Below are 56,004 nucleotides of genomic sequence, written 5' to 3'. Positions count from 1 at the left end.
CTCACAGTTTTGAAAAACGCCGCAACTTGTGGCGTTTTTTATTTTTGATACACTGGCATTCTTAATTGATCGTTGTTCAATTGCGGCTTTGCTGGTAATTGACCCCGATAGATCGATATACTGTGTTTGTTATCAACATGTGATTTTGGATTGGGATGATCCTGATAACCGACATATCTTTTTTCACCAAGGAGGTGACATGCGACTAGGAAAGTGCATGCAGATAGGTTTACTGGCTGCAGGGATGATGGCCGCCCAGGCCACCGCTCAGGTAGCCATTCAGCCAACTGAAATTTCTCAACAGGATGTTGAGCAAGTCCAGTCTTCCCTACAGGTTAAAAACCGGGTGTCGGCCCTACACCAATACTATGACAGCAGTGAGTTTGCCCTGTTGGAAACCCATTTGTCCTCATTGCCCCCCTTGCAGCAAGAAGCGGTGCGTAGCCAGCTGATTGACCATGCTATCGATTATGCGGATAACCCTGATGGCCTAGATCAAGCCAAAGCCGATTGGCTCGAGGCCCAAACTGGCCGTATGCCGGTGTTCAATGTGGTCGAGCAAGGTGATGGCTACCTGGTGACCAAGTCGGCTTTTCATTATGGTGCCAAGGCCCGCAGTTTGGTGATCCGCTGGCAGCAGCAGTTGTTGGCCCAGCAGATGGTCGACCAAGCGGAGGAGGGGGGACTGCAACTCTCACAGTGGTTGACCGGGGATATTCAAACCCAGACGACCCGCCGTGATATCTTCCTTGCCCAGTTACCACAACTGTCACAGACAGCCGTAGATGCTTTGGCTGAACAATTTACCTCGGATAGTAAATTACTTTGGTTGCCGGACAATGCGGTGATTGCTGCGGTTGCCGCGGCGTCGGATGATGAAGGTGTCTATCATTTGCTGTGGCGCCGCCGCAGCGACCAATATAGCTTGGCTGAACTCAACCGTTTGGCCGCCCTGGCACCGCAGCCGAATGCGACGAAGCAACTGATGGCGGCGACTATAAACCCGACGTTGAAACTCCAGGCCTACCGCGCGCTCATTACCCTCAAACCGTTACCTGTGGCTGCCAGGGATTTTCTCAGCGACAAGCTGAGTGAAGTCGATGATGGCGAACTGGTGGCTACCGAACTCGCCCGCAGCGGCTATCTTGACTGGCTCGAGCAACTGGCTTCGGTCAGCCGTAGCCAGGTATTGCAGAAGAACTTCCGTTCGGCGGTTGCCAAGCTGCCTTAAGCTAGCCCTGGTATTCAGGCAAGGGCTGGATCGCAGTGGCCGGATTTTCCGCTGTCCTACCGTTAACAAGTCGTTATAATGTTTTGATAATGATTATTTGTACCCGGAGGCTGAAGCCAGCGCCGGGTGCTGGTGTATTTAGGATAGGTAACCGCGAAACCGATGAAGTTCAAGGATCTGCGAGAATTCATAGACTATCTGGAACAACAGGGTGAGCTTAAGCGCATTACCCAGCCTGTCGACCCGGATCAGGAGATCACCGAGATTTGTGATCGTACCCTGCGTGCCGGCGGACCGGCGCTGTTGTTCGAAAACCCGGTTGGCTACGATGTGCCGGTACTGGCCAACTTGTTTGGTACCCCTGGCCGTGTTGCGATGGGAATGGGGCGTACCGAAGTGCGCGAATTGCGGGAAGTCGGCAAGTTGCTGGCCTACCTCAAAGAGCCCGAGCCGCCCAAAGGATTCCGTGAAGCGCTGGATAAGCTGCCGGTGTTCAAGCAGGTGCTGAATATGCCCGTCAAGCGGCTGCGCAGCGCCCCGTGCCAAGACATAGTCTGGCAGGGCGATGACGTCGACTTGGATAAAATTCCGGTAATGAGCTGCTGGCCTGATGATGTGGCACCGCTGCTGACTTGGGGCCTGACAATCACCAAGGGGCCAAACAAAAAGCGCCAGAACCTTGGGATATACCGCCAGCAGAAAATTGCTAAGAACAAGATCATCATGCGTTGGTTGGCCCACCGCGGCGGCGCCCTTGATCTGCGTGACTGGATGGAAACCCATCCCGGTAAGCCTTTCCCGGTCAGTGTGGCGTTTGGTGCCGATCCGGCGACAATTTTAGGTGCCGTCACACCGATCCCTGATACTTTGTCGGAGTATGCCTTCGCCGGCCTGTTGCGTGGCCGCAAGAGTGAAGTGGTCAAGAGCCTGACCAATGACCTTGAAGTGCCGGCCAGTGCCGAGATTGTGCTTGAAGGTTACATTGACCCGAACGAGTTTGCCGACGAAGGGCCATATGGTGACCATACTGGTTACTATAACGAGGTCGAGCGTCACCATGTGTTCACGATTACCCATGTAACCATGCGTAAGGACCCTATCTACCACAGTACTTATACCGGCCGTCCGCCTGATGAACCGGCTGTGCTTGGGGTCGCGCTGAATGAAGTCTTCGTGCCTATTTTGCAAAAGCAGTTCCCGGAGATTGTTGATTTCTACCTGCCGCCGGAGGGGTGTTCCTACCGCATGGCGGTGGTATCGATGAAGAAACAGTACCCGGGCCATGCCAAGCGGGTGATGATGGGCGTCTGGTCCTTCCTGCGCCAGTTCATGTACACCAAGTTCGTCATAGTGGTAGATGAAGATGTCGATACCCGTGATTGGGGTAGCGTGGTTGCTGCGATGAGCCGCAATATGGACCCGGTACGTGACACCCTGTTTATCGACCAGACCCCGATAGACTCGTTGGACTTTGCCTCTCCGGTGGTGGGCTTGGGGTCCAAGATGGGGCTCGATGCAACGGCCAAGTGGGAGGCGGAAACCGCCAATGCGGTGGCTTACCCACGCCCACAAGCTGAGCCGGAGCACCATGCCTTGGAGCAAGAAATCAAACAGCTCCCGGCAGTGATTGATTTTTACCTACCTGCAACAGCAGAGCATGCTGGCGTGGCGGTAGTGACCATCGAGAAAGACCAAGAGGGTCAGGCATTGCAGGTCATGGATAGCATCTGGGCGATGTTAGCCACAAAGACCGACACCAAGTTTATTATTGCTTGTGATGGTGATGTCGATGCCCGTGATTGGAATGATGTGATCTGGGCGGTAACCACCCGGATGGATCCAAGCCGCGATACCCTGATAGTCAACCAAGCTGCAGAGCATGGTGCCAGGATTGGCCTCGATGCGACCAACAAGTTGCCGGGTGAAGCAAGCCGCGAATGGGGGACGCCGATCGTCAAGTCAGCGGAGGTGGTTGCCAAAGTGGATGCTATCTGGGATGAACTAGGGATTCTGGGTTAACCTTGCTAGTAAGCTAAACCGAGACGTCGAATTTGCGAGCCAAATTCGAAAGTTAGAACCATAAACCAATGCCCGGTCTGAACACCGGGCGTGAGAACATAAGTATGTACCAAGTCCGCCTGCTGCCCCATGATGTGAAGTTTGCTACCGATGGTGAACAAACGCTGCTTGAGGCTGCGCTCAACGCAGGCATTGCCTTTCCCAACCGCTGTCAGGTCGGTGCCTGTGCCATGTGCATGTGCCGTAAGCAGCAGGGGGAGATCCGCTATCAGCTCGAGCCTATGCTCACCGAGAAGGAGCAGGCCGAAGGTTGGATCTTTGCGTGTCAGGCAATGGCAAACAGTGATTTGGTACTCCAGCTAGATTAGAGGAAGAGAATGTCCATCAAATGCGAAGTAACATCCGTCGAGCCGTTGGCCTGTAATACGTTTCGTATCCTGCTGCGCCCGGAGCAACACATTGAATTCAAAGCTGGCCAGTACTTACTGGCGGTGATGGGCGAGAAGGATAAGCGTCCGTTTTCTATTGCCAGCAGCCCGTGTCGCGAAGGGGAGCTGGAGCTGCATATCGGGGCGGCCGAGCATAACCCTTATGCTATCGAGGTGGTCGAGCACATGAAGGCGGCACTCGAAGGCGGTACTGCAGTTGAAATCGAAGCGCCGCACGGTGAAGCCTGGGTGCGTGAAGATAGCGACAAACCTCTATTGTTGATTGCTGGCGGCACCGGCTTCTCGTATGTCCGCAGTATTTTGGACAACTGCCTGGGCCGTGGTATCAGCCAGCCAATTTTTGTCTACTGGGGCGGCCGTGATGAATGCCAGCTCTATGCCAATGACGAACTCAAGGCGCTGGCAGATAAGCATAGCAACCTGACTTATGTCCCTGTGGTCGAGAGTGCACCAGAAGGTTGGCAGGGTAAAACGGGCAATGTGCTGGAAGCGGTAAGCGATGACTTTGTCTGCCTATCTGCCTATGACATCTACATCTGTGGCCGTTTTGAAATGGCCGGTGCGGCGCGTGAGCAGTTCTCGGCCGAGAAGGGTGCCGAGCGCGAGCGTATGTTCGCCGATGCGTTTTCGTTTATATAATGCATCGGCTCTGGGAAGAGCTGGCCCTAGGCGCTTGGAAAAGCTTGATGGCTAAGCGGGTTGAACCAAATGAAGTGACCCCCTAAAAGTAGACACCTCTTCTCAGAATAAGAGGTGTTTATCATGAAAGTTATAACCCGGCGAACCTACACACAAGAATTTAAAGTTGCTGCAGTTCAAGAATCTATCGATTCTCCAGATACGGTGAAAGCCGTTGCTGCTAGGCTAGGTATCTCACACAAAGTTTTGTCTTCATGGAGAAGCGAATTGGCGACTAAAAAGAGAGCTCCTAAGCCAGTAGAAAACAAAGGTCCAGAACAAAGCCTCAAACAGCTTGAAGCTGAAAACAGGAAGTTACGTAAGCAGCTTGAGCGTGCTGAGTTGGAGAACGAAATCCTAAAAAAGGCGAAGGAGTTCTTCGACAGTCAGCAAAAGTAAAATTTGCTTATATACACAGGGTTAGCACTGTCAGAAGAACGGTAAAACTGATGTGCGACGTGCTAGGTGTGTCGCGCTCGGGTTACTACAAGTGGCTTAACAATCAGCCCTCGGACCGGACAAGGTACAACCAAGGGCTGCTGGCTTTTTTGCGGCAGCAGATAAAGAAACATCGTCGTATCCAGGGCTACCGCAAGCTCTGGGAGGAAGCCGTTGCCTATGGATATGCCTGTAACAAGAAACGGGTTCAGTCTCTGCTTCAGCAAATAGGTTACCGTTCTAATGCTTGTAAGCGGCGCTTCGGTGTTGTCAGGCCAAGGGAGGTTGTGCCCACGGCCCCGAACTACTTGAACAGGAACTTCAGTGTAGAGGCCCCTGACCGTGTCTGGGTCTCTGATATAACCCAAATCCGCTGCCATGAAGGCTGGCAGTACCTATGTGTCATTATCGATTTATACTCCCGCCGTGTTGTTGGCTGGGCAACCAGCTACATGAACTCGGCAGAGATAGTCCTAAGGGCTTTGAAGAAGGCTTGGAATGCACGCAAGCCGGAGGGTGAAGCATTGATGTTCCACTCGGACCGAGGCTCGCAGTACCGTTGCTATGATGTGCTGAAATGGCTCACCAGAAGGAAAGTGACAGTCAGTATGTCGAGGAAGGGAAACTGCTGGGATAACGCATGTTCGGAAAGCTTCTTCGGCTTGATGAAAAAGGAATGGTTCTCCAACCTTGAGCAGATGTCACGAAAGGAAATGGTTGCTGAGTGTCGCAACTATATCAATGGCTATTACAATGTAATCAGAAGGCATGGGACCAATGGTGGATTGAGTCCCATGATGTACGAACTTGAAAATTAACCCCCGTGTCTACTTTACGGGGGTCATATCAAAAATGGCCATAGCCCATAGCCCATAGCAAAAAGTCAAAAGGCGAACCCACCGGGTTCGCCTTTGTTGTTTTTACCGGCCGCGTTATGCCGCGCTTGTCTGTGCGACCTTGCACTTGACCCAGGTTTCGTTGAACCACAACGAGGCGATGATGATCATCCCGCCGATGGATAACCGAACGAGATCGACATCGCGGTTCCAGATCAGGATATTGACGATAAGGCCCGCCGGTACCAGCGCATTGTTCATGATTGCCAGCGCGCCGGCATTGACCAGGGTTGCCCCCTTGTTCCAGAGGAAGTAGCCAAGGCCAGAGGCGATGGTACCTAGGTAGATCAGGATACCCCATTGGGTGCTGGTGGTCGGTAGCTGCTCGGTGTTACCGAACAGAAGGAACATGGGTAGCGCGACACACACCGCCCCGAGGTAGAACAGGCCGAATACCGTGTGCTGGGGGATATCCTGCAGCTCTTGCTCCATGATTCGCTTGTAGCCGACTTGGCCGATGGCAAAGCTCAGGTTGGCCCCCTGGACGATGAGGAAGCCGGTGACGAAGTCTTCGTTGATCCCCTCGAACTTGATCACCGCCGCGCCCAAAACCGCGATGGCTGCGGTTGCCAGGTACCAAGCCGAGAAGCGGCGGTGCAGCATGTCATAGATCAGGGTGACATAGATCGGGGTGAAGATGGTGAACAGCAGGACTTCCGGTACGCTCAAATAGAGGAAAGACTGGTAGTAAAAGCAGTACATAATGCCGAGCTGGAAAGCGCCGACAACCATTATCTTGAGCGCCAGCGAGCGGTGCAGGTACTGGCGGCGCAAAAATGGCAGGAAGACCAGGGCAGCCAGGCTGACGCGGGTCAGGACCGAGAACCAGGCATCGACCTGGCCGGCTAGGTAGACCCCGATCAGGCTAAAGGAAAAAGCCCAGAGCAAGGTAACAGCGGATAAATATCCCATAGTGGTTGTTCAGGGTAGTGATTTGAATGATGGGGCAAGTGTAGCGAAAAAAGAGCAGGGTAAATACAGCCAATTGGTGTGGATACCGACATCGGAGCTGTGGCCGGAATAGAATCAGGCACGGTGATCGGACCGTGCCTGCCAGGCGTAACTAGGAAGGTTTACGCTTGAATTACTTGAGTGGGATCATCAGCATATCGACCGGTGAGCGGTTGATGAGCTGTTTAGCTGAGCTGAGGATCTTGCTCCAGAAGTCTTGGTGATGGCCGCAAACCACCAGTTCGATGTCCATATCATCGATAGCATGGCAGATCTCTTCGCTGAGATCGCCGCTTCCCACCAGGGTGTGGGAGACTGGGTAGTTGGCCTTGTCGGCCAGTGACTGCAGTTGTTTCTGGGCCTCGTCGGCCATTCTGTTCTGGGCATCGGATAGGTTGATATCAATCAGGCCGGTATACAGTTCTGCATAATTGACGTCGATGTGGATGAGCGACAATTTGGCGTCCAATGCCTTGGCGAGCTCAGCAGCTTTGCCGACGATAACATGGCTGTCATCGGATAGGTCGATAGCAACCAGAATATGTTTGTAAGCCATAGTTTTCACTCCTTGACTTAGGGGCTTTGCTTCATGCTAGCACCTAACTTTAGGAAAAAATATTACCGCGATCGCAACTTGTTCCGCTGTTTTACGAAATAATTTTAGCAGTGGAATTCGTTGAATTATTGAAACTTTTTAATGTTATTCGCTGGACATAAGAAAACATGTCATAGATTGTTTGCCGCTGGGCACGATGAGTTGCATTCTCACTTTTGCATTGTGACAATGGTAACAACAGCGTTTTCATACCACCCGATGAGATTGGTATACACTAGAATAGAAAGGAGTAGTGCGATGTTAGCTCAAGCAATGGTTGATAAACTCAACGAGCAAATCAACTTAGAGTTCTTCTCTTCCAACCTGTACCTGCAGATGAGTGCTTGGTGCGAAGACAAGGGCTTTGAAGGTGCGGCAGAGTTCCTGCGCAAACATGCCGTTGAAGAGATGGAGCATATGCAGCGACTTTTCACTTACGTTAGTGAAACCGGTGCACTGCCAATCCTAGGCGCCATTGAAGCACCAAAGCACGAGTTCGCATCACTGGGTGACGTGTTCCGCGAAACTTACGAACACGAGCAGCTGATCACCGATAAGATCAACAAGCTGGCACATGTTGCATTTACTACCCAAGACTACTCAACGTTTAACTTCTTGCAGTGGTATGTGGCAGAGCAGCACGAAGAAGAAAAACTGTTCAAAGGCATTCTTGACAAGATCGAGCTGGTTGGCGAAGACGGTAAAGCCCTGTTCTTCATCGACAAAGACCTCTCTGCGATGGCAAAAGCTGGATCGACATCAATTATGGATACACCAGCTGGCTAACTAGCCTAGGGGCATCTCGCTATGCCCCTTTTTCACCAGAGCATGGCCAGCTGATAAGTCACGTTGTTCGGGGGCTATACTATGAGTGGTGACGCAATCTTACTCGCACTTTTTTTGGTCGCTGTGGTGAATGTTTCCCGCTATGTCAGTACCTTGCGTACTTTGCTAGCGGTCATGCGCGAATGCGATCCTCTTCTCTATCAACAGGTCGACGGCCGAGGGTTTTTCTCATCCCAGGGTAATGTCACCAAGCAAATCCGGCTTTTCCACTATATCCGAAGCCATCAGTACCACAATCACCATGATCCGATATTCATGGAAAAATGCTCCAAGGTCCGGCGGTTGTTTATCCTTGCCAGTACCTACCTGATGGTGTTTTTTGTCGCTATTTTTGTCATTGCGTATATGGGTATTTAAGCCAAGGTGCTCACACTGTGGTATTCGGCCTGCAGGGCAGGTAGAATTGCGGCACTGTGGCGATGGTAAGCCAACTGTATAAATTAGGGATGCAGGCCAACTGGCCCCTGCGTCCCTTTTTTGTTGGGTGAGCCCTTTTTGATTTTGACCGATAGCGGTGGCGTAATGGCTGAAAAATTTGATGTAGTGGTAATTGGTGCTGGGGCGGCAGGCTTGATGTGTGCGGCTGAGGCGGGCAAGCGCGGGCGCTCTGTGCTGGTGGTTGACCATGGCAAGAAACCGGGACGTAAAATCCTGATCTCCGGTGGTGGCCGTTGTAACTTTACCAACTACGACGTGGCTGCCAGTAACTATGTCTGCCGTAACCCACATTTCGTCAAATCAGCCTTGTCGCAATACACCAACTGGGATTTCATCTCGATGATCGCCAAGCACGGCATCGCCTTCGAAGAGCGTGACCATGGCCAGTTGTTCTGTGAAGACTCAGCCAAAGAGATCGTAGCTATGCTATTGGCCGAGTGCGATCTGCCGACGGTACAGCAGCGCTACCAGATCGATGTCCATGATATTACCAAGACTGAGAACGGTTTTAGCCTCAAGCTCAATACCGAACTGGTCGAGTGTGAGTCGCTGGTGGTGGCGACCGGTGGCTTGTCGATGCCTAAACTCGGCGCTACGCCGTTTGGATACCAAATTGCCGAGCAGTTTGGCCTGAAAATGGTACCAACGACAGCGGGTTTGGTGCCGTTCACCTTGCACAAGGAAGACAAAGAAGCCTTCGCCGAGCTGTCGGGCATCGCTATCCCTGCCGTAGTCGAAGCCGAAGATGGCACTGTTTTCCGCGAAAACCTGCTGTTTACCCACCGTGGCCTGTCTGGTCCGGTGATTTTGCAGATCTCTTCCTACTGGACGCCGGGGCAGAAGGTGACTGTTGATTTGCTGCCGGATTTGGACTTGGAAGAGACCCTCAATGCGATGCGCGACAAGCATCCGAACCAGAGTCTGAAAAACTCGCTTTCTCGCCTGTTGCCGAAGCGATTGATTGAAGTGCTTATCGAGCGGGGGGATTTGGTCGATAAGCCGCTCAAGCAGTTCAACCCGAAAGACATCACGGCGATGGCCAATTATTTCCATAAGTGGAACATTGCGCCCAACGGCACCGAAGGCTACCGCACCGCCGAGGTAACCCTTGGTGGGGTCGATACCGATGGCCTGTCGTCGAAAACCATGGAAGCGAAGGAGGTTCCTGGGCTGTATTTTGTCGGTGAGGTGATGGATGTCAGCGGCTGGTTGGGCGGATATAATTTCCAGTGGGCATGGAGCTCTGGCTTTGTTGCCGGGCAGTATGCCTGATCTAAAGATGCCTCTATAACGGCCAAAACACAGCGGTGCATTGCACCGCTGTGTTGTTTCTGGATTGATTGCCCTATTGGTTATTTCCTGTTTTTATAATTCCGCAGCCTGCTGATGGTTAACCATTTATTTACCCAACTCTTACCCTGATTTCACGTCTGTAAATTAGCGACAAGTTTTTGCTAGCAACTTGCATAAAAATGCCTATAATCCGCGCACTTTTTTATGATTATCATCATCTCTTAGCGGAGTAGAGCTTAAATGAAAAAAATCGCATCAAAAGCGATCGTAATGACCCTTCTTGCGACGTCACTTTCTGGTTGTATTGGTCAAATGGGCACCTCTCAGTTGGTAACAAAAGCCAACCTGAGCGCGGTAGACAACCGTTATGGCCGTGCTGGCCTGTTTGTCCTGCTGGGCCCTGTTTACGGTATTGCGGCGACGGCGGATCTGTTCATCTTTAACACCATTGAGTTCTGGACCGGTAAGAACCCGATCACCGGTAAATCTCCGGCAGTGGCAGACACCCCTGTCGATGCGATTTTCAAAGTAAATAGCCAGCTTGACCCATCTCTGACGACGGTACCCCTGGCAAGTGTACAGAACAGCGATATCTTTGCTGCTAGCTTCCGCCAGATTGATGAGCGTACGCTGGAGATGAACGTGGTTTACCAGAGTGGTAAGCAGGCAGTGCTGCGTGGTGAGCGTGCTGGCGATGAGGTGAACTTCTACCTTGACGGTGAGTTTGTTGCTGTCGTGGGTATTGATGAACTGAGTCAGTACGCTAATAACCAAGCCTAACAGCGTCTTCGGACGACACATAATAAAACGGGAGCCAGTTGGCTCCCGTTTTTTGTGCTGATTCGTACCTAGTTTGGCTTGGTTGGCTGCAGGCCCTGCCAGAGGATATGGAAGGCCCCTTGTTGGTAGTGTGGCTGTTGGGCGAGCTCCGGCTGCTCGATAAGCAACTGTGCGGTACTGAGAAAATGCTGGCGGAAAAAACTCAGTACCAGCGGCATCGGTAGCGGGGCCAGCAGGCCTTGTTGCTGGGCTTGCTCAACCCTGTCGCCAATGAACCCCATAGTGGTCAGCATCAGATCCTGATGGCGGCTAATGGTATAGGCCGGATCGTGGTTGAGCTGTAGCATCAACTTGAGCTGGTTAGGGTGGTCCATGGCCCATGCCAGTGCCTTATCCCAGAGTAACTTTAATTGCTCCTTCAAAGGGCCGGTGTCCGGCGGCGTGCCGAGGGCGTCGGCAAGATCCTGTTTGGCTTCGAGATAAAGTGTATCGACCAGATCCTGCTTGCTGGGAAAATGGTGGAACAGGGTGCCGGTCGCCACCCCGGCCTCACGGGCAATGCTGGCCGTTGATGTGCTCTGTACCCCGTTGGTTACGAACAGGGCCAGGGCGGTATCGAGCAATTGTTTTCTTTTCATGGTTTCCCTTCAACTGGCTCAGCGCATGAAGAAGCCGAGCATCAGTTTCTGCCACCAGCGGTTATATGGCGGCTTGATCAGCCCGGTGGTGGCGTATTTGTGCTGGGTCAGGATGGTTTTGGCCTTGGAGAAGGTTAGGAATCCTTCCTTGGCATGATAGTGGCCCATCCCCGATGGACCGATACCGCCAAACGGCGCATCATCGGCCGCCACATGGAGTAGGGTCTCATTGATGGCCATGCCGCCCGAAATAGTGCTATCCCGGACTTGTTGCTGGACAGCTGGATCTTGGCTCATCAGGTACAGTGCCAGCGGGCGCGGGCGTTGCTGGATGAAGTGGATGGCATCAGCCATCTGGTCATATTCGACAACCGGAAGCAGCGGGCCAAAAATTTCCTCATTCATTACCGTAGCCTGCTCAGGGACGTTGCTGAGTAGGTGGGGGATCAGGCGGTGGCGGTCATCACTACGGGCATTATCGTGGCATGGGAAGACTTCGGCACCAAGCTGCTTGGCTTCGTCCAAACACTGGCACAGGCGCTGGTACTGACGCGGGTTGATCACCGAGGCAAAGTCCGTATTGTCCACACCATTTGGGTAATGGTGGTTGAACTGCTCGATAAAGCTGTCGATAAAGGCTTTAGTCTGCCCCCGTGGCACCAGGATGTAGTCGGGTGCGACACAGATCTGGCCTGCATTCATGCATTTGCCAAACAGTGTCCGCTCAACGGCCAGGCTGATTGGCATATCGTCAGCAATAATGACCGGTGACTTGCCGCCAAGCTCAAGAGTGACTGGGGTCAGGTTATTGGCCGCTGCCCGCATAACATGGTGGCCGATAGCTGTTGAGCCGGTAAACAGAAGGTGATCGAATGGCAACTGGGTAAAATGGGCGGCGGCGTCGGCTTCACCTTCAAATACAGCGACCTGATCCGGCTTGAAGGTCCCTTCGACCAGGGTGCGGAGTACCTTGTTGGTGGCTGGGGTGAACTCGCTGAGTTTTATCATCGCCCGGTTACCTGCCGCAAGGGCAGAAACTAGCGGCCCAAGGCTGAGCATGACCGGGAAGTTCCACGGCACCACGATACCGACCACGCCGACGGGTTGGTAGTGGACAGTGACCTTCGCTGGGGTAAGCATCAAACCGGCATGGCGGCGCGAGGGCTTCATCCAGCGTTTGAGCCTTTTCAGCGTGTAGTTGATGTTATTGATACAGGGAACAATATCGGCCACGAGAGAGTCTTGGCGATGACGTTGGCCATAATCTTCGGCAAGGGCTTGGCAGAGGGCCTCACGATGCTGCTTGATGGCCTGTTTCAAGGAGATTAGCTGATGCTTACGCTCATCAAGTGAAGGCATCGGCGCCTCCCTGAAGGCCGCCTGCTGGGTGTGAAGCGTGCGGTCCATGTTGGTGCAATACTCCGGCTGGAGCTGGATATTTTCGGCCACGGTCATCGGTTGGTCTCCCTATCAGTAAAACCGACTAGTCAGTCGGTTTTTAGTATAGAGGACTTTAGCTGTCTGTGAGCTGGTATTTTGCGCTTTATTTCTTGTGGCCACTTTTCTCGGCGTGGAACACACCGGTAAAGTGGTCGAAATACTGTTGCAATTGGTGGGCATCTTGATGGAAACCGGCGGTTTCTAGCAAGGCGATCCCGGCTTCGCAGGTACACAGGTTACCCGGTTGCTGGTTGCGCCGCAGGGCGTAAGACGAGCCCGTGCCAGGGCTGAGCTCGAGACGTGGAAGGGAAGCGAGCCAAGGACTGCGCCTGATCATCTTGCGGGCTTCTTGCCAGGTGGCATCGAGCAGGATGAATAATGGGGTTTTGTCCTGTGGGCTGTGGAAAGGCTGGGCAGGCACCTTGTCATCGCCGGGAAACAGCAGCCATGGTTGGTAGTGCGGATCGTCCAGCATCTCCAGCAGCGCCTGGGGAGGATTGACCCGATCCCAAATCTGGCGCTGGCAGTGCGGCAGGCTACGCTCCATCAATTGCCCGGTATTGGTATCTTTGCCCATTTCCTTGGGATGGGTAAGCAGAACATAAATGTACGGGCAGCTCAGTGTCGGCTCGGCATGGCAGATACAATTGTGCTGGAAGCCGCAGCGCGGGCAGGGTGTCGTCATGGTGCTGGATATGGGCTTGTGGGTTATGCCACGCAGTGTGGCATAACCCAGATAGGAAAGGGAATGGTTTTGTACTGTGATCCCTAATCCTGGATAGGGCTCTGCTTATCCAGTGTCAGGCCACTGTCCCCTAGCTCATAGGTTTCGCCATTGATGACTTCCTGGCGGGTGGTGAGTTGGCCATCCTCACGGGTAAAGAGCCTCTCGCTGATCAGCCTCCGGCCTTGGTACTGGGCCATGGTCACTTTCACCTTGCCGTCACCGGCTTGCTGCCAGAAGCCTTTTTCTTTGAGGCCTGGTTGACCGTCGCTGTAGCTGTATTCTGTCACGGCCGAGTGATCCGGTAGCAGGTTCAGGGTAGTTGTCAGGACGGTTGCACCCAGCTCGCTATGGCCTTGGTAGCTGCCCACCCAATGCTGGGTAACATCCGTTGCCCCTAGGGTCGCACAGCCGGTGTACTCGATACCCTGCCAAGTGAGGGTCGACTGCCAGCCGAACAGGGCATCGCTCATGGTGTCGTTGCACTGGGCCTGGGTCATGGTCAGGGTGAAATCACGCCCTTTGTAGATCTGTTGGCCGGAGCGGATATCACGGCTGGTAATGGTCTGCGGCTCGGTAGGGTAGCTGATCCGGTTGAGGGAGGCGGTATCCCCAGCCACTTCGATACTCCAGCCGGGTTCATTGCCGAAAGCGCGGGTCTTGCGTGGGGGTTGTTGGCAACCTTGGCGCATTTCGGCAGACAGTAGGTTGATCTGTTTGACGTTGAAACGGGCATCATAATCAGCGGCAAAGCCTTCCTCCGGGGCCGGCTCGAGGTAGCCGATAAACTCGCCGTACATGGGTTCGTATCCCGGTGGCGTAACCGCATTGGCCGCTGGGAGATCGCCGGCCGGCAGATGTAGCCAGTACTGCTGATTGCTGCCACAGGGTTGGATGCTGCGGCTCTCGTGGCCGAGGATCACCTGGCCACGGAGCATAAAGGCTTGCACCTTGCCGCTGCTGGTGGTCACTTCGGGTGTCGTGAGAGCTTCCTCTTCGGGCGTTGGGGCTGAGGATGGGTCACTGGCGCAGCCAGCCAGCAACAGCAAGACGGCAATAGGAGCAAGGGGGAGTTGTCGGCGTATCATCGGGATCCCTCGTTGTGATAGGCTGGGGTATAAAGTCAGTTATACCAGATAAATAAAAAGAGTATCAGAATGGCGTATTGGTTATTCAAGACAGAGCCGGACACCTTTTCGATAGACACGCTCAAGCAGCAAAAAGTTTCCTGCTGGGAAGGCGTCAGAAATTATCAAGCACGAAATATGATGCGTGATGACATAAAGCTAGGGGATCAGGTGTTGATTTACCACTCTTCCTGCAAGGATGTCGGTGTGGTCGGTATCGCAGAGGTGGTGCGCGAAGCGTATCCGGATCATTTCCAGTTTGATCCTGAGGGGCCTTATTTCGACCCGAAATCCGACCCGGACAACCCGCGCTGGATCATGGTCGATATCGAGTACCGTCGCCACTTGCGCTTGGTGTCATTGAAGCGGATGAAAGCGAACCCGGCCTTGGCTGAAATGCCACTGGTCAAGCGCGGCAGCCGGCTCAGTATAATGCCGGTCACTGACGGGCAGTGGCAGGAAATCCTACAGATGACCGGGCAGTTTTAATAGCCGTTGGTAATAACAAAAAAAGGAAGCGTCAGCTTCCTTTTTTGTACCGATAAATTGCTTATTTCAGCAGTTGGTCGCTCAGGTAGTGCGCCACAGCCTCATCGCTGCAATTGCCAATCACTTCGTTCTCGGGTAGGGCAGCCTTGACCTTGGCATGAGACGTGCCCATCACCAGTCCCTTGCCTGCCATCGTTAGCATTTCAACATCATTCATCCCGTCACCAAAGGCAATGCAGTCAGACAGGGCATAGCCTTTTTCTTTGGCGACTGCTTCCAGGGCATGGCCTTTGGAGACATTGGCATCCATCACTTCCAGGCACCACGGGGTTGAGAAAGCCACATTGGCTTTATCGCCGAACTGGGCGTTAATTTTGTCTTCCCATTCAACCAATTTGTCGTGGTCGTGGTCATCGCGGGTGAAGAAGATCTTGGCAACGCCTTCGAGCGGCGGGTTGTCAACGTCAAACAGTTGGTAGCTGAAGGTATCATGGAATTCACGCAAGCTTGGGTCTTCCTGGTTCAACAGCCAGTCGTCGTTGCGGTAGATATGGATTTTCAGCTCAGGATCTTGTTTGGTCATCGCAATAATGCCAGAAATCACCTCGGGGGCGACATCTTGCTTGTAGATCACTTCGTTCTTGCAGTTGTGCACCCGTGCGCCATTGGAGGTGATCATGTAAGCCGGGATCCCCAGTTGCTCGCGCAGCCCTGCCACATCAATATGGTGGCGACCGGTGGCGAAGATAAAGTCTTTGCCCTGGTGGTGGAGCTGGTTGAGGGTATCTTTGGTAAAAGGGGCAATTTTATGGTCCGGGGTCAGCAGGGTGCCGTCCAGATCCGATGCAATAATTTTGTACATGAAACCTCTCGCGGTAGGAACAGAGGCCCAATACTTTTGGTATTGGGGAAACAGTGCAATTTTAAACCAGTTCCCCCAATAGAAAAGAGGCTATTTTATGCGTTGGGTATTTCCGCTTTCCGGAAATGCTCGAGTGCAGATGCCAAAGCAGGGGTACGGAAGGTATCTGATTCGAAGAATAGCTCGTGGCGGGCCCCTTCAATGACTTTGAATTGGCAGTCGCGGTTGGCTTGCTGCATCGCCTGGTGAAACTGCTGCTGGGCAGCGTTATCTATGATGGTATCTTCGCTGGCCTGCAGCAGCAGGACTGGGGTGGTGATATTACCCGCTTCGCTGATACAGCTCTTGGCAGCCGCAAGCCCCTGCCATACCCAGCGGGCACTGGGGCCACCGATCTTAAGCTCCGGCTTATGCTCGTAGAGATCCCTGAACCACTGGTAGCGCACTTTGCTCTGGGTCAGCGGGTTGTTGCTAAAAGGCTTGGGGTAGTAAGGGACCTGTCCCGGCGCATAGCTAGGCTGGCGTTGCAGTTGCTCCATGACCCGGGCAAGGGGAGAAGCAATTGGCCGCATCCACTTGCTGATATTGATACCGTGCATTGGCGCACTGAGTACAGCCCGCTCAATGGTGCCCGGATGGCGGGCCAGGTATAGGCTAGAAATGGTGCCGCCCATGGAATGGCCGAGCATAAAGAGTTGCTGGTAGCCTTTGGGCTTGACCACCGATTCGATAAACGTATCTAAATCGCTGACATAGTCGTTGAAGTGGCCGACATGACCAAGCTCGGTATCTTCGGCGAGGCGATCAGAAATCCCCTGTCCACGGTGGTCGAGGGAGTAGACATCATAGCCTTGGCGTACCAGATCATAGAACAGCTCCTGGTATTTCCAATAGCTCTCGACCCGGCCGTTGACTACAATAATGGCCCTGTCCGGGTTGTTGCCGGTGAATGAGACCCAGCCTATATTGGTGTTGTTGACGCCCTGGAACATCCCTTCTTGGCGTTGGTGCCAAAGTGCGGCAGCGGGGCCGGCCATGGTTTCATCAAAGTGGTTTTCCTGGGACAGGTCAAAATAAGGTGGGGGCTGGACAGTCATTCATCATCTCGGTTAACAGTATCTGGGGCAAGTATAACCCAATGTAATCCTACCTGTTGCCAGAAGGTGTGAACAGCTGTTAACGTTTGGCATTTTTATGCTGCTAATACCAAGCCTTTGGTAGAATAGCGAAAAGGAAGTAAGTCTGTGGAGCTTGAAATTTGGTTGGCTTACCTGGCGACAGCGATTGTGTTTAGCATCGCGCCGGGTTCGGGAACGGTGAATTCCATTAGCAATGGCATGACCTATGGCTGGCGCAAATCCCTAGCATCGATTGCAGGGCTGCAAATCGGCCTGGGAGTTTATATTGTGCTGGTGGGGGTGGGTCTTGGCGCTCTGATCGCCCAGTCAGCAACGGCGTTTGCGGTGATCAAATGGGTCGGTGTCGGCTACCTAATTTGGCTCGGGGTACAGAAGTGGCGTGATCGGGGGCAGTTCCAGATCGCCGGTGATAGCCCGCAAGTGCCCGCCCGCCAATTGTGCCGCCAGGCTGTGCTGGTCAACCTGACTAACCCCAAAACAGTGGTTTTTCTGGTGGCGTTATTTCCTCAATTTATCGACCCTTCCCAACCGCAAATGGCCCAGCTATTGGTACTTGGGCTCACCACGATTGCGGTTGATACATTGGTAATGCTGGGGTATGTGGTACTGGCCTCCCAGTTGGCGGGTTATATCCGCTCGGCCAGAATAATGGCTGCCCTAAACCGCGTGTTCGGCTCGATGTTTATCGGGTGTGGGGCACTGCTGGCGGGCGCCAAAGCCTAAGATTACGGCTGCCTGTATGGGGCAGCCACTGAGGCAATGCGGTATTTGTCCTCTGTTGTGGAGAGTCTTTCAGTTTTATGTATTCCTACGTTGCGCGTCAGCCCATCTTCAATCGCCACCAGAAAACAGCCGGCTATGAGCTGCTGTTCCGTGACGGTGAGAGCAATGCCTTCCCTGCCGATATTGACGAGAACAAGGCGACTTGCCGCTTGATGGTCAACAGTTTTATGGCCGATCGCGATGGCATGGCCCAGCCAGGTAAGCGCTGCTTCATCAACTTCCCCCAAAAAAGCCTGATCCGGCTATTGCCGACCTTGTTACCCCAAAAACAGGTAGTGATTGAAGTGTTGGAGACGTGTGAGCCGAATGACGATTTGTTTTTGGCTATTCGGCACCTCAATCGGCTGGGATATATGATTGCCCTCGATGATTTCAATATGGATCCCCGCTGGGAGCGGTTCCTGCCGCTTGTCCATATCATCAAGCTTGACCTGCTCAAGATAGGTATCGAGGCGGCGTGCGAGTTTATCGCCCACAACCGTGACAAGAAGCTGATGTTTCTGGCTGAGAAAGTTGAGACCCACTCTGATTACACCCGGGCCTATGAGGCCGGATTCCATTTTTTCCAGGGGTATTATTTCAGCCGGCCCGAGTTGCTCAAAAACCGCAACCTCAAACCTGAACGGCTATCGACCTTGCGCCTGTTGCAGGAAGTGTGCCGCGAGCAAGTTGACTTCGAGCGGGTAGGGCAGATCATCGCTTCTGATTTATCCCTCTCTTTTCTGTTGCTGCGCTACGTCAACACGGCCGTTGATAGGCTCAAGGTGCCGATCAGTGAATTCAAGCAGGCATTGGTTTACCTCGGCGAAGAAAAGCTCAAGGTGTTTGTCAGTGCGGTCGCCACGGCACAGGCTTCGTTGGACAAACCCCATGAGTTGTATGCCTTGTCGCTCCAGCGTGGCAGGATGTGCGAAATCCTTGCCACAGCCAGTGGTAAGGGGATAGAAGCCAAGCCTGCGTTTATGGCTGGGCTACTGTCTTTGATTGATGCCTTGCTCGACCAACCCTTGGATGAACTTCTCAACCAATTGCCGTTGCAGGCAGAGATCCGCCAGGCCCTGCTGCACAGGCAAGGGCCTCTGGGGCAATTGTTAGACCTATCTGTGGCTTATGAGCAGGCGCAGTGGCGCCAGGTCAGCCTGTTGGGGCAGGCGTTGGCGATTGATGCACCGCGTATCGGTCAGAGCTATCAGCTTGCCATGCAGTGGTCATCCAAATACGACCTCCAAGCCCCGCCACGTCCTCTTACTGTCGCAAAAACTGGCTAAGAGCTTTCACCGTTTCGGTTAGGGCTGGATTGAGTGTTTTGTTGGCCGGGTAGCAAAGACCCAGCCGGCGGAACATTCTTGGCCCATCAAGCGGAACGGTCACCAATTCCCTGGCTGTTTCCAGCACACCGGTTGGCAGGAAAGAGATCCCAAGTCCAGCCTGGACCAGATGCATCACTTGGGTTTTATGCTCGGCCTTGGCCACCAGGTTAACCGCTAGTCCATCGCAGGCTAACAAACCAATCGTCTGCTGGTGGGCTTCGCAGGGTGGGCACTCGATAAAATCATGCTGGTGGAGCTGCTCCGGCTTGACCTTATCCAGCTTGGCCAGCGGGTGGGAAGGTAGCATACACAGCACATAGTCCTCCTCCCAGAGCGGCAGGAATATCTCATCATCTTGCTTGAACATATCCAGGGTCAGTCGTGCATCGGCTGGCCCATCATGATCGACTAACTCCAGTAACAAGTTGGGAATATGCTCGCGTAGGCAGCTAAATACCTTGGCCAGGGCAGCCTGGCTCAGGTCGGGGAAGTTACCTAACTTAAGCGGCAAGCACTCGGTACGTTGCTGGAACAGCGATGGCAGGCGGTTGACATCCCCAAGAAGGCGGACAGCCAGCGGGTAGAGGTAGTGCGCCTCGTCGGTCAGGTTGACCCCTTTCTTGTGGCGCTCGAACAAGGTGGTGTTGAGCTCATCTTCCAGCTGCTTGATGGCATTAGAGATTGAAGGCTGGGAGACAAAGCAGCGCTCAGCGGCGAGGGTGATGTTCTTTTCTTCGTAGACCGCAACAAAAAAACGCAGCAGGCGTAGATCCATGGATTTACTCTGGCAGGCAAGTGATGTGGCTATGATAGCAAAGAAGCCTTGCCAGCAAAGTGTTTGGGAAAAGGATACAGTCAGAAAACACAAAGCCGGGCAAGAGCCCGGCTTTGGTGACAGAGAGTAGGATTAGCCTACGCTGTAGTAAGTGGCTGCGCCAGGACCTACAGGGATACCGAATACGAATACCCATAGGTAGAACATTACGCTCCAGCCAACGATGAATACCAGCGAGTATGGCAGCATAGTCGAAATAAGCGTACCTAGGCCTAGGTTCTTCTTATAGCGAGTTGCAACCGCCAGGATCATACCGAAGTAGCTCATCATCGGGGTGATGATATTGGTCACTGAGTCACCGATACGGTAAGCCGCCTGGATAGTTTCCGGTGCGTAGCCAACCAGCATCAGCATCGGAACGAAGATAGGTGCTGTTACTGCCCACTGCGCCGACGCCGAACCTAGCATCAGGTTGATGAAGCCACACATCAGGATGAAGGCGAAGAACAGTGCAGGGCCTGTTAGACCGATAGACTGTAGGAAGTCCGCACCAGCAACCGCAAATACCTGACCGAAGTTGGTCCAGCTAAAGAAGGCAACGAACTGTGCAGCGAAGAATACCAGCACGATGTACATACCCATTGAAGACATGGATTTTGACATCGCATCGATAACATCGCGGTCGTTCTTCATGGTGCCAACCACTTTACCGTAGACAAAGCCTGGGATAGCGAAGAATACGAAGATGAAGGCAACAATACCTTTCAGGAACGGAGAGCCTGCAACCAAGCCCGTCTCAGGGTGGCGTAAGATGCCGTTTTCCGGAACGATGGTTAGTGCTAGTAGCGCAGCAACAACCAGTGCTGCCAGGCCAGCCATTTTCAGGCCTTTCTTCTCAAGGTCGGTGATCTTGCCAAGCTTGTCTCCGCCCAGGTCTTCACTGGCTTCTTCCGGGTTATATTTACCCAGTTTCGGCTCAACAATCTTCTCGGTAACGAATGCACCCATGATGGTGATGGCAAACGTCGAAGCGAACATGAAGTACCAGTTAACCTCAGGGCCAACAGCGTAGTTCGGGTCGATCATTTGTGCCGCTGTCTGGGTAATGCCCGACAATAGCGGGTCAACGGTACCTAGCAGAAGGTTGGCACTGTAACCACCGGATACACCGGCAAACGCTGCAGCCAGACCGGCTAGCGGGTGACGGCCCAGTGAGTGGAATAGCATTGCTGCTAGTGGAACAAGTACCACATAGCCAAGCTCAGATGCTGTGTTAGAAATGATACCTGCGAAGACGACAACCAGTGTCACCATGCGCTTAGAGGCACCCATAACTAGGCCACGCATTGCTGAAGATAGCATGCCTGAGTGTTCGGCAATTGCCACACCCAGCATGGCAACCAGTACGGTACCTAGAGGGGCAAAGCCGGTGAAGTTAGTCACCAAGTTGGCAACGATTTTCTGTAGGCCTTCTGCATTGAACAGGCTGACCACGTGGATCATACCGTCAGCAGCTCGGCCTGCGGCGCCTTCAGGGCGCGGGTCGACGACAGACACGCCGAAGTAGCCGGCAATACCAGAAGCGACCAGGATTGCCACACAGAAAAGGGCAAAAAGGGTGATTGGGTGTGGTAGCAGGTTACCCAGCCACTCGACGGTATCTAGAAAACGGGTAAATAACGTTTTCTTCGGTTGTTGTTGTGTTTGCGGTGAAGCAGATGAATGCATCACGACCTCCATTTATCGTTTTAATCCCATCAATGGGTACATCTCTTGTCGCGGGGAAGGTTACGTCATTGTTAACGTCACAAACAAGATATAATTGTGTCAAAATGTGTCAGTTGCTTATTTTTTGTCTGTTTGCTGTTAATTTTTAGTGGTTATATGCTGGTTTCGTGATGGTTGTTCCTCCTGTTATTGTTGATCTTTATGAAATCGGTTGTTCATTTTCGGTTTGTTAACCTTTGTTCAATAACCGGATATCAATTAATTAGAAAAAGCAGCCCGAAAAAAGCGTGCTTAAACTCACAAAAAGGGCAAATTATCGCCTACCCAATGCGGCCTGATAGCATTTTATTAACGGATTTTTATCAATTGATTGGTGGATATGTCAGGTGGATCTTTTATCCATAGCTAAAATTTATGATAAACAGAGGTAATCGATATTTTTCACTAAGGGATTAGGCCGATATAGTAGCGTCCATCTGCTGGTGGCCACTGGTACGGACCTGGCGGGCAAGAGCCCGGGGTGATGTTCTCTTTCTATATATAAGGTGAAACTATGTCTAAGTCTCTCGTTGTGATCACAGGTGCAAGCTCGGGTATTGGTGAAGCGACGGCCAAAACGTTATCAGCGCAAGGCCACCCATTGCTTTTGCTGGCTCGCCGTATCGACCGATTGACCGCTTTGGGCCTACCGAATACCCTATGTCGCCAAGTGGATGTGACCGATGGCCCGGCATTTGCTGCCGCCATTGAAGAAGCGGAAGCCCAGTACGGTCCGGTTGACTGCTTGGTCAATAATGCCGGTGTTATGCTGCTTGGGCTAGCCCATGAGCAAGATCCGGCTGAGTGGAAAACCATGTTCGATGTCAATGTGATGGGCCTGCTTAACGGTATCCATGCTGTGCTGGCCAAGATGAAAGCCCGTCAGGGTGGTACCGTGATCAATATCAGCTCGATCGCTGGCCGCAAGACCTTCCCAAACCACGCGGCTTACTGCGGCACAAAGTTTGCCGTGCATGCGATCACTGAAAATATCCGTGAGGAAGTGGCTGACGACAATGTCCGTTTCATTACCATTGCTCCGGGTGCGGTGGAAACTGAGCTGCTGAGCCATACCACCAGTGATGATATCAAAGCGGGCTACGAAGAATGGAAAGACGGCATGGGCGGGGTGATTGCACCGCAGGATATTGCTAATGCCATCAATTATGCTTACCAGCAGCCGCAGCACCTGTGTATTCGTGAGATTGTGCTTGCTGCGACACGCCAGCAGCCTTAAGCCGTACAGGGTTGCTCGCGGGCCTGAATGTCAGCGGTCAGTGAATTTATCGGTAAATCTGCGCTGATTCAGTTATTTAATAAATACAGCCTGCTATATTCAAAAGGGTATCCCACGAGGATACCCTTTTTTGTTTGTGCTTTTAGGGGGCTGAAGTGAGGGAGAAGGTTCGCTTTTTTGATGTGCTGCGCTGTGTGGCAGCCGTGGCCGTAGTGGTGATCCACGTGCTTGGCCCTTACCGCGACCAGTTTGGGATTATGCCCGACAGCGGCTGGATCACCGCGACGACCTTCAATAGCTTCAGCCGCTGGGCGGTGCCGGTTTTTATCATGATCACCGGTGCCCTGATGTTGACCGATACCCGCCCGTTCGAGCTGGGCTACTATGTCCGCCGCCGGCTCGGTAAGGTGTTGGTACCTTTCCTGGTATGGTCGGTTTTCTATGCCTGGCTATCCGGTGTTTCTCCTGCCGGCTTCGATGGTGGCCTTGCCCTCGATACGCTAAAAGCCTTACCGGTGCATGAAACCTACTATCACCTTGGCTTTTTCTACTACTTCATCCCGCTTTATTTTGTTGTCCCTTTCCTGCGCTATTTTGTCCAGCATTATGATAGGCAGGCGACGCTGGCCCTTGCGCTGGTATGGTTGGCCCTGACGACGTTGTTCTTGTTTAAAATTGACGGGCCATGGAGCCACGAGCTGGTTTTATATAGTGGGTACTTACTGTTTGGTTACTGTGTTTTCCAGATGCGCTGGCCGAGCCTAAAGTGGTTGCTGCCAATGGGCATTGTGGCCCTGCTGCTCACCGATGCCATGGTGCTCAGCAATAGTTTTGCCGCTGGGGAATATAAGGTCGGGCGGTGGATGTCTTACAAGACACTCAACACCGCTTTGATTGCCGCCATGATCTTTGCGCTTGGCAGGTATGTGGCAGATAAGCTGAGCGAGGGGACCCTTGATAAACTGGCCTTTATGAGCCGTTATAGCCTTGGCATCTACCTGCTGCACCCGATCTTCCTATGGCCGGTAAGGGCCTATGATTGGTACTTTCTGCCACCAGTATTGATGATCCCGTTCTGGACCGTGATCATTACAGGCCTAGCCCTGGCAGCCAGTTGGCTGCTAGCGAAGAGCCCGAAAACAGCCTGGCTGGTCCCCTAGTCGGCAGCGTTAATCCCGTTTGAGTGCAAAGTGGCGGAAAGTGGTGCCCTGATAGGTCATCACCCCTTTATCTCCAGGGTTCAGGGCGTGGTAGTAATGGATACCCACCATAAATTCCCGCTTTGGCCCGCCTTTGGTCGGTTGGACATAAATCCAATACTCTTCGTCACCTTCTCCGGGGCGCGCACCTATGACCGGGGTACTCTGTTTGTCGAGGATTTCGACTTCGATCTGCCGCTCAGGGGCGTTTTCGCCCAACGTGTGCTTGCGGTAAATGTGGACAAAGCAATAAAGGGCGACAGCCAGTAAGGCAATAATGGTGGCTGGGATAGCAATGGGCATGGGATCTCCTTGTTGCAGACAACTGGCAATCATTATTGTGCAACTCAATGGGGCTGGATATGTCTGGCGGTGAAAAGCGTGATCGCGGCTGGGTTGTTGGGGTGGAATATGTTTCCCACGAAACAGCGATTCCCTGCAGGTATCTGCGGGTAGGGGAAACGCGGTACTTTGCTTTAGGGCAAAGTCGAGGTAAGTTAGTAAAAAGAAACAGCAAGGAAGAGAGTAGATGGCAAACATTGAGTTAGTGGTAACGCGTTCAAGGCGGATAGAAAGCCTATTGCGTGAACATTACCATGCTGAGGGCAAAGGCTTGCACCAGCTGATCACTAGCTGTGAAGAACGCCTGCCTCATGAAATTATCCCCAAGTTACGTTTTATCGCCTCGGTCCGGAATAAAACCGTTCATGAAGAAGGCTACAAGCTCGATGATAAAAAAGGGTTTATTGCGGCTTGTAATGCCTGTGAGAAAGAGCTGACCCCGCGCAGTGGGCGCTTTGTCTGGACAGCTGCTGCCTTGTTGGTGGTGGGTGTTACGGCATTGGCGATCTGGTTTTACTCCATTCACTGGCACCGTATTGATTTGACCCCTTAAGCCGTGCTGGCGATAAAAACCCGGAAAACAAAAAAAGGTGCCTGATAGGCACCTTTTTTTTGAATTTTTTTTGCTTAATAAATCACAGGCAGCGTCATTAGTCCGACAACCACTGCGATCATCATAAGGCCTTGTTTTTGAGAAGAAGTGAACATGGTAAGGCTCCTTTTTTGCTGCTGGATTGATGTTGTAAATAAGAATAGCATTAATTTTATGCATTTCTCAAGTTAAATTGTCATATTGTTGTCATAAAAATAGTTTATGGACTTTGTCTTGGCCTGTTTCAGGTAAGTGAATTGTGTTTTTTGACTTGGGTAAAAAGCGTCTCAATTGCTGTATTATCTTTCTTTTGGGTCTTAAGTTGTTGTTTTTATGTGTTTATTTTTGGTTGTGTTGTGAGCTGTTTTGGGTTCTTTAATCTTTGTATATAAAAATAAGCCTAGGGTGGTCTGGGGATCTAAAATGGTTTCAAATGACATTTTTGCTCATCTTGGTTGGCTTGAGCTTAAGGTTACCTATGGAGGTTATGCATATTTGGCAATCATTTATGTATCTGATACCAAGGTGGTGCTGTTGTTGAGAGTTTGATGGTAAGCAGCTGGTTTAACTGATATTAAAAGATTGATTTGTTTTTAAGTTGTTGTTTTATAGCTGGTAGTTGATAAGTTAAAGCAGGTTTAAATGGGTGCTTTAGCGATAATACAATGCCTCATGATTTGTTCTATGATGGGGGGGGATACTGGCAACTATGCCAAACGTTTGCTTTGTTGTTTTTCTTTTGGGTGATAATGGTTGGCTCACAGAACAGCCGCCGATAGGCTCATTAATATGATTCTCCGCTAGTTATTGACTTTCCTTGCTAGACAATCGCCTACCAGATCCTAAACTGTGCTTGCCGCTGATAAGCCGAGTTGTTGTCAGTGACATATTCAAAATAATAACGGTGAAACTATGTGGGTTTGGTTAGCCATTGCTCTTTCTGCTCTTCTACATATAACGGCGGCCTACCACGGCCCCCGTTGGCAATTCTATATTTTCAAGCCTTTTACCATGCTGCTGCTTATCAGTGTGGCTTGGCAGGCTGGTGATGGCGGTTTTTATCACACGGCTATCTTGCTTGGCCTTTTGCTGTCAGTGGCAGGCGATGTTTTCTTAATGTGGCCTAAAGATCGGTTCATCACGGGGTTAAGTGCGTTTGCCCTCGCGCATGTTGCCTACTCTGTGGCTTTTTGGTCACAGCTCGGTAGCCAGATAGTGTGGTGGTTACCCGCGATGCTGGCGGCGGTAGGTGTAATAGTGTTCCTGTTGCTGTTGCCTTCATTGGGCAAGATGGTGATCCCTGTCGCTATATATATTGCCGTGATAGCCCAGATGGCTTGGGCGGCCGGTGAATTTTGGCTGACGACTTCGACCACCATGGCGCTGCTGGCTTTTGCTGGCGCGGCGGTATTTATGTTTTCCGATCTCTGTTTGGCCATTGACCGTTTCCGTGGGCCCTTCAAGTCGGCGACCACCATGGTGATGACCAGCTATTTCCTTGCCCAGTCATTGATTGTCGCCACTTTAGTGGCTGTTTAGTTACTGATTAATGAAACTTTTTCATCTAAAAGCCGGTCTTTGGATCATACTGAAGAGAGGTCATATCAATGGGGAAGGTGATGTCGGATAACTGGTGCAAAATATATGATGCCGCTAATTCGCTTGAAGCGCATAGCCTCAAAGGGATGCTAGAAGCCCAGCATATTGCCGTGCAGCTGAGCGGGGAAGGCCTTGGATCCGCAGTCGGGGAGTTGCCGACCAATGCGGTAGAAGTGGGTCTTTGGGTGAGGGACTTCCAGCAATCGAGTGCCCAAAGGTTGCTTGCCGAATATGAGCAGGCCGATCAAACCGCTTGGGTGTGCGCAGGTTGTGGCGAGCAAAATGGTAGCCAGTTTGAATTGTGCTGGCAGTGCGGACGGGACAGGGCGGTAGGATCCTAAACATACATACAAAATACACTAATTTGTTTCTGGTCAAACTTTCCCCAACGGCATAGCGCTACAATGCGGTTATTAATTCGTGAAGAGAATGCCTACCATGAGTGATAATCAAGTCCACGCCCATAACCTGTTGAATATGTTGTTGGCAGCGGAAACACCCTATACCTTTGCCAGCCTGAAGCAGGCTATTGTGGCGGAGTACGGTGAAGATGTACGTTTCTATACCTGTAGCCAGCAAGATCTGACTTTTGATGCCCTGATGACGTTCTTGCTAGATCGCCGAAAAGTGGTACAAGACGGTGAATATGTGGCGGCCAACCGTGAACGTATGTGCAATCACTAATGCTGCTGTGAAGCGGTTGGCGCCAGCTGGCCGCTGAGAAATGCGGGTGGTAAAAATATCGCCACCCCGCTGATGGTTTGTTATACTCTCCCGCCTCCGGTTAGCATTCTGGCTGATCGTTCTTATTTCTTGATATTTCTTTTATTTATTCACTATCTGAGGTCTGCTCTGTGGAAATTATTTCTGCGGCGGTCATGCTATTTCTGATCATGGATCCGCTCGGCAACTTGCCGGTTATGTTGTCTATCCTGCGGCATATTGAGCCAAAGCGCCGCCGTTTTATCATGATCCGTGAATTGTTGATTGCCTTGGTGATCTTGCTGTTGTTCTTGTTCGGCGGCCAGAAGATGCTGAACTTCCTGCATGTTTCGACCGAGACCGTGAGTATTTCCGGCGGTATTATCCTATTCCTTATCGCAATCAGGATGATCTTCCCCCAACCGGGTGGCGTGACCGGCCTTGCTGCCGGTGAAGAGCCGTTTATCGTGCCGATGGCAATCCCGATGATTGCCGGGCCCTCGGTGCTGGCCTCATTACTGTTGTTGTCCAATCAGGAGCCGGGCCGTACTGGGGACTGGGTGATAGCTGTCTTGCTGGCGTGGGGCGCGTCGTTTGTGATCCTGATGTTCTACGAGGTGTTTAACCGCCTGCTGGGTGAGAAAGGGCTCAAGGCCGTCGAGCGTTTGATGGGCTTGTTGTTGATCATGATATCGACCCAGATGTTCCTGGACGGGATCCGCAATTTCTTCATGATTGGCTAGCTTCCGGTGTGATAAAAAACGAGGCCAACGGGCCTCGTTTTTTACATCATATGTTTGCGCCTGATATCAAGCAGGGCAAAGATACCGAAGATAAGGATTGACCACTTTTCCCACCGGGTCATGGTGATTTTGTCGCCGAAGGCGCCGATGAAAATCAGCATTTGCAGGCCATGCATCATAAACAGGAAAGCGGTCATGATGTAGAGCGCCATGGCCGCGACGCCCGGGAACGGGTGAAAAATGTTGATGAGCAAAACTAGCCAGACAAAGCCGATGGCCGCCTTGGCGAGTAAAATTAGTGCTTTCATGCTTCCTCTCTTTCGAATAAGCGGTAACAGACTTGTCCCGCTGTTTTTTCCCTGTGGAGATGCCAGTGTGCTGGTGTCACTAGCTCCCCGAGTTCTTTCTCGGCCTCAATGTAAATAACCGCATGGGGTGATAGCCAGTTATTCTGCTCAAGCAGGGCGATCGCCTCGTCGATAAGATCTTTGCGGAACGGTGGGTCGATAAACACCACGTCATGCGGGGTACCGGCTTGCTTGAGGAAAGCCAGGCTGTCGGTGTTGAGGACCTTGGCATTGTCGGCACCGATGGTGGCGCGGTTTTTTTCTAATTGATCAGCAGCCATCTTGTCGAGCTCAAGCATGGTGACATGGCTGGCACCGCGCGACAGGGCTTCGAAGCTCAGGCTACCGCTGCCGGTGAACAGGTCAAGGCAGCGTGCTTCGATAATATCTTGTGCCAACCAGTTGAAAACGGTCTCTTTGACGCGGTCTGTGGTTGGGCGGAGGCCTTCAACGTCGTGAACAGGAAGTTTGCGCCCACGCCAGCGTCCGCTGATGATCCGAACGAATCCGTCACGGCGGCTGTTTGGCATATTTCGCCCTGATTGTTGTCTGCGTCTTGTCATAGATTTCTTCGACCGTTTAGAAAATGATAGTATACCTAAACCCCTTGGCTGTAGGCGAAAACATGATGCCGAAATCATGCCGCTGGGGGTATACACCTGTGTTTAGGCCGCAAATTGTACCAATCAAGCTCTAGGATTTGCCAATGGCAGAAAAAAAGAAACGCGGATTATTTTCGTGGTTGGGTTTTGGCTCTGAGGAGCAGACCGAGCAAACCGAACAAAATCAAGAACAATCAACGGTTTCAGCTGAGGCTGAAGCAGTAAAAGAACAAGCAACAGAACAACAAGAAGCCGAAGCTGCCGCCAAGGCAGCAGCAGAAGCGGAAGCCGAGGCAGCAGCAGAAGCGGAAGCCGAGGCAGCCGCCAAGGCAGCGGCAGAAGCGGAAGCGGAGGCAGCCGCCAAGGCAGCAGCAGAAGCGGAAGCGGAAGCTGAGGCAGCCGCCCAGGTAGTTGCTGAAGAAGAAGCCAAGGCTCAAGCGGCACAGCTGCAAGAAGAGCAGCTACAGCAAGCGGAGGCGCTGCAGGAAAAACCAAAGAGCGAAGGTTTCTTTGCCCGCCTGATGCGTGGTTTGAAGAAGACCAAGACCAACTTTGGTTCCGGGTTTGCTAGCCTATTCCGTGGCAAGAAAATCGATGACGACCTGTTCGAGGAGTTGGAAGAGCAACTGCTGGTGGCCGATGTCGGTATGGATACCACCCTCAAGATCATTGAGAACCTGACAGACAAGGCGGATCGCAAGTCCCTGAAAGACGGTGATGCCCTTTACGGCCTGCTAAAAGAAGAACTGTCTGGCATGCTAGCCAAGGTTGAACAACCATTGGTGATCGATGAAGCCAAGAAGCCTTACGTCATTTTGATGGTTGGTGTTAACGGTGTCGGTAAGACCACAACCATCGGTAAGCTGGCCAAGCAGTTCCAGAGCCAGGGTAAATCTGTGATGCTGGCAGCCGGTGATACCTTCCGCGCGGCAGCCGTTGAACAGCTGCAGGTCTGGGGTGAGCGTAACAACGTGCCGGTTGTTGCCCAGCACACCGGTGCGGACAGTGCCTCGGTGATCTTCGATGCTATCGAATCAGCCAAAGCGAAGAATGTTGATGTGGTGATTGCCGATACCGCAGGCCGCCTGCAGAACAAGGGCAACCTGATGGAAGAGCTACGCAAGATTGTCCGTGTGATGAAGAAGGTCGATCCGCATGCGCCGCATGAAATTATGCTGACGGTCGATGCAGGTACTGGCCAGAATGCGATCAGCCAGGCCAAATTGTTCAGTGAGGTTGCCCCGGTAACCGGTATTACCCTGACCAAGTTGGATGGTACCGCCAAGGGTGGTGTGATCTTTGCCATTGCTGATCAGTTCAATATTCCAATCCGCTACATCGGCATCGGTGAAGGGATTGAAGACTTGCGCCCATTTGCGGCAGATGAGTTTATCGAAGCGCTATTTAGTGACGAGGATTAAGGTGTGATTCGGTTTCAGCAGGTAAGTAAGGCTTATCGGGGCGGACGCCAGGCCCTGCAAAAGGTCGATTTCCATCTGCAGCCTGCAGATATGGCGTTCCTGACTGGGCACTCAGGTGCAGGTAAGAGTACCCTGCTGAAACTGATATGCGCCATCGAACGGCCAAGTGACGGCAAAATCATGTTCAATGGCCATGATATTACCCGTATCGGCAGCAAGCAGATCCCGTTTTTGCGCCGCAATATCGGTATTATTTTCCAGGACCATAAGTTGCTGATGGATAGGACTATCTACGACAACGTGGCCTTGCCGTTGCGGGTTGAGCAAGCTACCGAGAACGAGATCAAGCGCCGGGTATCCGCGGCACTTGATAAGGTGGGGCTGCTCGACAAAGCGCGTTACTTGCCCATCCAGCTATCTGGTGGTGAGCAGCAGCGGGTCGGTATTGCCCGGGCGATTGTCAACAAGCCGATGCTGCTTTTGGCCGACGAGCCAACCGGTAACCTTGATGCGGCATTGTCGCAGCAGATCATGGCCCTGTTCGAGGAATTCAACCGGGTCGGGGTCACTGTGCTGATGGCGACCCACGATACCTCGCTGCTGACCACTCACAATTACCGCCGTTTGGATCTGTACCAGGGACAATTAAGGGAGCTCGCCAGTGGCGCAAAATAAAACCGGCTTTTTTGCCTTGCACAAGCAGCAATGTAAGCAGTCACTCGCGGACATGATGCGTCGTCCGCTCGGCAATATCCTGACCTTGGCAGTGTTGGCTTTTGCCTTGACCCTACCTGCGAGTTTCTACCTGTTTGCCAAAAACGTCACCGTGGTGGCACAGGTATGGCAGAACCCGACCCAGATGACTATCTATTTGGAGCCGGGGACATCCACTGGGCAGGCAGAGCAATTACATGACGAGTTGGCCCAGTGGCCGGAAATCGACAGCTTGGAGGCCATTTCTCCACAGCAAGGTTTGGTTGAATTTCGTCAGCAGGCAGGCTTTGAACAAGCTCTGAGTTTACTCGATGATAATCCGTTGCCAGCCGTGTTGGTTGTCAAACCAACCGAGGTGTGGCAGCTCGATGCCAAGGCTACCGAGCTTGCGTCGCGGTTGCGGATGCAAAACCGGGTCGATGAGGTGCGCCTCGACAGTGATTGGCTTCAGCGTTTGGCTGCGATTAAGCAACTTGTCATTATTCTGGCTATGATTATGTCCGGGCTGATGCTGTTTGCGGTCTTCCTGATTGTGGGTAATACCCTACGCCTGCAGGTACTCAACCAGCGCGATGAAATCCAGGTGATGAAGCTGGTCGGGGCGACCGACAGCTTTATCCTACGTCCATATCTCTATACCGGGGTTTGGTATGGTTTGATTGGCGGGATAGCGGCCTGGGTGCTGACATTTATCGTGTCAATATTGCTCGATGGTGCGGTAGCGCATTTGGCGGATTTGTACGATAGCCCGTTCAGGATGATTGGATTAGGTTGGGATGAGTCGTTGATCTTGTTGATGATCTCGGCATTTCTTGGGCTGCTGGCAGCGCGTTTGTCCGCTGGGCGCCATTTGAAAGAAATTGAACCTATCTGACATTTTTAACTCTACAAATAGGGTAAATTACGCGGCTTGCTTGCAATGAGGCCTATTTTACAGGCATCATTGTCGGTTCATGCAATTTCGCATTGGTACAAAAAATAAACGAGGTTTGTTGAATGGCACAAGAGATGACTTCAATGGCTCTAGTCACTGCAGATAGTCTGGATAGCTATGTCCAGAGCGTCAACAGCTATCCTATGCTGTCGGCGGAGCAGGAGCGCGAGTTAGCTGAGCGTCTTCATTTTGATGGTGATCTCAATGCGGCAAAGGCATTGGTCATGTCCCATCTGCGCTTTGTTGTTCACATTGCTCGTGGCTATTCAGGCTACGGCTTGCCAATGGCTGATCTGGTTCAGGAAGGTAACATTGGCTTGATGAAAGCGGTCAAGCGCTTCAACCCTGAAGTAGGCGTCCGTTTGGTTTCTTTCGCTGTCCACTGGATCAAAGCTGAGATCCATGAGTACGTCCTGCGTAACTGGCGTATCGTCAAAGTGGCGACGACCAAGGCCCAGCGCAAACTGTTCTTCAACCTGCGTAAGGCGAAAAAACGCCTTGGCTGGTTCAATAATGACGAAGTGCAGATGGTCGCTGATCAGTTGGGTGTAGAGGCAAATGAAGTCCGCGAGATGGAATCCCGCCTAGCTGCACAGGATCCGGCATTTGAAATGCCGACCGAAGACGATGATCGTGAAGCCAGCTACAGCGCGCCTGCGTATTACCTTGAGGATAAATCGTCAGACGTTGCTCTGAGCGTTGAGGAAAACAATTGGGAAACCCACGCCAACAACCGCCTGTCGAATGCCCTGTCTAGCCTCGATGACCGAAGCCAGCACATTGTGCGTTCGCGCTGGCTGGAAGACAACAAGGCGACCTTGCAAGAGCTAGCTGAACACTATCAGGTATCTGCCGAGCGGATCCGCCAGCTAGAGAAAAATGCGATGAAAAAGCTTAAAGAAGCGGTGGGTGATTTTGCCTGAGGATCCTCGGTAAACTATCCACAAATCGCATAATGAGAAAACCAGCCAAAGGCTGGTTTTTTTGTGCTTAAAATCTGAGGGATAGATCACAAAACAAAGTAAAAATGTGAAGTTGAAACAGATTTATCCACAGGTTTTTACATGATCCGATCTACATATAGTGGATCCAAATTTCGCGAAACACATTATCAACGCAATTCACAGTTTTTTCCACAGCTGGTGGTGTTTTGATCAGAAGAGGCCTTGGGGATTTTAAAGGTAAGTTGCCAGCCCTTGCGTGACGCGGCTTTGCTTGATTTTTGGCCTTGGCGGTTAACCTTATTTTTTCGATGGGGTTGTGAGTAACTTGATCGGTTACAATGGCGAGACAAGACGGCGCGTGACGGTTTTGACCAAAACGGACGATCGTCACGTTTTATCGGGTAGGGCGATCCTGCCTGTTGATCAATCATTATAAGAGTCGGCGTAATTTATGGATCAATTTGAACATATTTCGGCTGAGCAGGCTTATACCATGCTCACCCAAGAGGACAGTGAGGCGGTACTGGTTGATATCCGCGATCCCCAGTCATATGCCTTGAGTCATCCTGAAGGCGCGTTTCACCTAACTAATGATACAATGGTGGCGTTTATGGATGAGGTTGATTTCGAGCAACCTGTGATTGTGATGTGCTATCACGGTATCAGTAGCCAAGGGGCTGCCCAATATCTTATCCACCAAGGCTTCGACTGTGTCTACAGCCTCGATGGTGGGTTTGAAGCCTGGAAGCGCAACGCATACCCTTGCGTCCAGATGGCCTGATTTAGGTCAATCCTGGCGGGGAGGGCAGGACATGCTTGGTATATCGACCTGATATTGCCGCCAAGCCCTTCATGTGGAGACCGATATGCACCGCTTAGCCGGATTGAACAACCCTCGCCAGGCGCAGGCGTTTATTGACTACATGGCCTCGCGAGGTATTTCGCTGGTGATGGCCCCTGAGCCGGAAGGCCTGTTTGCCTTATGGCTCGAAGACGGGCAGCATTTGGTGGAGGCAGAGGCTGAGCTCAACCAGTTCCTGTCCAATCCGTCTGACCGCAAGTACCAGGCAGCCTCATGGGAGGTTGCGGAGACCCGGACCGCCAAGTTTACTTACCGCAGCCCGAGTTTGCTGGGCTTGGTTCGCGCCCAGGCTGGGCCATTCACCCTGCTGGTGATGGCGGTATCTATCGTGATCTACCTGCTGTGGCTACTCGGGATGCAGCAGCCCGTCTTTAGCCTGATGCACTTCCCCGTGATGGATGGCGATGAGTGGCAGCTGTGGCGTTTCTTCTCCCATGCGCTGATCCATTTCTCGACCCTGCATGTGGTGTTCAACTGCCTGTGGTGGTGGATCCTCGGCGGGCAGCTGGAAAGGCACAGTGGCAGTGCTAAACTGCTGCAGGTGTTCCTCATCTCGGCGCTGGTTTCCGGTTTTGCCCAGTTTTGGTTCCACGGTCCGAATTTCGGCGGCTTGTCCGGTGTCGTCTATGCCTTGCTGGGGTACATCTGGTGGATGGGTTGGCTGGCACCTAACCGCGGTTTGTCGATCCCCAAGCCTTATGTCGTGTTCATGCTGGTGTGGTTGGTATTGGGTTTTGCCGATGTACTGGGCATGTCGGTAGCCAATATGGCGCATCTTTTTGGCCTGCTCAGTGGCTGCGCCCTTGGTTGGGTGGACGCCAAACTGCGCCGATAGGCCGAATTTGACTCGAAAAAGAGGTGAACATCCCAATTCGGATGTTCACCTTTTTTGTTGATATCTCAGTTTGGCTCGTAGTTCCGATAAAATCCCCTGCTTTTTATTGCCCATCCAGCGATTTAATCTACCTATTTGACACTATTCACATTTTCTTACCTTCATTAGAGCAATAATTTGCATACCTTGAGCGTTATTGATTACTTTCGCTCGTCTTGTACTCGTTTGTACCCATACCATCGCAAAAACACTATAAAAAGGAACATTCTATGTTTGGTATTTTCAAACCGGCTATGCATCGGGAGCGTCTGCCCGATGGCAAGGTTGACTCCACCTACCAGCGCCTGCGTTGGCAGTTGTTTGCCGGTATTTTCATTGGCTACGCTGGCTACTACCTTGTGCGAAAAAATTTCAGCCTGGCAATGCCTTATCTTATCGAGGAATACGGTTACAGCCGCGGTGACCTGGGTGTTGCCCTCGCTGCGGTCTCTATCGCCTACGGCTTATCTAAATTCCTGATGGGCAGCGTGTCTGACCGCTCTAACCCGCGTTACTTCCTCGCGGCAGGTTTGAGTATGTCGGCCATTGTCATGCTGTGCTTTGGCTTTATGCCATGGGCAACGGGCAGTATTGCAGCCATGTTTATCCTATTGTTCCTGAACGGCTGGTTCCAGGGTATGGGCTGGCCTGCCTGTGGCCGGACCATGGTGCACTGGTGGTCGCGCAAGGAGAGGGGTGAGGTTGTATCGGTCTGGAACGTTGCCCATAACGTTGGTGGCGGCCTGATCGGTCCGATGTTCCTGCTTGGCTTGTGGGCATTCAACGATGACTGGAGGGCAGCGTTCTACGTGCCGGCATTCTTTGCCTTGCTGGTAGCGGCATTCACCTTGCTGGTAATGCGTGATACGCCTCAGTCGTGTGGCCTGCCTTCTATCGAAGAGCACAAGGATGACTATCCGGATACCTACGATGCCTCTCATGAAAAAGAGATGACGGCAAAAGAGATCTTCTTCAAGTACGTCTTCAACAACAAACTATTGTGGTTCATCGCGGTGGCGAATGCCTTTGTTTACCTGATCCGCTACGGGGTACTGGACTGGGCACCGGTTTACCTAAGCGAAGTGAAAGACTTCACCGTTGATAAGTCGTCTTGGGCTTACTTCCTGTATGAGTGGGCCGGTATCCCGGGTACCCTGCTGTGTGGCTGGATGTCGGATAAATTCTTCAAGGGCCGTCGTGCGCCGGCAGGTATCCTGTTCATGGCGTTGGTAACGGTGGCGGTATTGGTTTACTGGTTCAACCCTGCCGGTAACCCGGGGGTTGATATGGCAGCACTGGTTGCTATCGGCTTCCTGATCTATGGCCCGGTAATGCTAATCGGCCTTTACGCGCTTGAACTGGCACCTAAGAAAGCGGCTGGTACCGCAGCTGGCCTGACTGGCCTGTTTGGTTACTTAGGTGGTGCGGTCGCGGCCAATGCTATCCTAGGCTACACCGTTGACCACTTCGGTTGGGATGGTGGCTTTATGGTGCTGACAGCATCATGTGGCTTATCAATCTTCTTCCTGACATTGGCATTGATTGGTGAAAGCCGTCTGCACCGTGAGAAAGAAGCGGGTCAGCAAGCACAAAATGCATGATTGGGAGCGCCATCATTGGCATCTTGATTAGACCCTAGGTAATATGACAAGGCTTCGCATTGGGCGGAGCCTTGTTGTTTTACAAGCTATTCTTGCCTTAATGATATCGATTTCATAAGAGTGCTTGTTAGGGTACCAGGCCACAGCGAAAGGGAGCCGCGTCAGTCGTGAAGCAGAGTAAACGTCACCAGGAAATTATTGATCTCGTCAAAACCCAGGGCTATGTCAGCACCGATGACTTGGTTGAACGGTTCAATGTCAGCCCGCAGACAATCCGACGGGATCTCAATGAACTGGCGGAAGACAACAAAATCCGTCGTCATCACGGTGGGGCGACTATCCCATCGAGCTCGGTCAACACTTCCTACAGCACCCGTAAGGTGATGCAACTGGCCGAGAAAGATAACATTGCCCAGGCCATGGTTGCCCATATCCCGGATGGGGCGACGCTGTTCATTGATATCGGTACCACCCCTGAAGCCGTAGCCCGTGCGCTGCTTGACCATAATGACTTGCGTATCGTGACTAATAACCTCAATGTCGCGAGCATCTTGACCGGTAAAGATGATTTCCGGGTGATTTTGGCTGGCGGCGAAGTCCGTAACCGCGATGGCGGGATTGTGGGTGAAGCGACCCTGGACTTTATTTCCCAATTCCGCCTCGATTTTGGCATCTTGGGGATCAGCGGCATTGATCTTGATGGCTCATTGCTTGATTTTGACTACCATGAAGTACGGGTCAAGCAGGCTATTATCGAGAACAGCCGTTGTGTCATGCTTGGTGTCGACCATACCAAGTTCGGCCGCAATGCCATGGTCAACCTGGGGGACATCAGCCAGATCGACATGCTATTTACCGACCAGACGCCACCGGAAGAGCTCGGCAAGCGACTGGCTGAGCATGAAACACATATTGAAATTATTCAGTAATCCTTCCGTGTCATAGGCTTATAGGCCATTTCCCTTGTTCAAACGAGCGGGCTGCTACCTTAGCAGCCCGCTTTTTTTTCGCAAAAATGCCAGTTCGATCATAATTACTTAAACATTCGAGCATAATAATGATGATCTCAATCAATTTATTGTCTATTATGCGCGTAAGCGAACATTTATGCGCGAATTGGAACATCAAAACGAAAGTCGGTAGCAGAGGTGGTGATATGGCAGCAAATAACGAAGTATTGGATCTAATCGTCGTCGGAGGCGGTATCAACGGGGCAGGTATTGCTGCTGATGCGGCTGGCCGTGGCTTGAAGGTAGGTTTGTATGAGGCTCAGGATTTTGCCTCGGCGACATCATCGGCCAGCTCGAAGCTGATCCATGGCGGACTGCGCTACCTTGAACACTATGAGTTTCGTTTGGTTGGTGAAGCGCTGGCTGAGCGGGAAGTGCTGCTGAAAAAAATTCCTCATATTGCTCGTCCAATGCGCTTTCGCCTGCCGCACCGTCCACATTTGCGCCCGGCATGGATGATCCGCGCCGGCTTGTTCTTATATGACCACCTTGGCAAGCGCACCACACTGCCGGCAAGTTGCGGCCTGAAATTTGGTACCGACTCGGTATTGGTACCGGAAATTACCAAGGGTTTTGAATACTCCGATTGCTGGGTGGATGATGCGCGTTTGGTGATCCTCAATGCGATGGAAGTGGCCCAGCGTGGTGGTGAAGTGCGTAACCGCTGTTCGGTCGAAGCTGCCGAGCGTGACGGTGACCTATGGCGTGTGACGGTTCGCAATACCGTGACCGGTGAGGTGTTTGAGCGTCGCTGCCATGCATTGGTCAATGCGGCGGGGCCGTGGGTAAAAGCCTTTTACGATAAAAGTCTGGCGCTGCCGTCACCACGTAATATCCGCTTGATTAAAGGCTCGCACATTGTGGTCCCGCGGGTTCATGGCGAAGAGCAGGCCTATATCCTACAGAACGAAGACAACCGCATTGTGTTCGTGATCCCGTACCTAGATCGTTTCTCTATTATTGGTACTACCGATGTCGAGTACAAAGGCGATCCGCGTGAAGTAGCGATTGATGAAAATGAGATCGGCTACTTGCTGAATGTCTATAACAACCACTTCGTCAATAAGCTAAACCGTGACGATGTGGTATGGACCTACAGTGGTGTCCGCCCACTGTGTGACGATGAGTCTGATTCGCCACAGGCCATCACCCGTGACTACACGTTGGAGTTGGAGCAGGAAGGCAACCAAGCCCCGCTATTGTCTATTTTTGGCGGCAAGCTGACGACCTACCGCAAGTTGGCCGAGACAGCGATGGCCAAGCTGGCACCGTTTTTCCCACAAATGGCCCAGCCGTGGACGGCGGACGCCTACCTGCCAGGTGGCGAGGCCGGTTTTGATGCCAAGGTACATGCGGCGAAATTGCAGCAGCGGTTCCCATGGTTGGAAGCGGTCGCGGCAGAGCGTATGGCGACCAACTATGGTAACCGCAGCGAAGATATTTTGGCTGGTATTAGCTGCGAGGCCGACATGGGGCAGCATTTTGGGGCTGGTTTCTATGCTAAGGAGTTGGAATACCTGCTGCGCTACGAGTTTGTCCAGCAGGCTGAAGATGTACTGTGGCGCCGCAGCAAGTTGGGTTTGTACCTTAACCAGGAACAACAGCAGCAAGTGGCTGAGTACACCACCAACTGGCAAGCAGGCCATGAGAGCGCGGCTTGATTGGGATAGTTAGTTAACACCCGTTGATTAATACAAAGGCGCCTAGGGCGCCTTTGTTGTATCTGGAAGGTATCAGTTTATTGATAGAGGTACTTGGTAAACAACAGCTCGGTGAGCAGTCGCTTGTTGGTCTCGATCAGCAGCAATTCGTTCACTTTGTTGAGGCAGGCCTGGCGGATTTCCTCGCGCCCAGCCAGGGATTTGACCTGGGCTTCGGACTGCTGGCCGATAATGCTGATGATGGCATCGCGGATCAGCGGGGCATGGTGTTCGACTTCCGGGATGAGGGAAGGGTCTGCCACCATGAGATCAACCTGCAGGCGCAGGTAACCGATTTTCTTGCCCTGGGTGACATAGTTGGTGGTGATATCTGGAGCCAGGGTGTAATAGGTATATTGCGGGTTGGCCGGTGCGCCGTCATTGGCTTGGGCTGACATTGGCACTAAAAAGCTCGCCAACAGGAAAAGTAATCCAGGTAAAGTCAATTTCATTATGATGCTCATAGAGTTATTGGTTTTTATGGCTGCAAATGAGTTTCTTTCGATCGTAACGATATTCGTACTGGTTACAGCTTGCTACAATAGTGTTTCTTCATGGTAATAAATTAACCTTGATCTACCAAGCCCTAGCTGGCGATTGGGTAGAGATTTTGTTGGAAAGATGTCGAAATTCAAACAGTTGTACAAGCCCTTGCTAGATAGTGCCCATTGGCTGGCACCGGAACAAACAGTCATTGAAGGGACTGAGTTTGGGCATTGGTTGTTGGAGTTGGACTCCTTGTCGCGTCGGTTCGAGCGCCATTGCCGGGCATTTACCGTGTCCCTGGAAGAGCAAGGGCAGATCAGCCGTGAGCGGTTGACTGACGACGAGCGTGCCTTGATCGGTGATGTTGACTGCCTGCTGCGCAAGGTGGTACTGAAGGGAGATGGGGTACCATGGGTATTTGCCAGGACCCTGATCCCGATGACCACCCTGACAGGCCAAGAGCAGGATTTGGCACAACTGGGGGAAATGCCACTTGGGTTCCGGGTGTTTACCGATCGCAGTGCGCGCCGTGATGCGCTGGTGGTCGCGAATGTCGGAACCGAAAACCAACCGATTTGGGCTAGGCGCTCGCGGTTGTGGCTTAATGACAAACCGCTGTTAGTAGCAGAGTTGTTTTTGCAGGAAGCACCGATTTATAAGGAGACCCTAAGTTGGAAATGACCAAGATGAAAGCGTTCTGGCAACTGGCGCGCTTCGATCGCCCTATTGGTAGCCTGTTGCTGTTGTGGCCAACGCTGTGGGCGTTGTTTTTGGCCGCCGAAGGGATGCCCAACCCTCATGTGATGCTGGTATTTGTCCTGGGTGTGATTTTCATGCGGGCGGCAGGTTGTGTGATTAATGATTTTGCCGACCGTAATTTCGATGGCCATGTCAAACGTACCGCCCAACGGCCTATGCCTTCGGGGAAGGTCTCGGAGCGCGAGGCGCTGGCCTTGTTCGGGTTGTTGGTGCTGGTGTCATTTCTGCTCGTGCTGACAATGAACACCCTGACCATCATGCTGTCGGTGGTGGCGGTGATTTTGGCTGCGGCTTACCCTTTCATGAAACGTTATACCCACCTGCCGCAGTTGGTATTGGGAATGGCGTTTGGCTGGTCGATCCCGATGGCCTATGCGGCCCAGGCGGGTGAACTGCCTACGGTGGCATGGCTGCTGTTTGTCGCCAATATCCTCTGGACTATCGCCTATGACACCCAGTACGCCATGGTCGACCGTGACGATGACGTCAAGGTGGGGATTAAGTCGACAGCGATTTTGTTTGGCCGTTTCGACAAGATGATCATTGGCCTACTTCAGCTCGGTACTCTGATCTTGCTGATAGCGGTCGGGGCGATTGAGGGGATGTCGCAGGTGTATTACTGGTGCTTACTGTTGGCTTCGTCGCTGTTTGTTTACCAGCAAATGCTGATCCGTGGCCGCGAGCGTGAACCTTGCTTCAAGGCTTTCTTGAACAATAACTACGTCGGTATGTTGATCTGCGTTGGTATTGCTATTAGTACCTATTTGGCTTAGCCAGACGACTTAAACCATATCCATCTGGTTATCGAAAAGCGCCGCAAACGGCGCTTTTTTATTGCTTTGGGTTAGTGCATAGGTCTTTGATAACATTCCACACTCCTTTGCTAACTTGTTTGAAATTATAATGTTCGCAAAGGAGTGTGGATTTAACTTGCTGCTTTAATTGGACTTATCATGCACAGTGGCTGGTGGATAAACTTGTCAATTACATTAAAGATGAGGGCATCCCTAACATTGACTGCTATCTTGTGAGGATAAAAAAGGCTGCCATTTGGCAGCCCTTTTCAGTGAGGTCGCTGGTGCGATTAGGCCTCGGTTTCTGTTTCTTCGCCCCGGTCTTCGCGGTTCATTACCGCTTGGATGGTCAGCTTCACTTCCGGTGATACCAAGGCTGCAAGCTGTTCGGCAAGTTGCTCGACCGGTTGCGATACCGCGTGGCACTCTTCGTTGAGGTAGCCTTCGCTGCGCAGGGTTTTCACAAGTGTTGCAAACACCCCTTTGTCGAAGAACTCAGGTGCATTGATACCGTGTAGGCGGCTTAGGCGCTGGGCCATCATCTGGCTCTGCTGCTCGAGATCGCTCTTCATCAGCTGCGGCTCGGAGTTGAGCAGGGTCAGGGCAATGGCATAACGCTGCAGGGTTTCCGAGATGGTGCGGGCCAATAGGTGGAGCGGGCCGATACGGGCGCTGTTGAGCGTAATCGTATCGCCGTCGCGTAGTACCAAGCGCTGGCGAACAAGCTCGTCGACCTGGGCTTCAATCACCGATTCCAGCTCTTCTTTGTTAAAGCGCAGGAAGAGTTCGGCCTGTAGGAATGGGTACAGGCGGCTGACCTGCTCGACAATCTCGGCCACAGTCAGGGTCTGGTGGTGGATGACGATATTGGCGATCAGCGATGGCATCGCGAACAGGTGGATGATGTTGTTGCGGTAGTAGGTCATCAGGATCGCCTGCTGGCGGTTCAATGACACCATTTCCCCCAGGCTATCACGCTCGACCACGAACTTGTCCATCTCAAGGGCATGTTTGACCATGGCCTTGGCATCTTCGTCCGGCACGGTGAACTGCTGCGAGTAAGGCACATTGCGTAGCAACTGCAGGTAGCAGTCGATCTGCTGCTCCAGATCCTCGCGGCTTAAAGCGCGTTGGCGGGCTGCAAGCAGCGCCACACCACAAAGGGTCAGGGCATTGGTTGCCGCCGCATCGTTGATGTGGGTCATCATCTTCACAGCCAGATCGTTAACAACCGGGTTCAGCCATTGTGGGCGCTGGGGCTCGATAGGGTCGATATCTTTGTGCCACTCAGGAACATGTTCGTTAAGGTAGTGGTTGAGTGGGATCGGTTCGCCGAAGTTGACGTAGCCCTGGCCGAGGTTGCGCAGTTTGCGCAGGGTACGGATCACCTGACCAACGTTCTCTTTCTCTTTGCGTTTCCCGCGTAGCTCTTTGGCGTAGGTTGCCACTTCCATAACGTGCTCGTAGCCGATATAAACCGGTACCAGGGTGACTGGGCGGTTGAGTCCGCGCAGCATGGCCTGGATGGTCATCGACAGCATACCGGTTTTGGCCGGTAACAAACGGCCAGTACGTGAGCGGCCACCTTCACTGAAGTATTCCACCGAGTAGCCTTTGGCAAACAGCTCGGCTAGGTATTCACGGAATACGGTCGAGTACAGGCGGTTGCCCTTGAAGCTACGGCGGATAAAGAACGCGCCCCCACGGCGGAAGATAGGCCCGGCCGGGAAGAAGTTCAGGTTGATACCAGCGGCAATATGCGGTGGTACCAAGCCTTCCTGGTAAAGCACGTATGACAGCAGTAGGTAGTCCATGTGGCTACGGTGGCATGGTACGTAGACAATCTCATGGCCATCTTGGGCCAGTTTACGTACCTGCTTGGCATTGTGGATATTCAACCCTTGGTAGAGCTTGTTCCACAGCCAGCCAAGGAAGCGGTCACCACGCTTGATCAGCGAGTAGGAGAAATCGGCAGCAATTTCTTCCATCATATCGACAGCTTCTTTGCGCACTTTCTCGATCGGTACATCACGGCTTGCCGCTTCTTCTGCCACCACTTTCTCAATCGCTTTGGAGTTTAACAGGCGGTTGAACAGTACCTGGCGGTCCGGCAGTTTGGGGCCGGATGCAGCCAGCTGCTGGCGTGAGAAGTGGATACGCGCCACCCTTGCCAGTTTGTTGGCAATAGAGTCGTCAGTACCGTGGTGATCCGCCATGTAACGCAGGGACACTGCCGGGCTTAGGCGTACCATACAGTCACGGCCATGGCCGAGAATGGTAAAGAACTTCTCTGGCCCATTGAGCGGACGCAGTACCGGTCTGTGGTTCTCTTCCTTGCCAGGTTTGCGACCCCACAGGATAGACGCTGGGACTACTTGGATATCCAGTTCGCTGTCTTGCTTGTGGTGTTCAAGCAGGGCAGTGAACAAATCAATCGATTCTTGCGGTAGCTTGGTCTTGTCACCGAAGACACTTGGGCCATCGGAAATGTAGACATAGCGGACAAACTGCTGCCCGTTGAGCTCTAGCGGCGACAGCGGATCAGGCAGCCCAAGTTTCAGGGTGCTGCTGCGCAGCGTCATCAAATCTGTGTTTGAGCGGAACGGCAGGATGTAAACAATCGGGCGTTCCAAATCCAGTTCCAGGTCTGCAACGGGATCGGAGGGGATTGAGTGGGTTTTAACCAGCAGAGAAAGCGGCAAATCCAGTATTTTTTGATAGATTTTCTGCCAACTTGACATATCTTTTACTAGCCTCGAATTCTTAATGCGTGGCAAGGATAGCAGAAAAAAACCAGTTATAAGCAGCGAAATAGCACAGACTTGCCGTTATATGACATTTTTATTGATTTACATACCGTCTTTGCTATCCCTTTTAGGTATTAGAAATGGGGGCTTACAGGAAAGAAGCCCAGTTGGTGAATTTACGCCAAAATTGTTGTTTTCCTAAACAATAACCTTTTCAAGCGGCAGAACACTGGATATACTCACAGTGAACTGTATAAAAAGACAGGGTGAGTTATGAAGCCGTTAACGCCGCGCCAACAAGAAGTCTTTGATTTGATCAAAGCAAAAATTGAAGATACTGGAATGCCGCCAACACGTGCTGAAATAGCCCGTGAACTCGGCTTCCGCTCAGCCAATGCTGCCGAAGAGCACCTCAAGGCACTGGCCCGTAAAGAAGTGATTGAAATTATTCCTGGCGCCTCGCGTGGGATCCGCCTTATTGCCAGCAATGATGGTGAAGAAAGCGGCTTGCCGCTGATCGGTCAGGTTGCTGCCGGTGAGCCAATTCTGGCCCAGGAGCATGTTGAAACCCACTATGAAGTGGATCCGGCGCTGTTCAAGCCGCGTGCTGACTTCCTGCTGCGGGTCAACGGTATGAGTATGAAGGATATCGGGATCATGGACGGCGATTTGCTCGCTGTGCACAAAACCCAAGATGTCCGCAACGGCCAGGTGGTCGTGGCCCGGGTTGAAGACGATGTGACAGTCAAACGTCTCGAGCGTAAGGGTGCGCAGGTCCTGCTGCATGCCGAGAACGAGGAGTTTGCCCCTATCGTGGTCGACCTCAACACCCAGCACCTGTCGATTGAAGGTATCGCCGTTGGGGTGATCCGCAATACTGACTGGATGTAACCGCACCGCTTAAAATATCTTCATTACCACTTTACAAGCGGTAATGATAGTCATTATCATCTCTTTATCAGAAGGAGATGATAATGACAGAGTCCGTCCGCCATGATATTCCCGCCGAATTGCTCCAGCCGCTGTGGCTTCGTAGCCGTGAAAGCCTGGCTGATGATCGTCTAATTTATGATCCTGTCGCCGCTGCCGCCTGTACCCAGTGCAGCCTCAAACCAGAATGCCTCAAAGGCAATGTCTCCCAGCAGCAATTGCTACATGCCAGCCTCACACTCATCTGTGACCGCCAAATCCAGCACTTCCTCCGACGTCACCCCGATGGACGGATCGTCAACCTGGGGAGTGGGTTAGATACCCGTTTTTACCGGGTCGATAATGGCCGTTGCCGTTGGTTTGATATCGATGTGGGTGAGAACCTGCTGTGGCGCCAACGTCTATTCCATCGCAGCGAGCGCTACCGAATGTTGCCAGGCTCCACGTCAGATTTGTCCTGGTTGCAAGCCTTACCTCCGATGTCGGGTGCACCGGTGATGGTGTTGTGCGATGGCGCGTTGTTGGCTTCGAATGAGGTGGAGTTGGCCCATGTTGTCCAGTCTTTGGCTTGTCACTTTGGCCGCTTTGAGCTGTGCTTGGTGGTCGCCGGTGATTTGTGCCAGTCACCACTGGCGAGCAAAATGGGGGTCGGAAAACCCTTTGGTCATGCTTTGCGTGACCCGCAGCGAAAGTTGTTGCAATGGCTGCCGTGGGCAACGGCAGTGGGGCGTTATAGCCCGATGGACAGCGCCTGTTCGCGGTGGCAAAACTGGCAACGCTGGTTAGCCCGTATCCCCGGATTGAAATTCCGTATGTTGCCGGTACTACTGCATATTCATCTGTAAATCCCACAGCTGGCATAGGTTTGCTGCTACGCACTTCCTATTTCTACCTAGCATGCAATATGCCAGCTTGGATTTTTTCTCTACTTTTCCTTTCTATTTTTTTGCGTAATCTCACGATCCTGTCCTAAGTTAAAATGTAAACAAACTGTTAACCGTGTAACTGTGGATGACAAATCATCCACAGCGTCTGCAGGGAAGACTCTAATCATTTTGCGCTGTCCCCATGAGCTATTTTGTGTTCGCGGGGGTATTTGATAGGAAAAGGATAGGAGGGAGCCGGGTGATGATTCGCCGTCTGATGTGCTGTCTGTTTGTTTTGCTGGCTGTGCCAGCACAGGCAGAAGTTCAACCCATGCCACTGAATATGACCCAGGGAGTGACCGAGGTCAGTCAGCGGGTGTTTGATCTCCACATGACGATTTTCTACATATGTGTAGTGATCGGGCTGGTGGTTTTCGGGGTGATGTTCTGGTCTATCATCCATCACCGCAAATCCAAAGGGGCCGTTGCAGCTTCCTTCCATGAAAGTACCAAAGTGGAAATCCTCTGGACGGTGATCCCGTTCGTTATCCTCATTATCATGGCTGTCCCTGCCACCAAGACCTTGTTGGCAATGGAAGATACCTCTCAGGCCGACATGACGATTCAGGTAACCGGTTCGCAATGGAAATGGCACTACAGCTATTTCGGCGAGGATGTCGAATTCTTTTCTTTGCTGGCAACCAGCCCAGCCCAAATTGCCAATGAACGTGAAAAGCGCAGTAACTACCTGCTAGAAGTGGATAGGCCGCTTGTATTGCCTATCGGCAAAAAAGTTCGCTTCCTGATCACGTCCCAGGATGTCATCCACTCTTGGTGGGTGCCGGATTTTGCCGTGAAAAAAGATGCCAACCCCGGGTTTATCAATGAAGCCTGGACCCGTATAGACGAGCCGGGTATCTACCGTGGCCAATGTGCCGAACTGTGTGGCAAGGACCACGGCTTTATGCCCGTGGTGGTGATTGCCAAACCGCAGGCGGAATATGAAGAGTGGCTGCAGGCCACCAAAGTCGCCCAGCAGCAGGCACGTGAAGAAGAGCAACGCCTGCTTTCCATGCAGATGGATATGGATGAGTTGATGACTTTGGGTGAGCAGGTCTACAACACCCGCTGTGCTATGTGTCATCAGGCCAATGGCCAGGGGATCCCGGGTGCTTTCCCTGGACTCGCCGGCCAGGGGCTGTCGGTTGACCCAAACGCCAAGCTTGAACACATCAGTATTGTTGTTCATGGCAAACAGGGAACGGCAATGCAGGCCTTTGGTCCGCAGCTGAGCCTCAAGGAGCTGGCGGCAGTGATCACTTATGAACGCAACGCTTGGGATAACAATACCGGAGACACCGTGCAGGCTGCCGAAGTGCAGGCTGTGATGGACGGTCAGGAGCTATAGGGGAGAGAGTGACGATGACGGATATGTTGCGTGAGCAGACCGAGGTCGAGGAAACCCAGACCGAGCAGCATGAGCATCACGAGCACCACCAGACCGGTCTCAAACGCTGGTTGTTCACGACCAACCACAAGGATATTGGCTCACTGTACCTGATGTTCAGCTTTGCCATGTTCTTGATTGGTGGGGCGATGGCGATGGTGATACGGGCCGAGTTGTTCCAGCCTGGCCTGCAGTTGGTCGAGCCGAATTTCTTCAACCAGATGACCACGGTTCATGGGCTTATCATGGTGTTCGGGGCGGTTATGCCAGCTTTTACTGGCCTCGCCAACTGGATGGTACCTTTGATGATCGGCGCGCCGGATATGGCGCTGCCGCGGATGAACAACTGGAGTTTCTGGATCCTGCCTTTTGCCTTTGCCATGTTGTTGGCTTCATTGTTCATGGAAGGCGGTGGCCCTAACTTCGGCTGGACTTTCTATGCGCCTCTATCGACGACGTACAGCCCAGAAAGTACTGGCCTGTTTGTCTTCGCCATCCATATCATGGGGATCAGCTCGATAATGGGGGCGATTAACGTCATAGTCACCATCGTCAATATGCGTGCACCCGGTATGACCTACATGAAGATGCCGCTATTCGTCTGGACTTGGCTGATCACTGCCTTCCTACTGATCGCTGTGATGCCGGTATTGGCCGGGGCGGTGACCATGGTGCTGACTGACAAGTACTTCGGCACCAGCTTCTTCGATGCTGCCGGCGGGGGCGATCCTGTGATGTTCCAGCACATCTTTTGGTTCTTTGGACACCCCGAAGTGTACATTATGATTTTACCGAGTTTCGGTATCATTTCGGCGATTGTCCCAGCCTTTTCGCGCAAGAAGCTGTTCGGCTACAGCTCAATGGTGTATGCCACCGCCTCGATTGCCGGTTTGAGCTTCTTGGTATGGGCCCACCATATGTTCACCACAGGGATGCCGGTCGCCGCAGAGCTGTTCTTCATGTATTGCACCATGCTGATATCGGTACCGACCGGGGTTAAGGTGTTCAACTGGGTGGCGACAATGTGGCGCGGGTCACTGACTTTCGAAGTACCAATGCTGTTCGCGATTGCCTTTATCGTCTTGTTTACCATCGGTGGTTTTTCCGGGCTGATGCTGGCAATCACACCGGCGGACTTCCAGTACCATGACACTTACTTTGTGGTCGCACACTTCCACTATGTCCTGGTGTCTGGGGCTATCTTCTCTATCATGGCAGCCGCCTATTACTGGTTGCCGAAATGGACCGGCCATATGTTCGACGAGAAGTTGGCTAAGTGGCATTTCTGGTGCTCGATCATTTCAGTCAATATCCTATTTTTCCCGATGCACTTCCTTGGCCTGGCGGGGATGCCACGCCGGATCCCCGATTATGCGCTGCAGTTTGCCGACATCAATGCGGTGGTGAGTATCGGTGGGTTCCTGTTTGGGTTGTCCCAGTTGATCTTCCTTGCGGTGGTAGTGAAGTGTGTTCGCGGTGGCGAGAAAGCGGCAGCCAAGCCTTGGGATGGTGCCGAAGGCTTGGAGTGGACGGTGGCCTCACCTGCACCGCACCACACATTCTCGACCCCGCCTAAAGTGGATTAAAGTGGAGAGATGGCGATGGACAAGCCCCAGTTTGACCAAGAACCTGACAAGCGACCTGAAGTGCCGGGAACCATGGAGCCTGGCAAGAAAAAACAGCGCTCTATCTGGTCCCTGACCCTGATGGCGGTGGCGATGTTCGGCTTCGCGTTTGCTTTGGTACCTTTGTACGATGTGTTCTGCGATATTACCGGTATCAATGGTAAAACTTCCGATACCCAGGCAGCTGCCAGCGAGCGGGTGGATACCAGCCGTGAGGTGACGGTGGAGTTTGTCTCGTATATCAACCCTGGCGTGCAGTGGACGTTTGAGCCGGAGGTCAAAACTTTGGTGGTCAACCCCGGCCAGACCCACACCATTACCTACAAGGCCAAGAACCTGACCGGGAATGAGACCGTCGGCCAAGCTGTGCCTTCGGTCAGCCCGGGCCAAGGGGCCCGCTACCTCAACAAAATCGAATGCTTCTGTTTCAACCGCCAGCCATTGGCAGCGGGCGAAACAGCCAGTTTGCCTCTGATTTTCTATGTCGATCCGGAATTACCAGAGGACATCAACACCCTGACCCTAGCCTATACCCTTTACAACGCCCAGCCGGATGCGCCGGCTCAAACGCAATGAGGTTGAATGATGGCGAATCCTTACTCTGAACATGATCAGTCTGTGACACCTCCACACGAGAATTATTATGTGCCTGAAGCCAGTGCCTGGCCGATTGTAGGTGCGATTGCCCTGTTCCTCATCGCGATGGGGGCAGGGGCGACAGTCGGGGATCTCTTTGGTGGTCAGGGGCCTTGGATTTTGCTGTCCGGAGTTGGCTTGCTGCTGATCATGTTGGTGGGCTGGTTCCGCGATGTGATCAGCGAGTCGATGGCAGGGCTGTATAGCCGTCAGATGGACCGCTCGTTCCGTCAGGGGATGAGTTGGTTCATCTTCTCCGAGGTGATGTTCTTTGTGGCCTTCTTCGGCGCACTGTTCTACGCCCGGATGATTGCGGTGCCATGGCTTGGCGGTGCTGGCAACAATGCCATGACCCATGAAGTGCTATGGCCGGATTTTATCGCCCAGTGGCCTTTGGTCATGACGCCCGGCGGGGCAGAAACCACTGCTATGGGGCCGATTGGGTTGCCGCTTTATAACACATTGATCCTGCTGGCTTCTTCGGTCACTGTCCATATTGCCCACACGGCATTGGAGCAGGATAACCGACCTAAACTCAAACTGTTTTTGCTATTGACGGTGCTGCTTGGTTCGCTGTTTATCTACCTACAGGGTGTCGAGTATGTCCATGCTTATGAAGATATGGGGCTGACCCTTGATGCCGGTATCTACGGTAACACCTTCTTTATGCTGACAGGGTTCCATGGCCTGCATGTCACCCTGGGAACCATCATTCTGTTCATCGTCTGGTTGCGTGTTTTGCGGGGCCATTTTACCCCAGAGAAGCATTTTGCCTTCCAGGCCGGCGCTTGGTATTGGCACTTTGTTGATGTGGTGTGGCTAGGGCTATTTGTGTTCGTGTATATCTTGTAAGGCTAGAGGCTAGAGGCTAGAGGCTAGAGGCTAGGGGGCTCACAAGGCCCCTAGTATGGCCTTGGGTTCGGTGTGATGTAGCCGCTAGCTAGCGCAATTAATAGCAGGGCGAATAGGAAGACGGAGAACAACACCCGGCGCCCGAGATGGCGTGACATGGGTTGGCCCTGCTTGCCTTTTAGCATAACAGGTAGGGCTCGGAACAGGTTCAGCACGATAAAGATCAACAGGCAAACAATCAGGGCTTTCAGCAACATAGAGGTCTCCGGTCAGGACTGGGTGAATCATGCGTCGGATAGGTTTTATTCTTTTTACTGTGGCGGTACTGGCGACATTGGTCAAGTTGGGTTTTTGGCAAATGACCCGTGCTCAGGAAAAAGAAAGCCTCGGCCATGCCCTCAAATTTCGCAGCGAGCAGATGTACTACAGCTTGGCGAGCCTACCCTCCGATCCACGCTGGTACAGCCTGACCCTGCGAGGGGAGTTTGACCACAGCAAGGCGGTATTGCTGGATAACCAACTTTACCAGGGCCGGCCGGGTTACCACGTGCTGTACCCCTTTGCGGTTGATGAAGGTTGGGTCTTGGTGAATTTGGGTTGGATAGCGGCCCCAACTTACCGAGATCAAATTCCTGTTCTGCCGGAGCACCATGGTGAGGTAATGGTGAGCGGTATTATTGCTCCACCCTCGGCATTGCTGGAATTAGCGCCGGAGGTGATGGGCCAAGGGTATCCTCTCAGGGTGCAGAATATCAGCATGGTGGATTTGGCCAACCACATGGATTTGACCCTTCCCTCTTGGGTATTGCAGATTGACCCGGATAGTCCGCTGGCGCTCAATCAGACTTGGATCCCGGTGGTCATGGGGCCGCAAAAACATTATGCCTACGCCCTGCAGTGGTTTTTGATGGCGCTGGCAGTATCTGGACTCGCTTTTTGGTGGTTAAGACGGAGTAAACCATGAAGAAACAGGGAACGTTGCTACTACTTTTCGGCGCCTTCGCCTTGCCGGTCATTCTGGCCAAAATGGTGCTTGATTTAAACTGGTACCAAGGTGGGGTGACTAACCGTGGTGAGTTGTTGGAGTCACCGCTTGCCTCGGAGTGGTTGGGTGAAAGCCGCCAGTGGCAATTGATCTATTTGCTACCAGAACAGTGTGATGAGTTGTGCCAGGGAGCCTTGTTCAATCTCCGCCAGGTACCTCAGGCTGTCGGTGCCGAGCAAGATAGGCTAGGCAGTGTCCTGCTCATAGATGGCGATACGCTCGATGAACAACCTGGTGAAGTGAAAAAGCAGGTATCCGGTATCGAGCTGCGTCAGGTGCCAGAATACGTTGTCAGTCAGCTCAAAACTCTGGAGTACGGTGCCAAGGCTATCTATATTGCCGATCCCCTCGGCAACGTGATGATGGCCTACCCCTTGGTCAAAGGGAAGGTCGCGGTGCTGGCGCAGGGTAAGGATGTGCTGAGGGATCTCAAGCGGTTGCTGAAGATTTCGAAGATCGGCTAGGGAGAGCGTGTGATGAAAAAAGATAATTTCCGTCTCTGGGTAGCTGTGACGTTTGCCTTGTCATTGTGTGTGATTGCCCTCGGGGCCTATACCCGGCTGACCGAAGCCGGTCTGGGGTGCCCTGACTGGCCGGGGTGTTATGGTTTTGCCGGGGTGCCGAAAGGGGAAAGCCAACAGGCACTGGCAGCCTCCCGGTTTCCCGATGCGCCGTTCGAAGCCGACAAGGCTTGGAATGAGATGCTACACCGTTACGTTGCCGGTACGTTGGGCTTGATGATTTTGGCACTCAACATCATGGCGTGGCGTAAACCATCTCGCCCTAAAGGGCTACCAACCTTGTTGCTCGCGACGGTTATCTTCCAGGCATTGCTTGGTATGTGGACGGTGACGATGGTGCTGATGCCTGTCGTGGTGATGGGCCATTTGCTGGGCGGGTTTACTACGGCATCGCTATTGTTCCTGCTGTGGTTGAGGTTAGGCAGGGAGCCTGCCCATCCCTCAGCCATAGGTACCAGTACTGGGCTGCAGGCATTTGCGTTGTTCGGGTTGCTGGTTGTTGTGGGACAGATCGCATTAGGCGGCTGGACCGCAGCAAACTATGCGGCGGTGGTCTGTACCCAACTGCCGTTGTGCGAAGTGGATTGGCGGCAGAGTTTCGATACCTCGGCTTTTGCCCTGATCCAGCCAGAGCACGATACCTACCAGTACGGGGTGCTGGATTACCAGCAACGGGTCACGATTCATGTTACCCATAGGATCGGGGCAATCGTCACGGCGTTGGTACTGGTTATGCTGGCCTGCCTATTGTGGCGGCAAAGGGCACTGCGGGGCGTTACGGTATTGATGGTAGCGCTTTTGGCCGGGCAGATCAGCCTCGGCATTACCAATGTCGTCGCCAGCCTGCCGTTATCTGTGGCGGTGGCGCATAACGTGACAGGGGTTCTATTGCTGTTATCGCTGGTGGCGGTGAACATGCAGGTATACCGGATGCGGCAGTCAGGTCGCTATCCCAATCGAATCGCCTCCCGGACGGGAAGTTGATAGGCAAGCGGATGAAAAGGCGTGTGGATTAGCCAAAGGAGGGCCTGGGTATGGCAAAGAGTCAGGTTGTAGCAAAAGGGGGTTACAAGCCCCTGTCATCAGGAAGGGTGTGGCAGGACTATTTGACCATGACCAAGCCCAAAGTAGTTGCCATGCTGTTGCTAACAGCTTTGGTTGGGATGTGTCTGGCGGTCCCTGGGATCCCGCCGCTCAAGGCCGTTGTGTTTGGTTTGGTTGGGATCGGCTTGCAATCAGCAGCGGCAGCAGCGTTCAACCATGTATTGGACCGCCGCTTTGATGCCAAAATGGCGAGGACCTACCATCGCCCGTTGGCCAAAGGACGGGTCGAAACCCACAAAGCCGTTATTTTTGCCTGTGTGCTGATGGTTGCGGGGTTTGTGGTGCTGTGGCAACTCAATGCCCTGACCGCATGGCTGACGTTTGCCAGTCTTATTGGCTATGCCCTGGTGTACACCGTATGGCTCAAGCATGCCACACCGCAAAATATTGTGATCGGTGGCCTTGCCGGGGCGGCGCCACCCCTGCTAGGCTGGACAGCAGTGACCGGTGAACTTCACTCCCATGCCTTGCTGTTGGTGATGTTGGTCTTTACCTGGACGCCACCCCATTTCTGGGCGCTGGCTATCCATCGCCGTGATGATTATGCCAAGGCGGGGATCCCAATGCTGCCGGTCACCCATGGCATTGGCTACACCAAGACCATGGTGCTGCTTTATACATTGATGCTGGCTCTGGTGGGTTTGCTCCCTTGGTTAACCGGAATGAGCGGTTGGTTGTATCTTGCCGGAAGCAGCGTGCTCAACCTTGGTTTTATCGGATACGCGGTGAAGCTCAAGTTTGCCGATGAGCCGGGCCATGCTTGGGCCACCTTCAAGTATTCGATCTGGCATTTGCTGGCGCTGTTTGTGGTGTTGCTGGCCGATCACTGGTTGGCAGCCTTGCTGGTATAAGACGTAATCACTTTCGGGCATAGTCTCGGGGGTGTAGAAGAATATTCCCATTCTGCAGACTGGGGGTGGCCCCTGTGGATTCTGTCCACGGGGGCTTTTTATTTGCGGCTAGAGCAATGATAATCGCGGGTCGGATATTAAGAATTGAGGTTGTTGTGCTGCAAGCGTTGCGAGATAGAAACTTACACCGCCAGGTGTTTGCCTTGGCCCTACCTATGGTGCTGTCGAATATTACGGTTCCCTTGTTGGGTTTGGTGGATGCGGCTGTTATAGGGCACCTCGAACACGCTTGGTATCTAGGAGGGGTTGCGGTAGGCGGGACCATGATCAATGTGACCTTCTGGCTACTGGGCTTCTTGCGGATGGCAACAACCGGTCTTAGCGCACAGGCCTATGGGGCATCGGATCGCGACGCGCAGGCGACCGTCTTTATCCAAGGGTTAGCATTGGCTTGGCTGATGGCCCTGGTACTGGTTGTACTCCACCAACCGGTTGCTGATCTGATCTTCCATTTCAGCTCTGCGAGCGATGAAGTAAAAACCTATGCCGAGCAGTATTTCTCTATCCGGATCTGGGGCGCACCGGCCGCCTTGGCGAACTTCGTCATCATGGGGTGGCTGCTTGGTACCCAGAATGCCAAGTTGCCGATGTGGCTGTTGATCGTCACCAATATCGTCAACATTAGCTTGGATGTATTGTTTGTCCTTGGTTTTGGTTGGAAAGTGCAGGGGGCGGCTGCGGCATCGGTACTGGCTGAATACAGTGGCTTGGTACTCGGATTGTGGTTTGTGTCCCGCCAGTGGCTCGGCCATGCCCTGCCGGCCTTGCGCAGCAAGCTAGGCAGTGCTCGCCGGGGGGTAGGCCGTCTGCTCAAGCTCAACCGGGATATCTTCCTGCGTAGCCTATGCCTGCAATTAACTTTCACATTCATGACATTCCAGGGCGCGACATTGGGCGATAATGTGGTCGCTGCCAATGCGGTGCTGATGAGCTTTCTTATGCTGGTCTCCTACGCAATGGATGGGTTTGCCTATGCCATGGAAGCGATGGTCGGCAAAGCCATTGGTGCCCGCAACCGCGACGAGCTTGGCCGTAGCCTGGTAGGTACCACATTCTGGAGCTTGGTGATTTCCTTGATTCTGACGCTGGCGTTCGCCTTTTTCGGACGAGATATCATTGCCCTGATTTCTGATATCCCGGCTGTGCATCAAGAGGCTGCCCAGTACCTGCCATGGTTGGCAGCAGTACCGCTGGTGGCTATGTGGTGCTTTTTGCTAGATGGTATCTTCATCGGGGCAACCCGGGGGCGCGAGATGCGCAACAGTATGTTTGTCGCAACCTGTTGTTATTTCATTATTTGGTGGTTGCTATCAGGTTTTGGTAACCATGCGCTATGGGGAGCGATGCTCGGGTTCATGGCAATGCGCGGGGTAGGGTTGGCGGTAATTTTCGCTTATCAATGGCAAAAAAATATTTTCCTGCAACCAGCTAGTACAAACAAATAGTTAGGATTAATTGACTTAATTTGTTCAGTTTTGCGGCAAAAAAAGCTATCCAGGTAAGGCATGATCTGTTTAAAATGCGAGCAATTCTGTCACCTGGAGGAATAAATGAAAAAAGCAGTACTGGCACTTTTTTTAGCGGTAATCACGATGAGCTGGGTAGCGCCGGCAACGGCCGCTATCCAGGGAAAGTCATATAAGGTAAGTGCAACGGCATATAATTCGGTTCGGGCCCAGACCAACTCCAATCCCACGATTGCAGCATGGGGAGATAGGCTCAAACCTGGAATGAAAGCCATTGCGGTTTCCCGCGATCTACTCAACCGAGGGTTCAAGCGCGGTACGATAGTGAAAATCTCCGGACTACCGGGTGAGTATGTGGTACTGGATAAGATGAACAAACGATGGCGCAACAAGATAGATATCTACATGGGCCAAGATGTTCAAGCCGCAAGGAACTGGGGTCGCCGTAACGTGACCATTACCGTTGTGAAGTCATAACACGGTATCAAAAACCTGAAAACATAACTGTTCTAGTACTTTGATAGAATCGCTATCTTTTCAGATTCGAGATAATACCAAGCGGGTTAACAGTTTATTTAACAGCACTATTTGTTTGGTATACAAAAAAGCGAGAGCCAAGGCCCTCGCTTTTTTTATGGTGCGCCGAGCATGGTGTCAACCTAGGAGGTGAAAGTCCTCTACGGGCTCAGTCGAGCGAGAACCGTTAGCCTATGCAAGGGTGTTC

General features: G+C 52.5%; 58 protein-coding genes. 42 read left to right on the top strand and 16 right to left on the bottom strand.

Features of this window, described 5'->3' with window-relative positions; all coding sequences use genetic code 11:
• Positions 1–199: 199 nt before the first annotated feature.
• The 5 genes from BIZ37_RS01310 to BIZ37_RS01290 all read left to right on the top strand — a co-directional run bounded on the left by BIZ37_RS01310 (position 200) and on the right by BIZ37_RS01290 (position 5,633).
• Entirely contained in the window at positions 200–1,231 is a 1,032-nt protein-coding gene (locus BIZ37_RS01310; protein ID WP_255526643.1) for a hypothetical protein, read from the top strand.
• Positions 1,232–1,393: 162 nt separating this feature from the next.
• Positions 1,394–3,250, top strand: a complete 1,857-nt coding sequence (gene ubiD / locus BIZ37_RS01305) for a 4-hydroxy-3-polyprenylbenzoate decarboxylase (protein WP_187459984.1) — start codon at positions 1,394–1,396, stop codon at positions 3,248–3,250.
• Between the two features lie 104 nt (positions 3,251–3,354).
• Positions 3,355–3,618, top strand: coding sequence for a 2Fe-2S iron-sulfur cluster-binding protein (locus BIZ37_RS01300; protein ID WP_187459983.1), 264 nt, complete (start codon positions 3,355–3,357; stop codon positions 3,616–3,618).
• 9 nt (positions 3,619–3,627) lie between these two features.
• Positions 3,628–4,338, top strand: coding sequence for an NAD(P)H-flavin reductase (gene fre / locus BIZ37_RS01295; protein ID WP_107298895.1), 711 nt, complete (start codon positions 3,628–3,630; stop codon positions 4,336–4,338).
• Positions 4,339–4,461: 123 nt separating this feature from the next.
• Positions 4,462–5,633, top strand: a protein-coding gene (locus BIZ37_RS01290) for an IS3 family transposase (protein ID WP_187459982.1) whose coding sequence is annotated in 2 segments (ribosomal slippage) — positions 4,462–4,735 and positions 4,735–5,633 — 1,173 coding nt in all. Because the reading frame shifts where the segments join, the coding sequence is not laid out codon by codon here.
• A 114-nt stretch (positions 5,634–5,747) separates the two neighbouring features.
• Here the strand turns inward: BIZ37_RS01290 and BIZ37_RS01285 are convergent.
• Positions 5,748–6,623, bottom strand: a complete 876-nt coding sequence (locus BIZ37_RS01285; RefSeq protein WP_187459981.1) for a carboxylate/amino acid/amine transporter — start codon at positions 6,621–6,623, stop codon at positions 5,748–5,750.
• A 172-nt stretch (positions 6,624–6,795) separates the two neighbouring features.
• Entirely contained in the window at positions 6,796–7,218 is a 423-nt protein-coding gene (locus BIZ37_RS01280) for a universal stress protein (RefSeq protein ID WP_107298897.1), read from the bottom strand.
• A 297-nt stretch (positions 7,219–7,515) separates the two neighbouring features.
• Here BIZ37_RS01280 and ftnA point away from each other — a divergent pair, with 297 nt between their 5' ends.
• From ftnA to BIZ37_RS01260, 4 genes are all read left to right on the top strand, one after another.
• Positions 7,516–8,043, top strand: a complete 528-nt coding sequence (ftnA, locus tag BIZ37_RS01275; RefSeq protein ID WP_107298898.1) for a non-heme ferritin — start codon at positions 7,516–7,518, stop codon at positions 8,041–8,043.
• Between the two features lie 81 nt (positions 8,044–8,124).
• Positions 8,125–8,460, top strand: a complete 336-nt coding sequence (gene uspB / locus BIZ37_RS01270) for a universal stress protein UspB (RefSeq protein ID WP_107298899.1) — start codon at positions 8,125–8,127, stop codon at positions 8,458–8,460.
• 165 nt (positions 8,461–8,625) lie between these two features.
• A complete protein-coding gene (locus BIZ37_RS01265) occupies positions 8,626–9,813 on the top strand; it encodes an NAD(P)/FAD-dependent oxidoreductase (RefSeq protein WP_187459980.1) in 1,188 nt (395 codons plus the stop codon).
• Between the two features lie 261 nt (positions 9,814–10,074).
• Positions 10,075–10,614 (top strand): DUF3332 domain-containing protein, encoded by a 540-nt coding sequence (locus BIZ37_RS01260; protein WP_187459979.1) that lies wholly within the window; start codon positions 10,075–10,077, stop codon positions 10,612–10,614.
• Positions 10,615–10,682: 68 nt separating this feature from the next.
• On the opposite strand, the gene BIZ37_RS01255 is transcribed toward BIZ37_RS01260, so the two are convergent.
• The 4 genes from BIZ37_RS01255 to BIZ37_RS01240 all read right to left on the bottom strand — a co-directional run bounded on the left by BIZ37_RS01255 (position 10,683) and on the right by BIZ37_RS01240 (position 14,504).
• A complete protein-coding gene (locus BIZ37_RS01255; RefSeq protein ID WP_187459978.1) occupies positions 10,683–11,252 on the bottom strand; it encodes a TetR/AcrR family transcriptional regulator in 570 nt (189 codons plus the stop codon).
• A gap of 18 nt (positions 11,253–11,270) precedes the next feature.
• Complete coding sequence (locus BIZ37_RS01250; protein ID WP_370577285.1) at positions 11,271–12,701, bottom strand: coniferyl aldehyde dehydrogenase; 1,431 nt, start codon at positions 12,699–12,701, stop codon at positions 11,271–11,273.
• 94 nt (positions 12,702–12,795) lie between these two features.
• Positions 12,796–13,377, bottom strand: coding sequence for a tRNA-uridine aminocarboxypropyltransferase (locus tag BIZ37_RS01245; RefSeq protein ID WP_187459976.1), 582 nt, complete (start codon positions 13,375–13,377; stop codon positions 12,796–12,798).
• An 83-nt stretch (positions 13,378–13,460) separates the two neighbouring features.
• Positions 13,461–14,504 (bottom strand): COG3650 family protein, encoded by a 1,044-nt coding sequence (locus BIZ37_RS01240; RefSeq protein ID WP_187459975.1) that lies wholly within the window; start codon positions 14,502–14,504, stop codon positions 13,461–13,463.
• A 69-nt stretch (positions 14,505–14,573) separates the two neighbouring features.
• Between BIZ37_RS01240 and BIZ37_RS01235 the strand changes: the two genes are divergently transcribed.
• Positions 14,574–15,032, top strand: a complete 459-nt coding sequence (locus BIZ37_RS01235) for an EVE domain-containing protein (RefSeq protein WP_187459974.1) — start codon at positions 14,574–14,576, stop codon at positions 15,030–15,032.
• Positions 15,033–15,093: 61 nt separating this feature from the next.
• Here BIZ37_RS01235 and BIZ37_RS01230 read toward each other — a convergent pair whose 3' ends face one another.
• Both BIZ37_RS01230 and BIZ37_RS01225 read right to left on the bottom strand, forming a co-directional pair.
• Positions 15,094–15,894 carry a Cof-type HAD-IIB family hydrolase gene (locus tag BIZ37_RS01230; RefSeq protein WP_187459973.1) on the bottom strand — a complete coding sequence of 267 codons (801 nt, stop codon included), beginning with the start codon at positions 15,892–15,894 and terminating at the stop codon, positions 15,094–15,096.
• A gap of 95 nt (positions 15,895–15,989) precedes the next feature.
• On the bottom strand, positions 15,990–16,991 hold the full coding sequence (locus BIZ37_RS01225; protein WP_107298907.1) for an alpha/beta fold hydrolase: 1,002 nt from the start codon (positions 16,989–16,991) through the stop codon (positions 15,990–15,992).
• Between the two features lie 147 nt (positions 16,992–17,138).
• On the opposite strand from BIZ37_RS01225, the gene rhtB reads away from it, so the two are divergent.
• Entirely contained in the window at positions 17,139–17,756 is a 618-nt protein-coding gene (gene rhtB, locus BIZ37_RS01220; RefSeq protein ID WP_187459972.1) for a homoserine/homoserine lactone efflux protein, read from the top strand.
• A gap of 77 nt (positions 17,757–17,833) precedes the next feature.
• Entirely contained in the window at positions 17,834–19,084 is a 1,251-nt protein-coding gene (locus BIZ37_RS01215; protein ID WP_187459971.1) for an EAL and HDOD domain-containing protein, read from the top strand.
• Here BIZ37_RS01215 and BIZ37_RS01210 read toward each other — a convergent pair.
• On the bottom strand, positions 19,062–19,901 hold the full coding sequence (locus tag BIZ37_RS01210) for a LysR family transcriptional regulator (protein WP_187459970.1): 840 nt from the start codon (positions 19,899–19,901) through the stop codon (positions 19,062–19,064). The two genes, BIZ37_RS01215 and BIZ37_RS01210, sit on opposite strands and share 23 nt — an antisense overlap.
• A 132-nt stretch (positions 19,902–20,033) precedes the next feature.
• Positions 20,034–21,629 carry an AbgT family transporter gene (locus tag BIZ37_RS01205; RefSeq protein ID WP_187459969.1) on the bottom strand — a complete coding sequence of 532 codons (1,596 nt, stop codon included), beginning with the start codon at positions 21,627–21,629 and terminating at the stop codon, positions 20,034–20,036.
• 553 nt (positions 21,630–22,182) lie between these two features.
• On the opposite strand from BIZ37_RS01205, the gene BIZ37_RS01200 reads away from it, so the two are divergent.
• Positions 22,183–22,905, top strand: coding sequence for an SDR family oxidoreductase (locus BIZ37_RS01200; RefSeq protein ID WP_107298912.1), 723 nt, complete (start codon positions 22,183–22,185; stop codon positions 22,903–22,905).
• Positions 22,906–23,060: 155 nt separating this feature from the next.
• The gene (locus BIZ37_RS01195; RefSeq protein WP_187459968.1) at positions 23,061–24,065 is read left to right on the top strand and encodes an acyltransferase; all 1,005 of its coding nucleotides are present in this window, start codon (positions 23,061–23,063) and stop codon (positions 24,063–24,065) included.
• Between the two features lie 9 nt (positions 24,066–24,074).
• Here BIZ37_RS01195 and BIZ37_RS01190 read toward each other — a convergent pair whose 3' ends face one another.
• Positions 24,075–24,407, bottom strand: coding sequence for a DUF2500 domain-containing protein (locus BIZ37_RS01190; protein WP_187459967.1), 333 nt, complete (start codon positions 24,405–24,407; stop codon positions 24,075–24,077).
• Positions 24,408–24,633: 226 nt separating this feature from the next.
• On the opposite strand from BIZ37_RS01190, the gene BIZ37_RS01185 reads away from it, so the two are divergent.
• The 5 genes from BIZ37_RS01185 (at position 24,634) to BIZ37_RS01165 (ending at position 28,082) form a co-directional block, all read left to right on the top strand.
• A complete protein-coding gene (locus BIZ37_RS01185; RefSeq protein ID WP_107298915.1) occupies positions 24,634–24,999 on the top strand; it encodes a DUF4145 domain-containing protein in 366 nt (121 codons plus the stop codon).
• A gap of 951 nt (positions 25,000–25,950) precedes the next feature.
• Positions 25,951–26,577 (top strand): lysoplasmalogenase, encoded by a 627-nt coding sequence (locus BIZ37_RS01180; protein WP_187459966.1) that lies wholly within the window; start codon positions 25,951–25,953, stop codon positions 26,575–26,577.
• A gap of 68 nt (positions 26,578–26,645) precedes the next feature.
• Complete coding sequence (locus BIZ37_RS01175; RefSeq protein ID WP_255526642.1) at positions 26,646–26,978, top strand: DUF2007 domain-containing protein; 333 nt, start codon at positions 26,646–26,648, stop codon at positions 26,976–26,978.
• A gap of 97 nt (positions 26,979–27,075) precedes the next feature.
• On the top strand, positions 27,076–27,321 hold the full coding sequence (locus tag BIZ37_RS01170) for a YecH family metal-binding protein (RefSeq protein WP_107298917.1): 246 nt from the start codon (positions 27,076–27,078) through the stop codon (positions 27,319–27,321).
• A gap of 170 nt (positions 27,322–27,491) precedes the next feature.
• Positions 27,492–28,082, top strand: coding sequence for a YhgN family NAAT transporter (locus BIZ37_RS01165; protein ID WP_187459965.1), 591 nt, complete (start codon positions 27,492–27,494; stop codon positions 28,080–28,082).
• Between the two features lie 41 nt (positions 28,083–28,123).
• Here the strand turns inward: BIZ37_RS01165 and BIZ37_RS01160 are convergent, their stop codons facing one another.
• Positions 28,124–28,390: a DUF1145 domain-containing protein gene (locus BIZ37_RS01160; RefSeq protein ID WP_107298919.1), complete on the bottom strand. Its 267-nt coding sequence runs from the start codon at positions 28,388–28,390 to the stop codon at positions 28,124–28,126.
• Entirely contained in the window at positions 28,387–28,992 is a 606-nt protein-coding gene (rsmD, locus tag BIZ37_RS01155) for a 16S rRNA (guanine(966)-N(2))-methyltransferase RsmD (protein ID WP_187459964.1), read from the bottom strand. Before rsmD ends, BIZ37_RS01160 begins: the two co-directional genes overlap by 4 nt.
• Positions 28,993–29,135: 143 nt before the next feature.
• Between rsmD and ftsY the strand changes: the two genes are divergently transcribed.
• From ftsY to glpD, 9 genes are all read left to right on the top strand, one after another.
• On the top strand, positions 29,136–30,452 hold the full coding sequence (gene ftsY, locus BIZ37_RS01150) for a signal recognition particle-docking protein FtsY (protein WP_187459963.1): 1,317 nt from the start codon (positions 29,136–29,138) through the stop codon (positions 30,450–30,452).
• A gap of 3 nt (positions 30,453–30,455) precedes the next feature.
• The gene (gene ftsE, locus BIZ37_RS01145) at positions 30,456–31,127 is read left to right on the top strand and encodes a cell division ATP-binding protein FtsE (RefSeq protein WP_187459962.1); all 672 of its coding nucleotides are present in this window, start codon (positions 30,456–30,458) and stop codon (positions 31,125–31,127) included.
• Positions 31,114–32,040, top strand: coding sequence for a permease-like cell division protein FtsX (gene ftsX, locus BIZ37_RS01140; protein WP_187459961.1), 927 nt, complete (start codon positions 31,114–31,116; stop codon positions 32,038–32,040). Before ftsE ends, ftsX begins: the two co-directional genes overlap by 14 nt.
• A 122-nt stretch (positions 32,041–32,162) precedes the next feature.
• Complete coding sequence (gene rpoH, locus BIZ37_RS01135; protein WP_107298924.1) at positions 32,163–33,023, top strand: RNA polymerase sigma factor RpoH; 861 nt, start codon at positions 32,163–32,165, stop codon at positions 33,021–33,023.
• Between the two features lie 472 nt (positions 33,024–33,495).
• The gene (glpE, locus tag BIZ37_RS01130) at positions 33,496–33,825 is read left to right on the top strand and encodes a thiosulfate sulfurtransferase GlpE (RefSeq protein ID WP_107298925.1); all 330 of its coding nucleotides are present in this window, start codon (positions 33,496–33,498) and stop codon (positions 33,823–33,825) included.
• Positions 33,826–33,910: 85 nt separating this feature from the next.
• Positions 33,911–34,741 (top strand): rhomboid family intramembrane serine protease GlpG, encoded by an 831-nt coding sequence (gene glpG / locus BIZ37_RS01125; RefSeq protein ID WP_187459960.1) that lies wholly within the window; start codon positions 33,911–33,913, stop codon positions 34,739–34,741.
• Positions 34,742–35,010: 269 nt separating this feature from the next.
• Positions 35,011–36,381, top strand: a complete 1,371-nt coding sequence (gene glpT, locus BIZ37_RS01120) for a glycerol-3-phosphate transporter (protein ID WP_187459959.1) — start codon at positions 35,011–35,013, stop codon at positions 36,379–36,381.
• 167 nt (positions 36,382–36,548) lie between these two features.
• Positions 36,549–37,310 carry a DeoR/GlpR family transcriptional regulator gene (locus BIZ37_RS01115; protein WP_107298928.1) on the top strand — a complete coding sequence of 254 codons (762 nt, stop codon included), beginning with the start codon at positions 36,549–36,551 and terminating at the stop codon, positions 37,308–37,310.
• Positions 37,311–37,537: 227 nt separating this feature from the next.
• Entirely contained in the window at positions 37,538–39,052 is a 1,515-nt protein-coding gene (gene glpD / locus BIZ37_RS01110) for a glycerol-3-phosphate dehydrogenase (protein ID WP_187459958.1), read from the top strand.
• A gap of 77 nt (positions 39,053–39,129) precedes the next feature.
• On the opposite strand, the gene BIZ37_RS01105 is transcribed toward glpD, so the two are convergent.
• Positions 39,130–39,543, bottom strand: coding sequence for a flagellar basal body-associated protein FliL (locus tag BIZ37_RS01105; RefSeq protein ID WP_187459957.1), 414 nt, complete (start codon positions 39,541–39,543; stop codon positions 39,130–39,132).
• Between the two features lie 169 nt (positions 39,544–39,712).
• On the opposite strand from BIZ37_RS01105, the gene BIZ37_RS01100 reads away from it, so the two are divergent.
• Entirely contained in the window at positions 39,713–40,258 is a 546-nt protein-coding gene (locus BIZ37_RS01100; RefSeq protein WP_187459956.1) for a chorismate lyase, read from the top strand.
• On the top strand, positions 40,255–41,109 hold the full coding sequence (gene ubiA, locus BIZ37_RS01095; protein ID WP_107298932.1) for a 4-hydroxybenzoate octaprenyltransferase: 855 nt from the start codon (positions 40,255–40,257) through the stop codon (positions 41,107–41,109). The genes BIZ37_RS01100 and ubiA overlap by 4 nt, the downstream gene beginning before the upstream one ends.
• A gap of 311 nt (positions 41,110–41,420) precedes the next feature.
• Here the strand turns inward: ubiA and plsB are convergent, their stop codons facing one another.
• Positions 41,421–43,871, bottom strand: coding sequence for a glycerol-3-phosphate 1-O-acyltransferase PlsB (plsB, locus tag BIZ37_RS01090; RefSeq protein ID WP_187459955.1), 2,451 nt, complete (start codon positions 43,869–43,871; stop codon positions 41,421–41,423).
• A 279-nt stretch (positions 43,872–44,150) separates the two neighbouring features.
• Here plsB and lexA point away from each other — a divergent pair, with 279 nt between their 5' ends.
• The 6 genes from lexA (at position 44,151) to BIZ37_RS01060 (ending at position 50,233) form a co-directional block, all read left to right on the top strand.
• Positions 44,151–44,768 (top strand): transcriptional repressor LexA, encoded by a 618-nt coding sequence (gene lexA / locus BIZ37_RS01085; protein ID WP_107298934.1) that lies wholly within the window; start codon positions 44,151–44,153, stop codon positions 44,766–44,768.
• A gap of 83 nt (positions 44,769–44,851) precedes the next feature.
• Positions 44,852–45,652 (top strand): class I SAM-dependent methyltransferase, encoded by an 801-nt coding sequence (locus BIZ37_RS01080; RefSeq protein WP_187459954.1) that lies wholly within the window; start codon positions 44,852–44,854, stop codon positions 45,650–45,652.
• A gap of 283 nt (positions 45,653–45,935) precedes the next feature.
• Entirely contained in the window at positions 45,936–47,081 is a 1,146-nt protein-coding gene (gene coxB, locus BIZ37_RS01075) for a cytochrome c oxidase subunit II (RefSeq protein WP_187459953.1), read from the top strand.
• Positions 47,082–47,095: 14 nt separating this feature from the next.
• Positions 47,096–48,706 (top strand): cytochrome c oxidase subunit I, encoded by a 1,611-nt coding sequence (gene ctaD, locus BIZ37_RS01070; protein ID WP_107298937.1) that lies wholly within the window; start codon positions 47,096–47,098, stop codon positions 48,704–48,706.
• A 72-nt stretch (positions 48,707–48,778) separates the two neighbouring features.
• Positions 48,779–49,321: a cytochrome c oxidase assembly protein gene (locus BIZ37_RS01065; RefSeq protein ID WP_107299085.1), complete on the top strand. Its 543-nt coding sequence runs from the start codon at positions 48,779–48,781 to the stop codon at positions 49,319–49,321.
• A 9-nt stretch (positions 49,322–49,330) separates the two neighbouring features.
• A complete protein-coding gene (locus BIZ37_RS01060) occupies positions 49,331–50,233 on the top strand; it encodes a cytochrome c oxidase subunit 3 (RefSeq protein WP_187460002.1) in 903 nt (300 codons plus the stop codon).
• A gap of 50 nt (positions 50,234–50,283) precedes the next feature.
• On the opposite strand, the gene BIZ37_RS01055 is transcribed toward BIZ37_RS01060, so the two are convergent.
• Positions 50,284–50,490 (bottom strand): DUF2909 domain-containing protein, encoded by a 207-nt coding sequence (locus tag BIZ37_RS01055; protein ID WP_187459952.1) that lies wholly within the window; start codon positions 50,488–50,490, stop codon positions 50,284–50,286.
• Between the two features lie 29 nt (positions 50,491–50,519).
• Here BIZ37_RS01055 and BIZ37_RS01050 point away from each other — a divergent pair, with 29 nt between their 5' ends.
• From BIZ37_RS01050 to BIZ37_RS01025, 6 genes are all read left to right on the top strand, one after another.
• Entirely contained in the window at positions 50,520–51,197 is a 678-nt protein-coding gene (locus BIZ37_RS01050) for an SURF1 family protein (protein ID WP_187459951.1), read from the top strand.
• Complete coding sequence (locus BIZ37_RS01045) at positions 51,194–51,742, top strand: cytochrome oxidase (RefSeq protein WP_187459950.1); 549 nt, start codon at positions 51,194–51,196, stop codon at positions 51,740–51,742. Before BIZ37_RS01050 ends, BIZ37_RS01045 begins: the two co-directional genes overlap by 4 nt.
• 12 nt (positions 51,743–51,754) lie before the next feature.
• A complete protein-coding gene (locus BIZ37_RS01040) occupies positions 51,755–52,783 on the top strand; it encodes a heme A synthase (protein ID WP_187459949.1) in 1,029 nt (342 codons plus the stop codon).
• Between the two features lie 50 nt (positions 52,784–52,833).
• Positions 52,834–53,754 (top strand): heme o synthase, encoded by a 921-nt coding sequence (gene cyoE, locus BIZ37_RS01035; protein ID WP_107298941.1) that lies wholly within the window; start codon positions 52,834–52,836, stop codon positions 53,752–53,754.
• Between the two features lie 155 nt (positions 53,755–53,909).
• A complete protein-coding gene (gene dinF, locus BIZ37_RS01030; RefSeq protein WP_187460001.1) occupies positions 53,910–55,259 on the top strand; it encodes an MATE family efflux transporter DinF in 1,350 nt (449 codons plus the stop codon).
• A gap of 105 nt (positions 55,260–55,364) precedes the next feature.
• Positions 55,365–55,757 (top strand): 3D domain-containing protein, encoded by a 393-nt coding sequence (locus tag BIZ37_RS01025; RefSeq protein WP_107298943.1) that lies wholly within the window; start codon positions 55,365–55,367, stop codon positions 55,755–55,757.
• The last annotated feature ends 247 nt before the right edge of the window (positions 55,758–56,004 follow it).

Source organism: Photobacterium sp. BZF1 (assembly GCF_014349205.1).
GTDB lineage: Bacteria > Pseudomonadota > Gammaproteobacteria > Enterobacterales > Vibrionaceae > Photobacterium.
This window is presented reverse-complemented; position numbering and strand designations above follow the sequence as displayed.

What these genes read in the sequence shown, in the direction of transcription:
- BIZ37_RS01310 (WP_255526643.1), top strand. Translation starts at nt 200, where the DNA reads ATGCGACTAGGAAAGTGCATGCAGATAGGTTTACTGGCTGCAGGGATG.
- ubiD (WP_187459984.1), top strand. Translation starts at nt 1,394, where the DNA reads ATGAAGTTCAAGGATCTGCGAGAATTCATAGACTATCTGGAACAACAG.
- BIZ37_RS01300 (WP_187459983.1), top strand. Translation starts at nt 3,355, where the DNA reads ATGTACCAAGTCCGCCTGCTGCCCCATGATGTGAAGTTTGCTACCGAT.
- fre (WP_107298895.1), top strand. Translation starts at nt 3,628, where the DNA reads ATGTCCATCAAATGCGAAGTAACATCCGTCGAGCCGTTGGCCTGTAAT.
- BIZ37_RS01285 (WP_187459981.1), bottom strand. Translation starts at nt 6,623, where the DNA reads ATGGGATATTTATCCGCTGTTACCTTGCTCTGGGCTTTTTCCTTTAGC.
- BIZ37_RS01280 (WP_107298897.1), bottom strand. Translation starts at nt 7,218, where the DNA reads ATGGCTTACAAACATATTCTGGTTGCTATCGACCTATCCGATGACAGC.
- ftnA (WP_107298898.1), top strand. Translation starts at nt 7,516, where the DNA reads ATGTTAGCTCAAGCAATGGTTGATAAACTCAACGAGCAAATCAACTTA.
- uspB (WP_107298899.1), top strand. Translation starts at nt 8,125, where the DNA reads ATGAGTGGTGACGCAATCTTACTCGCACTTTTTTTGGTCGCTGTGGTG.
- BIZ37_RS01265 (WP_187459980.1), top strand. Translation starts at nt 8,626, where the DNA reads ATGGCTGAAAAATTTGATGTAGTGGTAATTGGTGCTGGGGCGGCAGGC.
- BIZ37_RS01260 (WP_187459979.1), top strand. Translation starts at nt 10,075, where the DNA reads ATGAAAAAAATCGCATCAAAAGCGATCGTAATGACCCTTCTTGCGACG.
- BIZ37_RS01255 (WP_187459978.1), bottom strand. Translation starts at nt 11,252, where the DNA reads ATGAAAAGAAAACAATTGCTCGATACCGCCCTGGCCCTGTTCGTAACC.
- BIZ37_RS01245 (WP_187459976.1), bottom strand. Translation starts at nt 13,377, where the DNA reads ATGACGACACCCTGCCCGCGCTGCGGCTTCCAGCACAATTGTATCTGC.
- BIZ37_RS01240 (WP_187459975.1), bottom strand. Translation starts at nt 14,504, where the DNA reads ATGATACGCCGACAACTCCCCCTTGCTCCTATTGCCGTCTTGCTGTTG.
- BIZ37_RS01235 (WP_187459974.1), top strand. Translation starts at nt 14,574, where the DNA reads ATGGCGTATTGGTTATTCAAGACAGAGCCGGACACCTTTTCGATAGAC.
- BIZ37_RS01230 (WP_187459973.1), bottom strand. Translation starts at nt 15,894, where the DNA reads ATGTACAAAATTATTGCATCGGATCTGGACGGCACCCTGCTGACCCCG.
- BIZ37_RS01225 (WP_107298907.1), bottom strand. Translation starts at nt 16,991, where the DNA reads ATGACTGTCCAGCCCCCACCTTATTTTGACCTGTCCCAGGAAAACCAC.
- BIZ37_RS01215 (WP_187459971.1), top strand. Translation starts at nt 17,834, where the DNA reads ATGTATTCCTACGTTGCGCGTCAGCCCATCTTCAATCGCCACCAGAAA.
- BIZ37_RS01210 (WP_187459970.1), bottom strand. Translation starts at nt 19,901, where the DNA reads ATGGATCTACGCCTGCTGCGTTTTTTTGTTGCGGTCTACGAAGAAAAG.
- BIZ37_RS01205 (WP_187459969.1), bottom strand. Translation starts at nt 21,629, where the DNA reads ATGCATTCATCTGCTTCACCGCAAACACAACAACAACCGAAGAAAACG.
- BIZ37_RS01200 (WP_107298912.1), top strand. Translation starts at nt 22,183, where the DNA reads ATGTCTAAGTCTCTCGTTGTGATCACAGGTGCAAGCTCGGGTATTGGT.
- BIZ37_RS01190 (WP_187459967.1), bottom strand. Translation starts at nt 24,407, where the DNA reads ATGCCCATTGCTATCCCAGCCACCATTATTGCCTTACTGGCTGTCGCC.
- BIZ37_RS01185 (WP_107298915.1), top strand. Translation starts at nt 24,634, where the DNA reads ATGGCAAACATTGAGTTAGTGGTAACGCGTTCAAGGCGGATAGAAAGC.
- BIZ37_RS01180 (WP_187459966.1), top strand. Translation starts at nt 25,951, where the DNA reads ATGTGGGTTTGGTTAGCCATTGCTCTTTCTGCTCTTCTACATATAACG.
- BIZ37_RS01175 (WP_255526642.1), top strand. Translation starts at nt 26,646, where the DNA reads ATGGGGAAGGTGATGTCGGATAACTGGTGCAAAATATATGATGCCGCT.
- BIZ37_RS01170 (WP_107298917.1), top strand. Translation starts at nt 27,076, where the DNA reads ATGAGTGATAATCAAGTCCACGCCCATAACCTGTTGAATATGTTGTTG.
- BIZ37_RS01160 (WP_107298919.1), bottom strand. Translation starts at nt 28,390, where the DNA reads ATGAAAGCACTAATTTTACTCGCCAAGGCGGCCATCGGCTTTGTCTGG.
- rsmD (WP_187459964.1), bottom strand. Translation starts at nt 28,992, where the DNA reads ATGACAAGACGCAGACAACAATCAGGGCGAAATATGCCAAACAGCCGC.
- ftsY (WP_187459963.1), top strand. Translation starts at nt 29,136, where the DNA reads ATGGCAGAAAAAAAGAAACGCGGATTATTTTCGTGGTTGGGTTTTGGC.
- rpoH (WP_107298924.1), top strand. Translation starts at nt 32,163, where the DNA reads ATGGCACAAGAGATGACTTCAATGGCTCTAGTCACTGCAGATAGTCTG.
- glpE (WP_107298925.1), top strand. Translation starts at nt 33,496, where the DNA reads ATGGATCAATTTGAACATATTTCGGCTGAGCAGGCTTATACCATGCTC.
- glpG (WP_187459960.1), top strand. Translation starts at nt 33,911, where the DNA reads ATGCACCGCTTAGCCGGATTGAACAACCCTCGCCAGGCGCAGGCGTTT.
- glpT (WP_187459959.1), top strand. Translation starts at nt 35,011, where the DNA reads ATGTTTGGTATTTTCAAACCGGCTATGCATCGGGAGCGTCTGCCCGAT.
- glpD (WP_187459958.1), top strand. Translation starts at nt 37,538, where the DNA reads ATGGCAGCAAATAACGAAGTATTGGATCTAATCGTCGTCGGAGGCGGT.
- BIZ37_RS01105 (WP_187459957.1), bottom strand. Translation starts at nt 39,543, where the DNA reads ATGAAATTGACTTTACCTGGATTACTTTTCCTGTTGGCGAGCTTTTTA.
- BIZ37_RS01100 (WP_187459956.1), top strand. Translation starts at nt 39,713, where the DNA reads ATGTCGAAATTCAAACAGTTGTACAAGCCCTTGCTAGATAGTGCCCAT.
- ubiA (WP_107298932.1), top strand. Translation starts at nt 40,255, where the DNA reads ATGACCAAGATGAAAGCGTTCTGGCAACTGGCGCGCTTCGATCGCCCT.
- plsB (WP_187459955.1), bottom strand. Translation starts at nt 43,871, where the DNA reads ATGTCAAGTTGGCAGAAAATCTATCAAAAAATACTGGATTTGCCGCTT.
- lexA (WP_107298934.1), top strand. Translation starts at nt 44,151, where the DNA reads ATGAAGCCGTTAACGCCGCGCCAACAAGAAGTCTTTGATTTGATCAAA.
- BIZ37_RS01080 (WP_187459954.1), top strand. Translation starts at nt 44,852, where the DNA reads ATGACAGAGTCCGTCCGCCATGATATTCCCGCCGAATTGCTCCAGCCG.
- coxB (WP_187459953.1), top strand. Translation starts at nt 45,936, where the DNA reads ATGATTCGCCGTCTGATGTGCTGTCTGTTTGTTTTGCTGGCTGTGCCA.
- ctaD (WP_107298937.1), top strand. Translation starts at nt 47,096, where the DNA reads ATGACGGATATGTTGCGTGAGCAGACCGAGGTCGAGGAAACCCAGACC.
- BIZ37_RS01065 (WP_107299085.1), top strand. Translation starts at nt 48,779, where the DNA reads ATGGAGCCTGGCAAGAAAAAACAGCGCTCTATCTGGTCCCTGACCCTG.
- BIZ37_RS01060 (WP_187460002.1), top strand. Translation starts at nt 49,331, where the DNA reads ATGGCGAATCCTTACTCTGAACATGATCAGTCTGTGACACCTCCACAC.
- BIZ37_RS01055 (WP_187459952.1), bottom strand. Translation starts at nt 50,490, where the DNA reads ATGTTGCTGAAAGCCCTGATTGTTTGCCTGTTGATCTTTATCGTGCTG.
- BIZ37_RS01050 (WP_187459951.1), top strand. Translation starts at nt 50,520, where the DNA reads ATGCGTCGGATAGGTTTTATTCTTTTTACTGTGGCGGTACTGGCGACA.
- BIZ37_RS01045 (WP_187459950.1), top strand. Translation starts at nt 51,194, where the DNA reads ATGAAGAAACAGGGAACGTTGCTACTACTTTTCGGCGCCTTCGCCTTG.
- BIZ37_RS01040 (WP_187459949.1), top strand. Translation starts at nt 51,755, where the DNA reads ATGAAAAAAGATAATTTCCGTCTCTGGGTAGCTGTGACGTTTGCCTTG.
- cyoE (WP_107298941.1), top strand. Translation starts at nt 52,834, where the DNA reads ATGGCAAAGAGTCAGGTTGTAGCAAAAGGGGGTTACAAGCCCCTGTCA.
- BIZ37_RS01025 (WP_107298943.1), top strand. Translation starts at nt 55,365, where the DNA reads ATGAAAAAAGCAGTACTGGCACTTTTTTTAGCGGTAATCACGATGAGC.